39 protein-coding genes (1 of these 39 running past the window's edge) are annotated in these 47,620 nt (G+C 34.6%); 20 read left to right on the top strand and 19 right to left on the bottom strand.

The features are described 5' to 3' along the window. Window positions 1–116 precede the first annotated feature (116 nt). On the top strand, window positions 117–731 hold the full coding sequence (locus QZN45_RS05950; protein ID WP_296811846.1) for an ABC transporter ATP-binding protein: 615 nt from the start codon (window positions 117–119) through the stop codon (window positions 729–731). On the opposite strand, the gene QZN45_RS05945 is transcribed toward QZN45_RS05950, so the two are convergent. Together QZN45_RS05945 and QZN45_RS05940 are read right to left on the bottom strand one after the other, a co-directional pair. Further along, entirely contained in the window at window positions 728–2,098 is a 1,371-nt protein-coding gene (locus tag QZN45_RS05945; protein ID WP_296811844.1) for an MATE family efflux transporter, read from the bottom strand. The two genes, QZN45_RS05950 and QZN45_RS05945, sit on opposite strands and share 4 nt — an antisense overlap. A gap of 140 nt (window positions 2,099–2,238) precedes the next feature. Next, window positions 2,239–2,550, bottom strand: a complete 312-nt coding sequence (locus QZN45_RS05940) for a hypothetical protein (protein WP_292883099.1) — start codon at window positions 2,548–2,550, stop codon at window positions 2,239–2,241. A gap of 274 nt (window positions 2,551–2,824) precedes the next feature. Between QZN45_RS05940 and QZN45_RS05935 the strand changes: the two genes are divergently transcribed. Beyond that, a complete protein-coding gene (locus tag QZN45_RS05935) occupies window positions 2,825–3,313 on the top strand; it encodes a hypothetical protein (RefSeq protein WP_292883102.1) in 489 nt (162 codons plus the stop codon). A gap of 80 nt (window positions 3,314–3,393) precedes the next feature. Here QZN45_RS05935 and QZN45_RS05930 read toward each other — a convergent pair whose 3' ends face one another. From QZN45_RS05930 to QZN45_RS05890, 9 genes are all read right to left on the bottom strand, one after another. Continuing rightward, window positions 3,394–5,808: a cation-translocating P-type ATPase gene (locus QZN45_RS05930; protein ID WP_296811841.1), complete on the bottom strand. Its 2,415-nt coding sequence runs from the start codon at window positions 5,806–5,808 to the stop codon at window positions 3,394–3,396. An 18-nt stretch (window positions 5,809–5,826) separates the two neighbouring features. Beyond that, a complete protein-coding gene (locus tag QZN45_RS05925) occupies window positions 5,827–6,201 on the bottom strand; it encodes a helix-turn-helix transcriptional regulator (RefSeq protein WP_292608399.1) in 375 nt (124 codons plus the stop codon). A 110-nt stretch (window positions 6,202–6,311) separates the two neighbouring features. Next, window positions 6,312–6,731, bottom strand: coding sequence for a C-GCAxxG-C-C family protein (locus tag QZN45_RS05920; protein ID WP_292608402.1), 420 nt, complete (start codon window positions 6,729–6,731; stop codon window positions 6,312–6,314). 35 nt (window positions 6,732–6,766) lie between these two features. Continuing rightward, window positions 6,767–9,025, bottom strand: coding sequence for an ABC transporter permease (locus QZN45_RS05915; protein WP_292608405.1), 2,259 nt, complete (start codon window positions 9,023–9,025; stop codon window positions 6,767–6,769). 258 nt (window positions 9,026–9,283) lie between these two features. After that, a complete protein-coding gene (locus QZN45_RS05910; RefSeq protein ID WP_292608408.1) occupies window positions 9,284–11,554 on the bottom strand; it encodes an ABC transporter permease in 2,271 nt (756 codons plus the stop codon). Window positions 11,555–11,557: 3 nt separating this feature from the next. After that, a complete protein-coding gene (locus tag QZN45_RS05905; RefSeq protein WP_292608411.1) occupies window positions 11,558–12,262 on the bottom strand; it encodes an ABC transporter ATP-binding protein in 705 nt (234 codons plus the stop codon). A 127-nt stretch (window positions 12,263–12,389) separates the two neighbouring features. Then, complete coding sequence (locus QZN45_RS05900) at window positions 12,390–14,135, bottom strand: ABC transporter ATP-binding protein (RefSeq protein ID WP_292608414.1); 1,746 nt, start codon at window positions 14,133–14,135, stop codon at window positions 12,390–12,392. After that, complete coding sequence (locus QZN45_RS05895; protein WP_292608417.1) at window positions 14,136–15,926, bottom strand: ABC transporter ATP-binding protein; 1,791 nt, start codon at window positions 15,924–15,926, stop codon at window positions 14,136–14,138. Window positions 15,927–16,148: 222 nt separating this feature from the next. Continuing rightward, complete coding sequence (locus tag QZN45_RS05890) at window positions 16,149–17,099, bottom strand: AraC family transcriptional regulator (RefSeq protein ID WP_292608420.1); 951 nt, start codon at window positions 17,097–17,099, stop codon at window positions 16,149–16,151. 82 nt (window positions 17,100–17,181) lie between these two features. Here QZN45_RS05890 and hisA point away from each other — a divergent pair, with 82 nt between their 5' ends. Genes hisA through pyrI form a run of 5 tightly spaced genes read left to right on the top strand, consistent with a single transcriptional unit; the run spans window position 17,182 to window position 20,420 of the window. After that, entirely contained in the window at window positions 17,182–17,925 is a 744-nt protein-coding gene (hisA, locus tag QZN45_RS05885) for a 1-(5-phosphoribosyl)-5-[(5-phosphoribosylamino)methylideneamino]imidazole-4-carboxamide isomerase (RefSeq protein WP_296811833.1), read from the top strand. Further along, on the top strand, window positions 17,922–18,386 hold the full coding sequence (locus QZN45_RS05880; RefSeq protein WP_292608465.1) for an FAD synthase: 465 nt from the start codon (window positions 17,922–17,924) through the stop codon (window positions 18,384–18,386). The genes hisA and QZN45_RS05880 overlap by 4 nt, the downstream gene beginning before the upstream one ends. Window positions 18,387–18,397: 11 nt before the next feature. Further along, window positions 18,398–19,420, top strand: coding sequence for an N-acetyl-gamma-glutamyl-phosphate reductase (argC, locus tag QZN45_RS05875; RefSeq protein ID WP_292608426.1), 1,023 nt, complete (start codon window positions 18,398–18,400; stop codon window positions 19,418–19,420). Between the two features lie 19 nt (window positions 19,421–19,439). Then, window positions 19,440–19,934 (top strand): flavodoxin, encoded by a 495-nt coding sequence (locus QZN45_RS05870; RefSeq protein ID WP_292608429.1) that lies wholly within the window; start codon window positions 19,440–19,442, stop codon window positions 19,932–19,934. 6 nt (window positions 19,935–19,940) lie between these two features. Beyond that, on the top strand, window positions 19,941–20,420 hold the full coding sequence (pyrI, locus tag QZN45_RS05865; RefSeq protein WP_292608433.1) for an aspartate carbamoyltransferase regulatory subunit: 480 nt from the start codon (window positions 19,941–19,943) through the stop codon (window positions 20,418–20,420). Window positions 20,421–20,424: 4 nt separating this feature from the next. On the opposite strand, the gene QZN45_RS05860 is transcribed toward pyrI, so the two are convergent. After that, complete coding sequence (locus QZN45_RS05860; protein WP_296811827.1) at window positions 20,425–21,633, bottom strand: GMC family oxidoreductase N-terminal domain-containing protein; 1,209 nt, start codon at window positions 21,631–21,633, stop codon at window positions 20,425–20,427. A gap of 113 nt (window positions 21,634–21,746) precedes the next feature. Between QZN45_RS05860 and QZN45_RS05855 the strand changes: the two genes are divergently transcribed. From QZN45_RS05855 to QZN45_RS05835, 5 genes are read left to right on the top strand one after another with little or no spacing between them, the layout of a single operon-like run. Continuing rightward, window positions 21,747–23,117 (top strand): TldD/PmbA family protein, encoded by a 1,371-nt coding sequence (locus QZN45_RS05855; protein ID WP_296811824.1) that lies wholly within the window; start codon window positions 21,747–21,749, stop codon window positions 23,115–23,117. Next, entirely contained in the window at window positions 23,117–23,674 is a 558-nt protein-coding gene (locus tag QZN45_RS05850; protein ID WP_292882221.1) for a TIGR00296 family protein, read from the top strand. The genes QZN45_RS05855 and QZN45_RS05850 overlap by 1 nt, the downstream gene beginning before the upstream one ends. A gap of 7 nt (window positions 23,675–23,681) precedes the next feature. After that, a complete protein-coding gene (locus QZN45_RS05845; RefSeq protein WP_292882254.1) occupies window positions 23,682–24,701 on the top strand; it encodes an NOG1 family protein in 1,020 nt (339 codons plus the stop codon). Between the two features lie 38 nt (window positions 24,702–24,739). Beyond that, the gene (locus QZN45_RS05840) at window positions 24,740–25,519 is read left to right on the top strand and encodes a polysaccharide deacetylase family protein (RefSeq protein WP_292882218.1); all 780 of its coding nucleotides are present in this window, start codon (window positions 24,740–24,742) and stop codon (window positions 25,517–25,519) included. 40 nt (window positions 25,520–25,559) lie between these two features. Further along, a complete protein-coding gene (locus QZN45_RS05835) occupies window positions 25,560–26,981 on the top strand; it encodes a hypothetical protein (protein WP_292608449.1) in 1,422 nt (473 codons plus the stop codon). A gap of 21 nt (window positions 26,982–27,002) precedes the next feature. On the opposite strand, the gene QZN45_RS05830 is transcribed toward QZN45_RS05835, so the two are convergent. Both QZN45_RS05830 and QZN45_RS05825 read right to left on the bottom strand, forming a co-directional pair. Further along, window positions 27,003–27,392, bottom strand: a complete 390-nt coding sequence (locus QZN45_RS05830) for a GtrA family protein (RefSeq protein ID WP_292608452.1) — start codon at window positions 27,390–27,392, stop codon at window positions 27,003–27,005. Window positions 27,393–27,399: 7 nt separating this feature from the next. After that, entirely contained in the window at window positions 27,400–28,329 is a 930-nt protein-coding gene (locus QZN45_RS05825) for a glycosyltransferase family 2 protein (protein WP_292608455.1), read from the bottom strand. 250 nt (window positions 28,330–28,579) lie between these two features. On the opposite strand from QZN45_RS05825, the gene QZN45_RS05820 reads away from it, so the two are divergent. Continuing rightward, window positions 28,580–29,803: a nucleotide sugar dehydrogenase gene (locus QZN45_RS05820; RefSeq protein ID WP_296811819.1), complete on the top strand. Its 1,224-nt coding sequence runs from the start codon at window positions 28,580–28,582 to the stop codon at window positions 29,801–29,803. Between the two features lie 126 nt (window positions 29,804–29,929). Here QZN45_RS05820 and QZN45_RS05815 read toward each other — a convergent pair whose 3' ends face one another. Then, window positions 29,930–31,288: an MFS transporter gene (locus QZN45_RS05815; protein WP_296801418.1), complete on the bottom strand. Its 1,359-nt coding sequence runs from the start codon at window positions 31,286–31,288 to the stop codon at window positions 29,930–29,932. Window positions 31,289–31,543: 255 nt separating this feature from the next. Here QZN45_RS05815 and QZN45_RS05810 point away from each other — a divergent pair, with 255 nt between their 5' ends. From QZN45_RS05810 to QZN45_RS05785, 6 genes are all read left to right on the top strand, one after another. Next, window positions 31,544–32,311, top strand: a complete 768-nt coding sequence (locus tag QZN45_RS05810) for a nitroreductase family protein (RefSeq protein ID WP_296811816.1) — start codon at window positions 31,544–31,546, stop codon at window positions 32,309–32,311. Between the two features lie 115 nt (window positions 32,312–32,426). After that, complete coding sequence (locus tag QZN45_RS05805; RefSeq protein WP_296811815.1) at window positions 32,427–35,753, top strand: C1 family peptidase; 3,327 nt, start codon at window positions 32,427–32,429, stop codon at window positions 35,751–35,753. Window positions 35,754–35,961: 208 nt separating this feature from the next. Continuing rightward, window positions 35,962–36,618: a class I SAM-dependent methyltransferase gene (locus tag QZN45_RS05800; RefSeq protein WP_296811813.1), complete on the top strand. Its 657-nt coding sequence runs from the start codon at window positions 35,962–35,964 to the stop codon at window positions 36,616–36,618. A gap of 309 nt (window positions 36,619–36,927) precedes the next feature. Then, a complete protein-coding gene (locus tag QZN45_RS05795) occupies window positions 36,928–38,442 on the top strand; it encodes an MFS transporter (RefSeq protein ID WP_296801973.1) in 1,515 nt (504 codons plus the stop codon). 887 nt (window positions 38,443–39,329) lie between these two features. Next, complete coding sequence (locus QZN45_RS05790) at window positions 39,330–40,349, top strand: Fic family protein (RefSeq protein WP_296811811.1); 1,020 nt, start codon at window positions 39,330–39,332, stop codon at window positions 40,347–40,349. A gap of 1,599 nt (window positions 40,350–41,948) precedes the next feature. Continuing rightward, the gene (locus QZN45_RS05785) at window positions 41,949–42,518 is read left to right on the top strand and encodes an Hsp20/alpha crystallin family protein (protein ID WP_296811808.1); all 570 of its coding nucleotides are present in this window, start codon (window positions 41,949–41,951) and stop codon (window positions 42,516–42,518) included. Window positions 42,519–42,592: 74 nt separating this feature from the next. Here QZN45_RS05785 and QZN45_RS05780 read toward each other — a convergent pair whose 3' ends face one another. Then, on the bottom strand, window positions 42,593–43,603 hold the full coding sequence (locus QZN45_RS05780; protein WP_292606764.1) for an SIS domain-containing protein: 1,011 nt from the start codon (window positions 43,601–43,603) through the stop codon (window positions 42,593–42,595). 93 nt (window positions 43,604–43,696) lie between these two features. Here QZN45_RS05780 and QZN45_RS05775 point away from each other — a divergent pair, with 93 nt between their 5' ends. Beyond that, window positions 43,697–44,323, top strand: coding sequence for a DUF447 domain-containing protein (locus tag QZN45_RS05775; RefSeq protein WP_296811805.1), 627 nt, complete (start codon window positions 43,697–43,699; stop codon window positions 44,321–44,323). Here QZN45_RS05775 and ade read toward each other — a convergent pair. The 3 genes from ade to QZN45_RS05760 form a co-directional block, all read right to left on the bottom strand. Beyond that, a complete protein-coding gene (ade, locus tag QZN45_RS05770; protein WP_296811803.1) occupies window positions 44,320–46,035 on the bottom strand; it encodes an adenine deaminase in 1,716 nt (571 codons plus the stop codon). The genes QZN45_RS05775 and ade overlap by 4 nt on opposite strands. A 1-nt stretch (window position 46,036) precedes the next feature. After that, window positions 46,037–47,257: a TIGR00300 family protein gene (locus tag QZN45_RS05765; RefSeq protein ID WP_296811801.1), complete on the bottom strand. Its 1,221-nt coding sequence runs from the start codon at window positions 47,255–47,257 to the stop codon at window positions 46,037–46,039. 104 nt (window positions 47,258–47,361) lie between these two features. Next, on the bottom strand, window positions 47,362–47,620 hold the end of the coding sequence (locus QZN45_RS05760; protein ID WP_296811798.1) for a zinc-ribbon domain-containing protein. It continues 551 nt past the right edge of the window; the window shows 259 of its 810 coding nt (coding positions 552–810); the start codon falls outside the window, past its right edge; its stop codon occupies window positions 47,362–47,364.

Raw genomic sequence — 47,620 nt, 5'->3', positions numbered from 1 at the left:
CCATACTACGACAGATGCGAAATGAAATTCGAAAGATGCAAACATGAAAGACCACAACTCATCGACCTCGGAAACAAAAAAATCCGATGCTTCAAATACCAAGAAGGTGCATAAAAATGGAACTAAAAGCAACAAACATCTCATTTAAATACCCTTCATCAAAAGAATACATCCTAAAGGATATTGACATCAGTCTCGACAACACCAAAATCACAGGTTTGGTTGGAGACAGCGGAAGCGGAAAGTCAACATTGTGCAAAATTCTATCAGGATATGTTAATAAATTCGAAGGCAACGTTACATTGGATGGTCAAAAACTGCCCAAAAAGGAATTCTGTCCAGTTCAATTAATATATCAGCACCCTGAAAAAGTAATGAATCCAAAATGGAAAATGAAGGAAGTATTGGATGAATCATGGATGCCTGATGACTATCTATTATCTGAATTCGGTATTCAGAAATCATGGCTTACAAGGTTTCCGCAGGAACTATCCGGAGGAGAGCTACAGAGATTTTCCGTTTTAAGAGCCCTGAATCCAAAAACAAAATTCATAATCGCAGATGAAATGACCACCATGCTTGATGCAATAACACAAGTGCAAATCCTGACATCAGTTATTGAAATTGTTAAAAACAGAAATATGGGAATGCTACTTGTAAGTCATGATATGCCTTTGGTCGATAGAATCTGTGATGAAGTAATCTATTTGAAAGATATTAATGGTGTCTAACCATTAATATCCATTAATCTTTTTATCTGCCAGTCAGCCCAGACCATCGTAATATTGTTTGAGACTATTTCACCCAAAACGATACCCATCCAAGCCCCCCATACACCATAACCTAAAATGACACCAAATAAAACTGCAAAAAGTATTGTAAAACCTGTTTCCCTCATGATTGTTTGAAACATTGCAGTCAATCCTTTTCCAATTCCCTGGAAAACATAAGTTGAAGCGACACCTACAGCCATTGTCGGATAATATATCACTATCCATGATAGAAAGCTTGTAAGTTCTGAAGCTATTCTGACACTGCTACCGCTTGATGCAAAGACATGAGCAATATCTCCTGCAAATACATTGGTTAAAACAGCTACAATTAATGCAATTACAATTGAAACCTTCATTGCATACCTATGAGCAATCTGAATATTCTTATAATTTTGAGCCCCATAATTGGCAGCAATGACAGAAATCAAAGCCGTTCCAATAGCTAAAAGAGGGGTTGTTCCAATTGTGACAATTCTCCATCCTGTTGAATAAACCGCTACTGAATCGGTTGATCCCACATATGCCAAAAGTGCGGAAAATACGGCTGCAAAAAATGCGTTGTTTAAAAGCTGAATACTTGCAGGAATTCCAACCTTGACAATATCTTTTGAAATATCCGCCTTAAACTTAAAATTAACCAAGTACGGCTTTAAGAATGTGTCCTTTTTAACATAAAACCAATACAATAAAATCAAGATTACAACTATTGATGAGATAATTGTAGCGATAGCCGCACCTTTAACGCCCATATTCAATGTGTAAATAAATATAGGGTCCAAAATCATATTCAAAATGGCTGATGCAACCATTGCATACATTGGACGTGTTGTATCTCCTTCACCCCTGAAAATACCATACAATGCATTTGAAAGGATGATAAAAATTGAGCCGATTAAAATAATGTTTCCATAATCTGCTGCATAGCCAATTGTTGAACCTGCACCCATTGAATTTAATATTGGATTCAATAAAAGCAACAGTATTATTGTTAAGATTATGGAAACTATGATATCCAGAAATATTGAATGCATTGATGCATTATCCGCTTTAATCTTATTTTCTTCGCCCAAATATTTTGAAATTGCAAAAGCGGCACCCGCACCAAGACCATTTCCAAAACCGACCAGAACCATAAATACAGGTGTGAAAAATCCCACACCTGCAAGGGCATCAGCACCCAGACCCGAAACCCATGCAGCATCAATCAGATTATAGAAACTAGAAATAAGCAATGAAACAATAAGGGGCATTGACATTTTAATTAATGCTTTTTTTGGATTTTGAAGCATTATGTCAACATTATCTGATGAATCATTACTTAACATAAGTTAATATTAAAATTTATTCAGATATAAAATTAGTTATTTGAGATTTTTGTATAAAAAAGCCACACAAAAATCAATGAATGCCATGTTTTTAAAAGAGACACAATCCCCCCACCTAACATGGCCACCACATTTAAGAATTATTTTTTAGATTTTTTGGATTTTTTAGAAGATTTTTTAGGTTTTTCCTCTTCCTCATCTTCTACTTCAATTAATTTTTTTTCATCATCTTCTTCTTCAAGTTGTGCTTCAGCATCCTCTTTTATTTCTGAAACCCTATCTTCGGCATCCTGTTTTAATGCCATTACCCCTGCAACACAATCAGTAGCAGTGTCTTTTACAACTTTTGACTCCAATATCTTTTTACCAACGACTGCAGTAGCAAAACCTGCTGCGAAAATAAGTGCGCTTTTATGCTGATTTGCAAAATCAAAAATTTCTCTTTTAACCATTATATCACCTAATTAATATTTAGGCATTCCTAAATATATATAGTTTATTATTTTTGACCTCAAAACGAGATCAATACACAAATTCACAATTGTTCTAATTTTATATTAAATGAATTGAAATTTTATATTAATATTTATAACTATTTTATTAATTGTTTTAAAAGATAATAATCTAAATCAGACCGTACCATTCTTAATTTACAATTATTTTTTATTGAAAATAATCAAAACCACTTGAAAAAAATTTAAATATTTTTTTCAATAAAATAAATTTATGAAATTCGATAGAAAAAACATACTGTTCATTGGAATAATAGCAATAGCCATGCTATTAACTGCAAATGCTGGATTTGCTATTGACAATAATAATTTAAAAGAATATGATTTTGATTCCTATTTCAAAATGGATGTTCCAAAAGATATAAACTTTGAAAAAACAGACGGCAATGCCACTGACAATATAACATTATCAAAATCTTACAAGGACGATGATAAAAAAATTAATGTTGCATATTTCCAAACAAAAAATAACGCAAAAGACGAATTGATTAAGTATTATAAGGATATGGCCAAAAATAGTTCATCCGTAAGCATTAACGATATAAATAATGCCACAGTTATACACTTTGGAGATGAAAACACTTATGGAGATATTGAATATCATGATATGGCGATTGCAGGTAATGCTACACAATACATTTTAGTTCAGTGCGACAACCATAGTCTGATGGATTCCATGGCAAACTCCATTAAATTCAACTGATTTTATTGAAAACTTAAAAAAAAGATTTTTAGATAATTCAATCTAAAAATCATATTTTTTACATCTTTAAAAAAAGAAAATTAGAATAGTGGGTCTTTCACCATTCCAATTCTAAATGAGTTTAGAATAACAAGCAATGTTAAACCTAAATCTCCAACACCAACAGACATCATCAATGTTATAATTCCCACAATCGCAAGAACTGCACACAATAATTTAATTGTAATTGCTAGTGTGATGTTCTGCTTGATAATACCCATTGTTTTACGGCTTAATGAAAATAGATATGGAAGTTTTGAGATATCATCCTGCATTAAAGCAACATCTGCTGTTTCGATAGCCACATCGGATCCTGCTGCACCCATAGCAATACCAATATTTGCACGTGCCAAAGCAGGTGCATCGTTGATACCATCCCCAACCATGGCCACATCTCCAAATTTATTTCTGATTGTATCCAAAAGGTTTAACTTGTCCTGCGGAAGCAAATTAGCATATACATAGTCAATTCCAATTTCTGATGCAACGCTTTTTGCGGCAAGCTTATTGTCACCTGTAAGCATGATGGTTTGTACTCCTTGACCTTTCAAATCAGTTATTACCTCTGAAGCATTGTCTCTGATTTTATCAGACACTGTTATGATAGCCATAAGATTTTGAGCATTACCAACAAATATTACAGTTTTTCCTTCGGCATAACTTTTAACCTCATCCATTGAGATATCAAATGAACTTCCTTCAATCAATGGTTCATTTGCAGCATAATACTGTTCTCCATTAATATTTGCAAGAATTCCCTTACCTGGAACATTCTTAAACTCTTCGACATGGTCCAAAGCAATGTTTTCATCACTTGCATAATTTACAACAGCCTGAGCTATTGGGTGGGAAGACTCTGATTCCAAAGAAGCGGCAATTCTAACGACATCTTCTTCGGAATAGTTCTCATCCAATACTCTAATATCGCTTAACTTAAGTTTTCCTTCAGTCAATGTACCTGTTTTATCAAATATTACTGCTTTAACATTACGCATTTCTTCAACATAGGTACTTCCCTTAATGATTACTCCATTTCTTGTAGCTGAAGTAATAGCTGATACCATTCCTACAGGTGTTGAAATTAAAAATGCACAAGGACATGAAATTACCAGTAGTGAAAGAGCCTTATAAACCCAATCAGTTAAGTTTTGACCTAATACCAATGGTGGAATCAATGCAACACAGATAGCTGCAACCATCATGACTGGAGTGTAATATTTAGCCACCTTTTCAACCAATGTTTCGGTTTCAGACCTGTTGAGCTGGGATCTTTTTACCAAAGTAACTATTTTTGAAATCATAGAATCCTTTGCGGCAGTAGTTACTTTGACTTCCAGATACCCGTCTTCATTAACAGTACCTGAAAAGACTTCATCACCAACATTTTTTAAAACAGGCACACTTTCACCAGTAATTGAAGCCTGGTTGATTGATGAAGAACCAAATACAATTTCCCCATCCAAAGGAACCTTATCACCAGGTTTTACGATAACAATGTCACCTATGTCTATTTCATCAACATTTTTAATCTCTTCTTTATCTCCTACTTTTAATCTGGCAGTATCAGGAGCTATTTCTACCAATGATTTGATTGAGCGTTTAGCTCTGAATTCGGAATAGTCTTCTAAAAATTCTGCGATATAATACAGGAATGTTACTGCAGCACCCTCTTCGGGATGGCCTATAATAAATGATGCAACACAAGCAATACACATTAACATTGCAGGACCTATGGTGTGTTTTTTGACTAATGATTTATAAGCTAAAATAGCTATTTCATAACCTGCAATTATTGCGCCAAGCATATAAGTGGCAGTTATTATTGTAGTGTCAAATGACAACAATTCGAAAACATGGCCTAAAACAAATAATAATCCACTGGCAACTATTATTTGAATTGGCCTATTGGCTATCAAAGGTTTTCCTTCAGCCAGTAATTCTCCTTCATCATCGTCATCGTCGTCATCATCCGCACAATCAGGACAACCACAAAGACTTATATCAACATCCTCATCACCATGGCCATGCTCATGCTCATGATGGTCATGGTCATGATGATTATGCTCGTGGCCATGCTCATGCTCATGATGGTCATGGTCATGATGATTATGCTCGTGGCCATGCTCATGCTCATGATGGTCATGGTCATGATGGTCATGCTCGTGGCCATGCTCATGCTCATGATGGTCATGGTCATGATGATCATCATCTGCACAATCAGGACAACCACAAAGACTTATATCCACATCTTCATCATAATCAATTTTTTCACTGTGATCATGTACGCTCAAATCAGTATTTTCTTGATATTCTTTTAGCAACTGTTGATCATAATGATCAGAATTTTCGCATTTAACTTCATTACATTCTGGGTCAAAGCAGATGTGATTGTAATGTTCGGGATTGCGACAATTTTCATCAGCACAATCCGGGTCATAACATCTATTTTCCGCCATATTATCACCAATTAAAAATTATTCTAATATATGTTCCAATCCCACTTTGTATATCATTTCAATATGAAGGTCAGTGAGAGAATATCTTGCCATTTTACCTTCCTTTTGATATTTAACGATATTGTTTGCACGCAATATTCTTAATTGATTTGAAACAGTTGTCTGATTTAAATCAAGCGCTTCACAAATATCACATACACACAAATCCTCTATACTCAGCAGGGAAATAATTTTTAATCTTGTAGGATTTCCAAATATCTTAAAGAATTCAGAAAGCTCATCAAATTCATTTTTGTCAGGTATTCTTTCTCTAACACGTTCAACAACATCATCGTGAGAGTTGAATACCTCACACATATCTTCATTTTTATTTTCAAGATTATTTTTTTTCATTTCCATCACATATATTATATAATGATAATATAGACCACCATGTATTTAAATGTTGTCATATCATGATATTGTGATATGTTAATCTTAAAAAAACAAAGGACATTTTCACATTAATCGTCCTTAAGTATTTCATCAAGAATTATCGAAGCTGATTTAACCATTTTTGGACAGAATTCTTTGAAAAGATTATGCTTTACTACATATTCCACACCTTCTTCAGTGCGAATGTCACATCCAAGCAAATCACGGCAGATATATGACCCGTTTTCATTTTCAAATTCATCCAAAAATCTTTCACATACCTCATTGCTTTTGGACTTGTCATCACCATATTTCAATCCCAAAGCCATGAGCGCTCCAGTGCATGCTCCACAAACTTCACCTTTGCGCATACCGCTTCCAAAACAAGCCCCAATCTTTAAAGCCATATCCTTTTCAAGGCCAAAATCCTGACAAAATGCAGCAAAAACCGCCTGAGAACACACATATCCCTGTTCAAATAGTTGAACTGACTCTTCAATCGAATTCATGTTTAATTATTTAATCGATATCATTTATTAATGTTTTAATCCACATCCTTAAGTGCTTCAACCATGTCCAAATCATTAATCTTATCTGAAAACAATGTATTAACACCTATGGACAATGAAAATGTTATTAAAGCAGATAATAAAATATTTCCCCATGTCAATGTCGGAATATAATACAATGAATCGCCTGCAGCATTCATCATCAAAGTCATGAAGTAGAATCCAAGAGGAATTCCAAGAATAAATCCTATTGATGTAAAGATAATGTTCTGGGTCAGCAATATTTTTCTTAAGAAGTTTGTCTTGAATCCCAAAACCTTTAATGTTGCAATTTCCCGCTCCATTTCAGTAAATGATACTATTCCCAAGTTATATAAAACCAAAAAGGCCAGTGCCACAGCTACAATTGTTATAACATAAACCATCATCATAACAGCATTGGTCATCTGATCCCAACTTTCTTTCAGCTCATCAAGAGTTGTAACCGATTTGATTGAATCTATATTTTCACCATACTTTTCATCTGTCAGGATGTTGGTCGGCGTGAAGTTCAGACCTTGGTCTTCCAAAGTATCCGGAGACATTATCAGACCCTGTGAAATTGGCTCTGCATGAATTTGACCTATTTTTGAACTGACCCAGTCATCGCTTCCCACAATATGCCACCTGATATTATCCCCAATACCCAGGTTGAACTTTTCTGAAAGTTTTTTGGATAATGAAACATCACCTTCATCAATATCTATCGAATTTCTGCCGCTGTCAGTATATGATATTAAATCCGTGTTGTTTGAAACCAGCAATGCTACCGTGTCTTCCGAATCATTCGTCTTGATTTCGATAGACTGCTGCATTATAAAACTACCATTGCTTTCATTTAAAGCATAATACAATTCCATAGGATTTGCATTGTTGGAAATTTGCAGTTTTGACTCATAATGACTGATATCATCATATTCCCAAGACTTCAACTCCTTCATACTGTCATTCATTCCAAATGCCGCAATCAATAGGGCAACACAACCCATCACCCCAACTATTGCCATAAATGCCCTGAATTTGTTGACCCTTGCATCCCGCCAATTCCATCTGAAATTGAAACTTAATCTATTCCAAAGCTTTGACCGCTCAATTAAACTTTTTGAAGACATATTAGGGGCTTTTGACCTCATGGTATTTGCAGGATTTTCTTTTGAAATTCTTCTGCATGAAAGATAGGTTACAAAAAGAGACAATATAACCATCAGCGCTGCAATATATACAAAACTCATGTCAAATCCAGGATTCCAACTAGGCATGCTGTAATTGGTCTGCATTGATGGATAAAACATCTGAGGAATTATCATAGGCCCGGTTATGAGTCCCAAGATGGAACCTGCCAAAACCGGCCAAAAGGAATATGACAAATAATGCATGATTATAGTCCCATCCTTAAAGCCAACTGCCTTTAAAACTCCGATTTGAGTTCTTTGATGAGTTACTATCCTATTCATTGTTGTCAGAAGTGTCAAAAAGGTTACCAAAATGAACACTACTGGAAAAACGTCACCAATCATTTTGTGTTGAACCATCTCGTCTGAAAATTTGGATACACTAAGCTGATCGTCTTTTTTGGTAAATGACAGATAATTGGAAGAATCATCCAATTTTTCTTTGAAATCATCATCTGATGAATCATATTTGACAAGTAATCTGTCGTATTCCAAATCTTCCGGATATGCTTTGGCAGACAAATATGCAAAACCCATTTGTGAAAAGTCAGGAGTCAGAGATGCTGGAGAAGTTTCATAGACATATTCTGGAGAATATCCGATTCCTCTAATTTCTTTTTCAACAGTCTGATTGTTGAATTCAAAAGAGATTTTATCGCCAACATGCAAATCTCTTGCATCCGCAAAACGCTTATCCAGCCACACACCAGAATCATCAGAAGCATTAAAGCCATCACCTTCAACAGAATAAAATTTGGAAATCGTTCCGTTTTCTACAAAATGCAGCGTTATATCCGGCTTGTCTACCATGTCTGCCTGTGATTGAACGACTGACTGCCTGTCAGTTTGAGTTGTAAATTCACTTACCTTATCAACTGAAGAATCATCAACAGTATCATTATAAACCCAGCCATCAGCCAGATTGGTTTGAGCATAATAATCTGCGGAAGTCTGTTCCAGCCCATAATACTCTGCATATATTCCACAGTAAGCGAAGATACCTATAAATGCCATGAGAAATATTGCAATAAATTGTGTCTTATTGATTTTAAAATCCCTTAGCATTTTTCGAAAAAGTGACATAAAACAATGTTTGTTGAAAATTAGATTTATAATTTTATATATTCTCAGTCAAAAAAATCTTTCATTTAATTAACAAATGCATCAATTAAAATAATACATTGTAACTGAAACAACACAATTATAAACAAAAAAACACATTAACATCAACAAATCAACAACACGAAAAAATGTGAAATAAAGATATATATGAAAAAGTGGAAGATGAGTTGATTAACTCACCAAAGTGATTTTCACCAAAAGCGTGAACAGACATTTAACCTATTCGCCGCTTTTAAGTGATTCCACCATGTCCAATTTTTTAATCTTACGTGAAAACATCAGATTGACAATAATGGACAATGCAAATGTTATGACTGCTGTCAGGAGAAAGTTTGTAAGGGATATTGAAGGCAATATATAGAATGAATCCCCTGATGATTCCCACATTATTGCCAAAATAGCATAACCAACAGGCAAGCCCAATATGAATCCAATGGCAGTAAACCACAGGTTTTGTGTCAAAAGCAGCTTTCTTAAAGCACGTGTTTTAAAACCCAATACTTTTAAAGTAGCTATTTCACGTTCGATTTCTGTAAATGACAATAATCCCAGATTGTACAACACTATAACCGCCAAAAGAGAAGCAAAAAATATCAAAATGTATATCAAAAGCCACATTGACTCTGTAAGTTCGTCCCAACTTCCAGTCATGTCGCTCATGGAATTTGCTGCCTTGACGCCATCATAGCTTTCATTGACATGTTTTTCTGTTACAATGCTTGTTGGAGTGTAATTCAAATCAATGTCTTCCAATTTATCTGCAGACATTATGAATCCCTGTGAAATCGGATCTGCATGAATTTTGTCGATTGTTGTATTGACCCACTTATCCGAACCCATTATATGCCATTTGACCTTATCGCCTACTCCAACGCCAAGCATATCAGCCATTTTCTGTGAAATGGATATTTCATCGTCTTTGATGTCCACCTTATTCCAATCGTAGTCTGTTGGAGTTACCAAATCAGTATCATTCAATACGAGAAGCGAACCTGATTTTTTAGCCGAGTCCGACTCGATTTCAATTGCTGATTCCATCAACTTGTCTCCGTTGACCTCATCTGCAACGTCATCGATTTGGGAATCTGTTGCGTTTTCCTCAATCACCAATTTTGAATCATAATGATTAATCTGATTGTATTCCCATTCCTTCAAGTCATTCATTCCATCATACATTCCGAATGCACATACAAGAAGTGCACTGCATCCAATAACGCCTACAATTGTCATCAATGCCCTGAACTTATTTCTTTTTGCATCACGATAGTTCCAGCGAACATTGAATGACAGTCTTTTCCACAGCCCAAATCTTTCGACAAATCCTGAAGTAGATACTTTAGGAACTTTCGGTCTTATTGTATCTGCAGGTTTTTCAGATGAGATGCTTTTTACAGAATAGAATGAAACTGCAAGAGACATCAGAACCATCGCCGCAGCAACATATACGAAATTCATGCTCCATGCAGGATTCCAACTAGGCAACTTATATGTAGCGCTCATTGAAGGGTAAAACAGCTGAGGCAATATCATCGGTCCCAAAATCAGGCCTAGAATCGAACCTATTAAAACCAGCCAGAACCCATAGGATACATAATGCAATATTATTGAGTAATTATTAAATCCGTTGGCTTTTAGAATACCTATTTGAGTTCTTTGATGTGTAATTATCCTTGTCATTGTTGTTAAAAGAATCAACATAGCTATTAGAATAAATACAACAGGGAAAATATCACCCATCATTTTGTGCTGGTCCATTTCTTCTGAAAATTGGCTTACACTGGTGTGCTCGGACCTTTCAACAAATGAGCTGTAATATCCATCCATATGATATGACAGCAAATCAGAATATGTTTCAGGATCCCCGTCAAACTTGACATTCAGGACATTATATGAAATATTGTCTCCTGGAAATGCCTTATGTGAAAGATAAGCAAAACCTATTTTGTTGAAGTCAGGTATTACCGAAGAAGAGGATGCATGATAAACGTATTCAGGAGAATATCCTATTCCCTTAATTTCCTTTTCAATTGTATTGTTTTCAAACTCAAATGTTATATTGTCTCCAACTTTAAGGCCCTTTGCATCTGCAAAGCTTTTATCGAGCCATACACCATCAGAATCATTTATATCCAACTCTTTACCATCAATCAGATAGAATTTTGATATGGTGTTGTTTTCTACAAAGTGCAGAGTAATATCTGGGTCGTTGTCAAAGTCCGCCACAGAATCTACGACATACTGCCTTTCCATTTGTGTAGTGGCACCCAGGATATCAACCTGATACAGGAACAAGTCATTTATATCCATTGAATAAATCCAACCGTCAGCAAGGTTAGTGTCTTCATAGAAGTCATTGACATTAACTTCAAGGCCTACTGATTCTCCACCGACACCGGCAAATACAAACACTCCTAAAAATGCCATTAAAAAAATAGATATGAATTGAGCTTTGTGCTTGGCGATGTCTCTTAACATCTTTTTTGCAAGCATAACTTACCATTCCAAATCAGAGACCTTCTTTGGATATTCATTAACGACAATACTTTCGATTTGACCGTTTTTAATCCTAACAACCTTGTCTGCAGCTTCAGCCAAGATTGCATTGTGAGTTACAATAACAACAGTAGTATCCCTGTTATTGCTCATATCCTGAAGTAAACTTAAGATTAAAACACCCGTTTTTGAGTCAAGAGCACCAGTCGGTTCGTCACATAAAAGCATGGTAGGCTGTTTGGCAACTGCTCTTGCAATGGAAACCCTTTGTTGCTCTCCACCAGACAATTGTGCTGGAAATTGATTTGCATGATTATTCAATCCGACAGCATCAAGAACGGCCTGACCATCAATTTTCACATCTACGATATCCTTCATAAGCTCAACATTTTCAAGGGCTGTGAGATTAGGAATCAGATTGTAAAACTGGAAAATAAAACCAACATTCTTAGCCCTATAGCTCGTAAGCTGATTATCGTCAAATGATTCTATATGGTTGCCGTTGACGATAATTTGACCGGATGTAACTGAATCCAGACCACCCAACAGGTTTAGAAGTGTTGATTTACCGGCACCTGACGGTCCAAGAATCACTACAAATTCTCCTTCATCAATTGTGAAGTTTACATTATCCATCGCTTTTAAAATGTGATCTCCAGATTTGTACTCCTTGTTCACATTTTTAAATTCAATAATTGTACTCATTAGTATTGCCTTCTTATATTTAAATTATCTAATTTAATATATATTATTTAAGGTATTTAAATTTAGGTATACCTAAATATCTTGGAACATTAATCACCAAAATGAATATACCCAAAAAGCAAATACCTTAAATTTGCCATTCTCCGCTTAAATTTTGCAAATCAACCATTTTCTTGAACAGACCCCCTTTTTCCAACAACTCATCAGGTGCACCCTGTTCAACAATTTTTCCTTCTTCCAATACAACAATCTTATCTGCATTTGCAATTGTACGCATCCTATGTGCAATAATGATTACTGTTTTGTTTTTTATAAGTTCAGATAATGCCTTTTGGATTTTGGATTCATTTTCAACATCCAAAAATGATGTGGCCTCATCCAAAAGAATAACATTTGCATCCTTAAGAAGCGCCCTTGCAATTGAAATTCTTTGTCTTTGACCTCCAGAGAGCAGTTCACCGTTTTCTCCGATGACAGTATTATAGCCGTCAGGAAGTTTCTGGACAAACTCATCGCATTCCGCAAGTTTGGCTGCATTAATGACCTCTTCATCTGTAGCATCCTTTTTTCCAACACGAATGTTTTCCAGAATAGTATTGTTAAATAGAATTACATCCTGAAAGACAATTGAAAAGTTTTCCAGGAGTTTTTCACAATCCAATTGAGACAAATCCTGTCCTCCAAGAGATACTTCACCACCAACAGGATCCCAAAATCTTGCAGCCAGTTTTGATACGGTAGATTTACCTCCACCAGACGGTCCAACAAGTGCTGTAACCTCACCTTGACGAGCAATAAATGAAATATCAGTCAAAACGTCTTTCAAATCATCATAATTGAAATTAACCTTTTTAAATTCAATATCATAACCATCCAATTCATATTCAGTCATGCCACCTTCAACAACAAGACTTTCAATTTCTTTGGCCCTTTCTATTTTATTATCCATCATTAAAATTTCAGCCAAAAATGTCAATCCGTTTTCCAGTGGTGAATAAACTGTAGCAGATGCTATTAAGAATATCAAAAGTGTAAAAATACTTACCTGTGAATTTACAATCAGATATGAACCCAAAAGGATTACTGAAACTATTCCCAAATTCAACACAACTCTTCCAGTGATAACCCCTCCAGCAGCCATCAGCTCAGCCTTAATTCTTGATTTTTCAATTTTTGAAGTTAATCCAGATATTTTTGAGAAATATTCCTTTTCATAATTATATGATTTCAAATCCCTTATTGATTCTATACACTCCTGCATGGAGTCCCCACAGTCAAGCAAATCGTACAATACAATATCTCCAGACTTGTAGACAATACCTTTTGAAACATATAAAATGATGAAGGCTACTGGAACAACCCACAAAAGTGCAATGGCCAGTCTCCAATCAAATATGAACATTCCAATAGATACAAGACATAATGAGACTATTGATCCTAACAATTGTGGAATTGCATGAGAGAAAACATGTTCCAAATCAGTGCAGTCATTCATGATTGTGGAAGTCAAGTCCGCAAGGTCCCTATTTTCAAAGAAGGATAATGGAAGCTTTCTTAAGTTTTCACCAAGATTGATTCTTCTATTTTCGCTTTCTTTATATGTTGTATTGAATACGAAATGATATTGTTTCCATGCAAATGCAAAGATAATGCCCAGTACAATCAATATCAATACAATAAACATTCCAAGGTTTGGTTCAACAACATCCCCTCCCATAAGAGGCTCAATCCATATATAAAGAAGTAATGAGTACAGACCGACAGGAAGCATGAAAGCTATGTTTAAAAGGGCTGTGTAAACGATTCCCTTTACCAGATTATTCGAACCTTCCTTTGTAAGACCGAATCTCCTGGCGAAATATTCAGCCAACATTTATGCCACCTCACTTTTGACTTTCCATTGAATTGACTGGTTAAACTCATCCCACATTCTGGAATAAAGGCCTTTGCTTTCAACCAAATCGTCATGATTTCCCTGCTCAACAATCTTTCCTTTATCAACCACGTAAATCATATCCACATTTTTAACTGTAGACAATCTGTGTGCAATCATGATGACTGTCTTGTTGCGGGTGATTTGTGAAATTGCTTTTTGAATCATATATTCGTTTTCAGGATCTGCAAGGGCTGTCGCTTCATCCAAAATGATTATTGGTGCATCCTTAAGTATTGCTCTTGCAAGTGCAATTCTTTGCTGCTGGCCTCCTGAAAGATATGTTCCTTCAGTTCCAATCACAGTATCAATTCCATCAGGCAATTCATCAATAATATCATCGCATTGGGCTAAACTGAGGGCCTTTTTGACATCTTCTCTTGTAGCACCCTTACGACCGATAGCCACATTATTGTAAATGGAATCCTTAAACAAGGTGGTGTTCTGGAATACAAATGAAATGTTTTCCATCAAATCTACAGTTGAAATATCTTTAACGTCAACATCCCCCACCTTGACACTGCCTACATCAACATCCCAAAATCTAGGAATCAATGATGCTATTGTGGTTTTACCACCTCCGGAGGGTCCAACCAATGCAACGGAATCGTTTTCATTGATTTTCAAGTTCACATCATTCAATATGTGTTCATCTGAATCTGTGCTTTCATAGTCAAAATAAACACCTTCAAATTCTATTGAATGATTTTTAGGCTTTTGAGGGTTGGTTGCCTCGGCCAAAGGCTTTTCATTCAAAATGGATTCAATGCCTTCCAAAGCATGACTTGCAAGCATCCAGTCCTGTGAAACTGTCATGATTCTGTTCATCATTACAGCACAAACTGGAGTGAAGATGACATAAAACATGAAATTTGCCAAAAATTTTGCATCAACCAAAGATCCCCCCAGAAGTATTCCCGCAGGAATCAGCAATGCAAAAAATCCATTGATGGAAACTGTAAATGCAGTCATCGGAAGCTGGGTTGACAAGGAGTAATTTGCTGAGAACTTAGCATAATTCTTTATGGCAGCAATGAAGTTTTTGAATGAAAAAACACTTTGCTGGAATGCCTTTGTAACAGGAATTCCCCTTACGTATTCGACTGCTTCAGCATTCATCTTTTCAAGGTATGTTTGATATTGAACCATGATATTTTGGGATTCGCTTGAAAACATCGGATACATGAACACGAAACACAGTATTATCGGAATCAGACAGACCAGCCCAAGCAGCCAATCAAAGCTGAAGAGCAATATCAGAAATACTATTGGAGTTACAATGGCTCCGATTAAATCAAACAGCTGATGGGCCAAAAATGTTTCGGTTTTTGCAGTACTGTAATCAATTACTTTCCTAAGTCCACCACTTGTATGATTTGAAAAGTATCCTAATGGTAGCTTAAGCAAATGACTTATAGCAGCATCCTTCATGTTCTTTTCATTTTTAAATGCAGATAGATGTGTACCCATCAAACCAAAAAAGTTCAGTGCTATTCCCAGAATAGCAAAAGCAAATGCATTGAATGCATAGACATCCAGATTTTGTGCCTTTGTGAAATCGGGAGCAACTGACAGAAGGGCATTAACTACATCCCATATATAAATAAATGGAATCAATAAACAAATAGCACTTAAAGCAGATAAAAACATGCCTAAGATTGTTAAATATTTATAATTACCAGAATAACTTAATAATCGTATGAATTTATTTTTATTTTGTGTATTTGACATAAACATCTCCTTAGAACTTAATTTAGGCATACCTAAAAATTTTTAATTAATCTGAAAAGACAAAACACTAAAAATATCTTAAAAAACAAATAAAAGACTAATTTAAAGTATTTTTATAAAAAATAATTAGACAAACCAATTTTCATTATAAAATATAATTTAAATTAGTATATAAATATTTTTGAACTAAAAAGACAAAAAATATACCAAAAAGACAAAAAGTTATTTTTTAACTTCTGATGGCAGATAGCCGAAATAATCCTTGAAAGCCTGTGAAAATTTGGAAGGTGAAGAATAACCCACCATTTCAGATACCTGCGAGATATTATAATCTCCGCTTTCAATTAATGATAAAGAATAATCAAGCCTATACTCTTTTCGCCATTTGAAAATAGGTTTTCCATAGACTTCCTTAAAACAGTTCTTTAATGTTGTTTTGCTGATACCATACCTGTCAGCAAGTTGGTCAATGGTGATTTTACTTTCCAAATCCCCAATCAAATCATTCTTAACATTTTCAACTATTTCCGTTTGCCTTTTTGAAAGCTGTATGTTTTCACTGGCCGTGAACTTGACAATTGAAAAAAACAACAAAAGCTCAATGCATTTCAGTTTATAGTAAGGTCGTTTAATTCGCTCATCAACGTTATACAGTTCACCTATAACATGGTCAATCTTTTCATTGGCTCTGATTAGAACGTAACCTTTGGAATCTTCCAGTTTTTCGTAAAACTCGACCAAATCAAAATCTGGAATATAGTCCTTGAGATGCTCATTAGCCTCATCGACATCGATGAAAATCTCCAAACCTTCATAATAGCCCAATGGAAAATCAGAAGTGGTTTTTGTCAAATCATAAATACTGACACACAAATCTCCTTTTCCAAAATACATGATTTTATCATCATCTACGGCATATGAATATCTGCCATTGGAACAGTGATTAATTTCCAAAAGTCGTGGATTGATTTTAGTTTCAACAAAAACATTATCAATGTTATCAACGTTCATGTTAATGAATGAAAGAATTATTCCAGGAAACAGAGAATATGTTTCCAGTTTTCCGTATTCCCCATCATCACCCAACTCAATAATCCTTTTTTCACCATCATCCTTGATTGAAAAGTTAGATATTAAAACATCATCAAATAATCCGTAAAGATTTTCATTCATATAACTAATTATATTAACAATACTTATAAAACATTTCAAAACATATAGTTATATTATAATAAAATGTAATAGGAAAATCCAAATGTCATTTAAAAAAGATGAAATGTTAATCATGCCGGCTGTTGACATAAAAAATGGAAAATGTGTGCAGCTTGTCCAAGGCGAACCTGGAAGCGAAATGGTAGAAATTGAAAATCCCGAACTTGTTGCAAAACATTGGGAAGACTTAGGAGCCAAAAATATCCACGTTATTGATTTGGATGGAACAATAAATGGTGTAGCAAGCTTTGATATTATCAAAAAGATATTGAATGAAGTTTCAGTTCCGATTCAATTGGGCGGCGGAATCAGAAGTGTTGAATATGCCCGTCAATTGTTGGATTTGGACATTAAAAGACTTATTATCGGCACAATGGGAATTCAAAATCCCGAAACCATTACACAACTATCCGATGAATACGGATGCGAAAGAATAATGATTTCGCTTGACAGCAAAGACAACAGAGTAGTCATTAAGGGATGGCAGGAAAAAATTGATAAGAGTCCTGTTGAGCTTTCCCAAGAGTTCAAGGAACACGGCGCTGGAAGCATTCTCTTTACCAATGTCGATGTTGAAGGACTTTTAGGTGGATTTTACACAGAACCAGTAGAAGAACTCAAGAAATCCGTAGACTTGCCTATTGTCTATTCCGGAGGAATTACAACAATAGAAGACATTAAAAAATTAAATGAAAGTGGAGTGGAAGGAGTTGTAATAGGTTCTGCACTTTATAAAGATAAAATTGATTTAACTGAGGCTTTAAAATATCAGAAGAGGCAAATATAATGAAGATAATGGCGACCGGAACATTCGATATACTCCACCCAGGTCACGGAGTTTACCTTGAAGAGTCAAAAAAACTGGGCGGAGAAGATGCTGAGCTTTATGTTGTTGTAGCACGTGATGCAACTGTAGAAAGAAGAAAAAGAGTACCTATTGTTGGAGAAGACCAAAGACTAGAATTAATTAAAATGTTAAAACCTGTAACTGACGCTTTTTTAGGTGATGCAAACGGAGACGTCTTCAAGATTGTACGTGAAATTGACCCGGATATTATCACCGTTGGAGCAGATCAAAATCATGACATAAGCAAATTACAAGATGCTATCGACAAAAGAGGCTTAAAAGCCAAAGCAATCCGTATTGAAAAATACCGTGACTGCGAACTCGACAGCAGTTGTAAAATTATTAGAAAAATACAAAAAACCAATTTCGAAGGTAAAATAATGGACCATTGTGAAGATTAGGAGATGATAAAATGTTTAAAGCAGCCATAATAGGAGCAAGTGGATATACCGGTGGAGAACTTTTGAGAATGTTGTCAAATCATCCTGAGGTTGAAGTGACAGAAATTACATCAAGACAATATGATGGAACTCCAGCACATAAGATTCATCCACACATAAGAGATTCAGGACTTGTATTTACAAACAAAAGTCCAAGCGATTTGGATGCTGATGTTGTATTTACCGCAACCCCTCATGGAGCATCAATGAAAATTGTCCCAGAACTTCTTGAAACCGGAACCAAAGTTGTTGATTTAAGTGGAGATTACAGATACAGAGACACAGCAGTATATGAAAAATGGTATGGAATGGAACATACCGACAGCGAAAACAAAGGAGCATTCGGACTTCCAGAACTTTATAGGGATGAAATCAAAAAATCACAGCTTGTTGCAAATCCCGGATGTTTCCCAACCGGCGCAATCCTGTCATCATATCCTCTTGTCAAAAACGGAATTGTCGAAAGAATAATCATAGACTCAAAATCTGGAGTCAGTGGAGCGGGGGTCAATGCATCTGCAACTACACACTACCCAAACATTGCAGACAACCTAAACCCATATAAAATCACAACACACAGACATTCTTCTGAAATCAAACAGGAATTACATGGATTTGATGAAGTTAAAGTGTCATTTACACCACACCTCATTCCGGTTATCAGAGGAATCCAAACAACAAGCCACAGCTTCATAAATGATGAAAATAAAGATATCACACCAGAAGAATTAAGAGAAATATACAAAAAAGAATACAAAGGAGAATACTTTATCAAGCTTATGGATGAAGGAGAAATACCACACTTAAGTTCAGTGCGCGGATCCAACTTTGTTCATATCGGAGGATTCGAAATAGATGATACCGGAAGAATTGTAATGCTGTCCTGTATCGATAACCTTGTCAAAGGTGCATCCGGTCAGGCCATTCAAAACATGAACATCATATTGGGCATTAAGGAACAGGCAGGACTGACCCACTTAGGACTTCATCCCTAATTAATTTGGAGATTTAAAAATGGCAACTTTAATAGTTTATTATTCTCAAAGAGGAACAACGGATTTGGTTGCAAAAACACTAGCCAAACATCTTAATGCAAGTTTGCTTAGAATCCATGATTTAAAAAATCGTGAAGGATTTAAAAATAGGTTATTTTCCACAATCAGTGCATTCAGAGAAGAAAAAACTGACATCCTCCCTGCAAAGGTGGATTTGACAAATTATGATACAATATACATCGGATCCCCAACATGGTCCGGAAGTCCAACACCTGCAATAATAACACTTATTGACAGATGCAACTTCAAGGGAAAAGATGTGGTTTTATTTGCAACAATGGATGCCAACCGTGGAGAGGCAAACTTGAAAAGGCTTAAAGAAAAGGTAACAATGCGTGGAGCAAGAGTTATTGAATGTTTCACCATTGCAACTAAAAACAAAAGTCCGGAACAATTAGTCCATGATACAGAAGTGATTATTGAAATGAAAGACTTGAAAATGTATAAAAGGTAGGTTAAATTGACAAAAGACAAAAAACAAGAATTGAAAATTGAAGCAATTGAAAACGGTACTGTAATCGATCACATTACTGCCAACAAATCATTGCATATCCTCAAAATCCTGGGGCTTCCAGACAATGAAACACAAAATATTACAATAGCGATGAATGTTTCATCCAGTGAAATCGGCAGAAAGGACATTTTAAAAATCGAAAATAGGGAATTGAATCACGAAGAACTTAACCAAATAGCTTTGATTGCTCCAAAAGCTACTGTAAATATTATAAGAAACTTCGAACCTGTTAAAAAAGATAAGATTATACTTCCGGATAAAATTACATCAATTATTGAATGTACCAATCCGAAATGTATAACAAATTATGAAAATGAACCTATCAAACCGGTTTTCAATGTGATTAACAAGTATCCTCCGGTTGTCAGATGCCATTATTGTGAAAAATTAATAAAAACAGAAGATATTGATAAACAATTTGAATAATCTTCTATTTGTCAATTAGATAATCTGCTAATCTTTTAGAAAGTGCAAGTATTGTTAATATCGGCGGTTTTCCAGGAGATATTGGCAATACGCTTGCATCACTAACAAACAATCCTTTGATTTCTGTTTCCTGATTTGAATCTACTATTTTTCCGATTGGAGCAGTTCCTCCAGAATGGGCACCTCTATATACTGTTGAACCTATAGTGTTTGGGTCCACTCCAGCTTCTTTTAGTATGAAACCTGCTGTTGCAACACCTTCAGCCAGGTATCTTATATCCTGAATAGTATTTATTTTAACTACATCCCCGTCGTCATCTACATATCCTCTGCACTCATCAGGAGTTTTTACCATGATACTCAATATATCTTCATCAGTTACTGAATCGTCAGGAATATTTGCACGGATAAATGATGAAAAATGAGGAGAGAGGACAAAGTTTTCACCAACCACCAAACCTGCCATCTGAACTTCAGTGTTGAAGTTGATGTCCTTAAGGTATCCTCCAACTGAAACGAACGGATCGAAGAATATTTCACGGCCTGCATCTTCAATTCCGGAATTTCTTAAAATCAATGTGGTTCCGATAGCACCAGCCGATAAAATTACTGTGTCTGCAAAAACGGATTTCTCATTATCATCTTTAATATAGGTTACTCCGCAAGCCTTACCGTCTTCGGTGATGACTTTGATAACTTCGGCATCACATATCAGTTCAGCACCCGCTTCAACGGCATCATCGACAAAGTCCTTTCCGGACCATTTTGCATCTGCAGGACATCCGAATGCACATTTTCCACATTGGATGCAATCCTTTTCCCTGATTGCCTTAGGCATTTTCATTGTTTTCAATCCCAACTTGCGACCAGCGTCAAGAAATGCCTGACTGCCCTTGCCTATATGTGAATCATCGAGCTGATGGACTCCAACCAACTCTTCAACATATTCATAAGCTTCACTCAAATCAACATCAAATTCCAATAGCTCTTCATCAAGAGCCCTTACCATATTGGACATGGATACGATTGATGCTCCACCGATACATGTGGTAGTCAACAGATCAACGTCTTCAGAGTATTTATCATAATATTTGAAAGCTTCTCCTGATTTTATATAAGGTCCTTTTTCTATTATTGTAACAGGCACGTCATTTTTTGCAAGTTCATATGCAAGAATTCCTCCGCCTGCACCAGTTCCTACAATGATAACCATTCAATCACCAAAAATTTTTATAACAATTGATATATTTTTTCTCATTATATAAATAACTTTTATTATATATGTTATTCAAAATATATATTAGAATACTAAATTTGAGGGATAAAATGGAAGAATATATAAATTTATTCGAAAAGATTATTGAAAAAACAATCCCCCAAGTAGATTACATAGATGTTAGAGCTGGAATGAGCGATAACACATCCATATTAATGAAAGATGGAAAAGTGGATGAAATTAACACCGGAATGAGTTTAGGAGCAAGAATTAGGGTGTTAAAAAATGGAGCTTGGGGATTTGCATACACTACAGATTTATCAAAATTAAATGAAATTACAGATACCGCTATCCAACTATCCAATTCACTTACCGGAGATGTTGAATTAAGCGAAAGTGAAATAATAAAAGATAAAGTGGAAGTGGACGTTAAAATACCTTTCAAAGACGTTTCAATTGAAGAAAAAAAGGAAATCATAAAAGAGGCCAGCGATGCTGCAAGCATCGACAAGGTCAACAGTACCACTGCAGGATACAGTGATGGTGAAATCAACGAATTGTTCATGAACAGCGAAGGCAGTGAGATTCAAACAAAAACAAGCAAAGTAAGAATGGCTCTGAATGCATCCGCTACCGATGGAGAAATAATTCAATTTGGACACGACAGTTTGGGCGGAGTCAAAGGTTTTGAAGTAATAGCCGACGTAGACATTGAAGAATTCGGAAGAAAAATTGGTGAAAAGGCTGTCAGATTACTTGATGCCGAACCTGCACCTTCAGGACAATTCACCACAATAGCTGACCCATTGCTTACCGGAGTATTGATACATGAAGCATTGGGCCATGCCGTTGAAGGAGATTTAATTCTTCAAAACGATTCCATCCTAAAAGGCAGATTAGGTGAAAAAATCGCATCAGACATTGTCAATATCTTTGATGATGCAAGCAAAAGAGATGGCTTTGGATATTATCCATACGATGTTGAAGGAGTTAAGACCAAACCTAACCAACTGGTAAAGGATGGACAACTGATTTCCCTCCTAAATTCAAGAGAAACAGCTTCAAAATTAGGAATGAAATCATCAGGAAATGCAAGATCAATCATTGCAGATAAGCCAATTGTCAGAATGAGCAACACCTTCTTGCAGCCAGGAGACAATAGCTTTGATGAATTGATTGAAGATGTACCTGACGGAATCTATCTTAAAGGTTCAAGAGGAGGTCAGGTGGACACTGCAAAAGGCATTTTCCAGTTTAATGCTGCTGAAGGATATCTGATTAAGAACGGTGAAATTTCAGCACCTGTAAGAGACGTTTCACTATCCGGAAATATTCTGGAAACATTGAAAAATATTGATGCTATTGGAAATGATTTTAAATTGAGTGTTGGATTCTGTGGTAAAGGTGGCCAGACAGCACCCGTAGGTGATGGAGGACCACACACAAGAATTTTAAATGCATTAGTAGGAGGAATGGGATAATGATAAGTGATGAAGCAGGACAATATTTGGTAGACATTGCTAAAAAAGCTATTGAACATTATATAGAAACAAAAGAGAAAATGGAAATTCCTAAAGACTACCCTGAAGAACTTGATGAAAAATTGGGAGTCTTTGTTACATTGAACAAAAATAATGATTTAAGAGGATGCATAGGATATGCCGAACCTATAGAACCGGCCATAAATGCAACAATTGAAGTGGCCATTGCAGCAGCATTCAACGACCCAAGATTCAGTGCAGTTACCAAGGACGAATTCCAAATCCTCGACTTTGAAGTTACTGTCCTAACAAGACCGGAACTGATTGAAGTTGCTCACCCTAAACAATATCTGGATGAAATCGAAATCGGCCGTGACGGTCTGATTGTTCAAAAAGGATATTCAAGAGGATTGTTGCTTCCGCAAGTTGCTGTAGAAAACCTATTAGGTAAAGAAGACTTTTTAGAACACACCTGTATGAAAGCAGGAATCAGCGCAGACAGCTGGATGGATGAAAGCTGTGACGTGTACAAGTTCCAGGGACAAATCTTTAAATAGTGATAATATGATGATTCCAACAATACCTACTCCTGAAGAATTATTGGACAAGGGCTTCAGCAGAGGTAAAAAACAGGCTGACTTAATCAGAAGTCAGAAAATACCTAAACACTTGAAAGGTAAAAGGATTGAAGAGAGAAGAGTTGTTACTTCATGTCAAGTCATTAAAGATAAACTCAAATCAATCATTGATGCTGTTCCGGAAATTGAAGACTTGCATCCATTCTATCAGGATTATATCGACATTACAGTTGGTGTTGATGATTTAAAACAATCCTTAGGTGCACTTAACTGGGCTTATGGAATCATAACCCAACTTGAAAAGGAGTATGGTGCAAAAATTAGAAAAAACCCTTCCGAAAGGGCAACTTCCATTCAAAAGCAGGCCTACGGAAGAATATCATCAGTTGTCAACAAAATCAAAAAGGATCTGGATTTCCTTGACTTTGCAAAACAGAACCTGAGAAACATGCCGACAATTGACTTTGATGCAACCACCATAGTAATTGCAGGTTTTCCAAATGTCGGAAAATCCACTCTCCTAAGGCAGATTACAGGTGCCGACCCACAGGTTGCAAACTATCCATTCACAACCAAAGGAATTCAAATAGGACACACAGAAATGCACTGGAGAAGCATACAGATTATTGACACTCCAGGACTATTGGACAGACCTGTTTTGGAAATGAATGACATTGAAATGAATGCTATCGTTGCACTAGAACATCTGGCAGATGCAATACTATTCATTTTTGATGCATCCGAAACCTGCGGATTCCACTTGGAAAATCAGTATAACCTGTTAAAACAAATCGAAAAGATTTTTTCTGAAATTCCTGTTTACTATCTGTTCAACAAAATGGATTTAGTGGAGGACAGAGAATATCTTAATGAGTATATTGACGATATTGACAATTCCATTTTCATCTCAGCAATTGAAGGTGAAGGAATAGACGAAATCAACAAGGTCATCCGCACAATCAAAAAAATAGACAGAAGCGTTGAAGAGGATGATGAATACTATTAGGAAATTATCCTAAAAATCACATAATCAAGATGGGAAACATGATATTATTAAGCTTTGACATTGAGGAGTTTGATGGTCCTCGCGAGCATGGAGTGGATTATTCACTTGAAGAAGGTATGAAAGTATCTATAGAAGGTACAAACATTATTTTAGACATACTTAAGGCAAATGATGTGCGTGCAACATTCTTTTGTACAGGAAACTTTGCAGAGAATGCTCCAGATATAATAGAGCGCATCATGAATGAGGGCCATGAGGTAGCCTGCCATGGCGTTGACCATTGGCAACCAAAGGAAAGCGACTTTGCCCTTTCAAAGGAAATCGTTGAAAACATTTCAGGCATTACCGTAACAGGCTACCGCCAACCACGTATGTTTCCCGTTGTGGAATCTGAAATCAAGCGTGTGGGATATCGCTACAATTCATCACTTAACCCCGCATTTATTCCTGGCAGATACATGAACCTGAAAACCCCGCGCACATGGTTTATGAAGGACGGAGTCATGCAGATTCCGGCTTCAGTAACACCACACTTGCGATTTCCACTATTCTGGCTATCCCTGCACAACCTACCGGAATGGATTTATCACAGAATGGTTAGAAGAGTCCTTAATCATGACGGCTATTTTGTAACTTATTTCCACCCATGGGAGTTTTATGAGCTCAAAAAGCATCCTGAGTTTAAAATGCCATTCATCATCAAAAACCACAGCGGGTCAGATATGGCAAAACGACTGGACAATTTGGTAAAGATGCTCAAAAATCAAGGTCATAAATTCATTACATACAATGAATTTGTTGACCTCAAAACAAAATAAAGTGAAATTTTTAAATAATATCCCCATCAAACATATCCACATGTATGAAAAAAGGGATTTAATAGGCAAAGTATTTTTTGGCGCAGCAATCTTGATATTGCTTTACATGTTTATTTCTCCTTTAACACATACCTTCATTAATGTTGACGAATATTGGACTTACAGTTTGGTAAATCTTCCATTTATGCAGGGAATGATTGTAGCAGTTCATGACGTCCATCCACCACTGTACTATATGATATTGTATTTGCTAACACCACTGGGATTGCAAAACCTTTACGTTTTAAAAGTTGCTTCAATAATTCCATATATTCTTATAATGGTAGTTTCAGCAACTAAAATACGAGAAGATTACGGTTGGTTGACTGCAGGATTGTTTGTATTTTGTTTAGGAGTAATGAGTGACTTTTTTATTGAATTTTTAACAATAAGAATGTATCCTTGGGGACTGTTTTTCCTTTTGATGGCATTCATATATTACAATGAGGTCATAACCAACTGGGATAAGAAATCTTGGATGCTTTTAACCTTATTCACACTTCTGTCTGTGTATACGCAATACTTCTTTGCGATTACATGCGGATTGATATATCTACTCATATTGTACGAAATCCTAACCAAACACAAGGACAAGCTAAAGGAATTTGGAAAATCCGTTTTGGCATTGATTATTCTATATGCCCCATGGATGATTGTTCTTGTTCATCAAATGCAAACTCAGGCGGGCGAACCTCGTGAAGGCTTTGAATTGGCCAATGCAATACATTACCTTACTGCTTTTGCAATCAAAGGTCAAAATTTCGAATTTGAAATGGTTATTTTCAAGCTGGTAGCTCTTGCATTTTTAATTCTGGTTTTGGTTTTAATCTATAAAAATCAGGACAGATTCTCTGCTGCAGGCGTATTTTTAATGTATGGAACAATTGCAATTGGAATCCTTTCTCTAATGTCCTCATTTTCAAATACCATGAGAATGAGATATCTTGTTCCTGTGTTTGGAATATTCTGGCTTTCAGCTTCAATCGTTATAGGTAAAATTAAAGATGATAAAGTTTTAATGGTTGCACTGATTTTGATAGTCATTCTGACCGGTGCAAGTATAGCCATTACACACGATGATATCGATTCAAGATTGGAGTTTAATGATAAAAAAGACAGCTTTTTGAATAGCATCAACAATAACAACAGTGTTATTGTCTACAATACCGATTACGGATATAAGATTCTGCACGACGATTTGAATAATACCAGCAAACAGTATACACTGTCAGGGTCATATTTCTACAGCGGCGATGTTGAATTTTCTGATAATTTCACCAAAATTCTTAAGGATCATCCAAACAAAAAGGTTTATCTGGTCAACTGGAAGCTTAAGGAATCCAACAAAGAATTTGAAGAAAAGTATGATTTGAAGAAAGTCTATGATGCCGGTCATTACAGCTTCAATTTAGTTAAACATTAAGTGCATTACGCACTTCTTTTTTTAATCTTTAAAGACAATCAGTTTTGAAAATATGTAATTCAAGACAATTACAATAATCTGAACTACAATTTTGGATATTGTATCTCCAATCATCATAACATCTATAAAAAGATACATGAGTGCAGTATCAACAACACCGGAGAATATTCTTCCTCCAAAAAACAGAGCCATCTCCTTCAGGATATCAGGACTTTTGCTTTCAAATACCCAAATCCTGTTTGTGATATATGCAAAAAGCACTGAAAAAAACCATGCAATAATATTTGAAATAAGGTAATTAACTCCTAAAACATCTTCAAAGAGGAAATATACTGCAATATTAACGAAAAATGTGAATGCTCCAAAAACAACATATAAAACAAGTTCCCTATCAAATTTTATCATCATCATATTACTCTTACTCCTCATCAATGTTTGACTCTTTAACAATAAAAATTGGCCTGTTTTTAGCTTCAAAATAAGTTTTTTCCAAATATTTACCTAAAACTCCAATCGAAAGCAATTGTATACCGCCCAAAAGCAGAAGGGAACATATGAGTGTAGGATAACCTGGAACAGCTTCAGAGTAAATCAAATATCTAATTATAATAAATAGCATATAAATAAATGCAATAACCGAAAATACCATACCCAAAAATGTTGAAACAGATAATGGCAGTGTTGTAAATGCAACAAGGCCTTCAATGGAATATTTGATTAATCCCCAAAATGACCATGTGCTTTCACCGGCAATCCTCTCAATATTTTCATATTCAATCCATTTTGTATCAAATCCAACCCATTGAAACAAACCTTTTGAAAAACGGTTATATTCCGGCAGATTCAATACAGAATCAACAACCTGCCGAGTCATGATACGATAATCGGTAGCTCCTTCCACCATGTCAATGTCGGAAATTCTATTGAATACCTTATAAAACCGATGGGAGAAAAATGATTTGATTTTCGGTTCGCCTTTTCTTGAAACTCTTCTTGCTGCGGCAACATCATAACCCTCGTCCAATACTGCTTCCAACATTTCAGGAATCAGTTTTGGCGGATGCTGCAAGTCAGCATCCATAAGGCATATGTAATCTCCGGAAGCATATTTTAAACCGGCAAAAATTGCAGATTCCTTACCAAAATTTCTGGAAAAAGATATATACTTAACATTTGAATTTTTACTGGCCAGTTCTTTAATATATTTTAGAGTATTGTCACTGGATCCATCATTCACATAAATGACTTCAAAATTATATTCTTTTAATGTTTTTTGAATTTCCTCTAGGAAAATTCCAACACTTTCATCTTCGTTAAAACATGGCACAACAATACTCAATAAATTCATAATATATATTTTATTTGAAATATTATAAATAATTTCCAAATTTGAAAAAAATATGGCTTTTAAAAAAAAGTTATCCAAACAATTCATATACCCTCAAAATTAACGGATTTTGAAAAATCAATCCTTAAAAGAAGTATAAACCCCTTGATTTACACAAAATTATTTAAATAAAAAAATGTAATATATATATGATTATTTTAATGAAATAAGATAACACTATAAAAAAAGATAAGATAGGAGACAAATTAAAATGAAAATTACCGTTGCAGGAGTAGGATATGTAGGTCTTTCTCTTGCTGTTTTATTAGCTCAAAAACATGAAGTTACTGCAATTACAACAACAGAATCAAAAGCAAAGAAATTAAATCAGTTCATTAGCCCCATACAAGATGATGAAATCGAAAGATTTTTTAAAGAAGTCCGTGATGGCGAAAGAGAACTGAACCTTCACACAACTACCGACAAGGAAGCAGCATACAAAAGCGCTGAACTTGTCATTATAGCCACACCAACAAATTACGATGACGTCAACCATTTCTTTGACACCTCCGCAGTTGAGGATGCTATAGAATGGACACTTAAGGTCAATCCTGACGTTCTTATGGTTATCAAATCAACAATACCTGTGGGATATACATCATCCGTGCGTGAAAAGTATGGAATCAAAAACATCATATTCAGCCCGGAATTCCTTCGTGAGTCAAAAGCACTTTATGACAATCTCCATCCAAGCCGCATAGTTGTTGGATGCGACGATGACCAGGAAGAGGAAGGACAGATGTTTGCAGACCTTCTTCTGGAAGGTGCAAGAGAAGAGGAAAAAAGGTCAGATTCCATCGAACAGGACATTCCTGTGCTTTTGGCACATCTAACAGAAGCTGAAGCAATCAAGCTTTTTGCAAACACATATCTTGCTGTAAGGGTAAGCTACTTCAATGAACTTGACACCTATGCTCAAACCAAAGGCCTTGACACACAGATGATCATAGACGGAGTATGTATGGATCCTCGTATTGGAGGACATTACAACAACCCATCATTCGGATATGGTGGATACTGCTTGCCTAAAGACACAAAACAGCTGTTGGCAAATTATAAGGACGTTCCACAGACTATGATAGAAGCGGTGGTTCATTCCAATTCCGTACGTAAGGAATTTATTGCTGACCAAATCATTTCAAGAGACCCAAAAACAGTTGGAGTCTATAGACTTACCATGAAGAGTAACAGTGACAATTTCCGTGCATCAGCCATACAGGGCGTCATGAAACGTATAAAGGCAGAAGGAATTCCAATAATCATCTATGAACCAACATTAGAGAATGGAAGCGATTTCTTCAAATCCGAAGTGGTAAATGATATTGACCGTTTCAAGAGTGAAAGTGATGTCATTCTTGCAAACCGTTTTGATTCAGACATTCTTGGCGATGTTGCAGACAAGGTATATACAAGAGATCTCTTCAGAAGAGACTGATGTACTTTAACAAGTGTTTAAAATCATTAAACACTTTATTTTCTTTATTTTTTAAAAATTATTTCACCAAATCAATTAGACTCAAATAATCTTTTTTAATTTTTTAATGTTTAATTAAACCATAGCCTAATCTTTAAGTCTGTTTAAAATCAATAAAATCAAAGCAGATATTCCAAGCAGCAATGATATTGCCAATGTAATTTTAGAAGGCAGTAGGAATGCAGAAACATTGCCATCGTAAGTGTTGGCAGATCCCATGAAAAAACCACTTATTACAGTAAACATAGCCAAGCTAATGCTTTTTCCAACATCCTTGCTTGTTGAAAGCACCGCAGATGCATTACTCAAATCCTTTTCACTGACCTGAGTCAATACAAAACGATTGTTTGGCGAGGAAAAAAGACCATGCCCAATTCCCTGAAGGATACATGCAACCAAAAGCATATAAAGCGGCACCACATCCATGAAAAACAATAATAGAACATCAATTAAAATGAAGACTAATGCAATGGAAGATATAATCCTCTCATCAACCCTATCCGCTAATTTTCCGGCAAAACTGGAGACAAATACAACTGCAACAGGTGTTGAAAGTAAAAATAATCCTGTCCATCGACTATCATATCCCAAAACATACTGCAAATAGAAATTAAGAATATATGATGCGATAAATGCCATGGCATACATAACAAAAGCGGAATAATTTCCAATCAAATATTTTAGATTTCTAAAAATTCTCAAGTCATAACGAGGATTGGAGATATGCCTTTCGAAATATACAAAGATGCCAAAAATTACCAGACTTGCTATTATCACTTCCAGATTATTGTTGTCCAGTCTGGCAATACCATAGAGGAAAAGAATCATAAAAATGACATAGAGTATCGAACCTACATGGTCACTAATTTCAATACCCTCAATATACCATTCCTTATCCAATTTAATCAATATCAATAGAGTAACAATATAAACTGGAATCAATACAAGGAAAATTACCCTCCAACCGAAATAATAAACGATAAATCCGGAAACTGTATTCGACAAGCATAATCCAACATAACCGCAGGAGCCCATTATTCCCAATGCAGAACCCAACCTGTCGGAAGGCAGCTGCAATGTAACAATGACATACATGGAACTGTTGATGACAGCAGTGGCAATTCCCTGAAGAAATCTTGAAAACATAATCATATTAATGTCTGCTGCAAAAGCCGAAAGCAATAATGCAAAAATCATCAGCAAAAGGCTGATTTTCAGATATCTTCCAATCCCATATTTCGAAACATAGGTTCCTAAAGGAACCATCAGTGAAACTGAAGTAATTAAAAAAACCAGGTTGATAGCGTTTTCCATTTCAAAATCCAAATGCAAATTCGAAGACATTGAAGGCAAAGCTACAATAACCATATTTGCTATGAACTGCACGCTAAACAAAAGCAAGCAACCAATTATCGTTACCCATTTATCCTCAACAATTTTATTCATAATTAATTATATTGAATTCCATCCATATTAAATAATAATCATTAGCCATGTTTGTGGAAAATGCAAAGAAAGTCAATAATGTGCTCAATCTGAGAAATTATCCAAAAATATCAAAAATTACTTTTTCAAATGCTTTTGCAAAATTCAAAACATTTAACATCGAAGTATGTACCATTTATTTAGTAGGTCAAAAATCAATTACATTACTATTTATAAGCTAATAATGTCAATATTTCATCAATAAGGTGAAACAATATGAATCCGATTACTGTTGATTGTGATAAATGTATTGTCTGTTTGAAATGTGTTGATGACTGTCCTAACTCATACCTGTTTTTAGAAAATGATGAAATTCACACAAGCCAGAAAGGATGCATGGAATGCGGTCACTGCTATGCAATATGTCCACAAGGGGCAATAACCATGACCAATTACGACTTCATTGATGAGGAAGTTGTTTTAATGAGTGAAATTGACTCTGAAACATTGCTCAATGCAATGAAAAGCAGACGTACAATCAGAAAATTCAAGCCGGATTTGGTTGAAGATGAAAAAATAGAAAAGATTCTTGAAGCAGGACGTTATTCTCCAACCGGAGCAAACAAGCAGATGATTTCATATACAATACTGGGATCCAAGCAAAAAGAAGCAGAGGAAATATGCTTAAACCTATTCAGAAAGGGTAAAAAATTCGGGTCTGTTTTTGCAAGCTATTTGAAGAGAATGGAAATAGATGATGACTTTTTCTTTAAAGGTGCTCCATTAGTTATAGTTGTTGCAAGTAAAAGTACGGTTGACGGAGGTCTTGCAAGTTCATATATGGAAATTATGGCAGAAAGCCTAGGACTTGGAGTATTGTACAGCGGATTTTTTGTAATGTGCAGTAAAATGAGCCGCAGCCTTAAAAAGCTGCTCGATTTGGAAAAGGGATATGATGTAGTTACATGCATGGTAATTGGATATCCTGATGTGAAATATCAAAGAATTGTTCCCCGCAAGGAACTAAAAGTGAAAAAGCTTTAAAGAAGATATTTTTTACAGAATTATTCAATTTTGAATACTGTAAAGCATTGAAAAAAAATACTTATAAGTATCATCCTAACCAAATATTATAATACAAATATTTTGGAGGTATAATTTGAACAAACTTACAAAAATTTTAACAATTTTAATAATAACAATTTTTGCCATCACTGCAGTAAGTGCAGCAGACAATTCAACTGATGACAACATTGGCATAGAAGATGCAACTAATGAAATTGTTAGTTTGAATACTACCGGCACTTTTACGGATTTATCTAATGAAATAGATGAAGTTGAGGATGGAGGCGTATTGAATATCACAAAAGATTACATATACGAATCCGGCTCAAAGGATGGAATAACAATTAACAAAAGCATTACCATTAATGGAAACAACCACAAAATTGATGGTAATAGCCAATCAAGAATATTCTCCACATATGATGGAAACATCACATTAAAGAATCTTATTCTGATTAATGGAAACCATGAAAATGGTGGAGCAATATATGCACATAAAAATATAACATGCAACAACGTTGTTTTTGAAAACAATCATGCTGCAAAAAACGGTGGTGCAATATATGTTGAAACCGGCCTCAATGTAGACAATTGTATATTTGACGGGAATTTTGCTCCAGAAGGAGGAGTAATATTCATCAAAGTCCGAGCTATAGAGAATTATACATTGGTTGGACCCGGAGATGACAGTGATTACTTAAATGATACTGGCAATTATACATATAATGAAACCGATGATGACAATGAAAATTTCACGGAAGGCAATGAAAGTTCTTCATATGATGATTCTCTAAAAATTAATTTCTATATTGAAAATTCAATTTTTAGAAATACAAACAATATAACTCGAGGAATGGTTTATTGTAGTTCAGACCAACACTTATCAGTGAAAAATTCAATCTTCATGAACTCAACAGCAGCATATTCAACAGCAATATATGCAACAAATTCATATGTAACATGCAACAACACAAAATTCATTAACCTATATGCCACAAAGACTGCAGGAGCTTTGGCATTTACAGATACATGCTACCCCACTATTGACAATTGTAGTTTCGTGAATGTATCCTCATTGAATAATGCAGGATGTATCTTAAATGACGTAAACGGATGGAGCAGAGGAAATGCTGCAACTTTATTAATAAATAATACGGAATTCATCAATTCACACAGCAGATACGGCGGCGCTTTAATTCAACTTGGAGGAAAATTGGAAATTCGAAATTCCAAGTTCATCAATAATTCTGCTGTCTATTCAGGCGGTGCAATCTATACTTCAAATTTAATCGTGCAAAGAGTTAACCTTACTGATATTACCAGCACAAAAACAATAGAATATCCCGCATTTGAAATCGTGAATTCTACATTTACTAATAACAAATTGGATTTCACAGATGATTTGTCAAATGGTGGAGCAATATGTGCTGATACAAGCATTTTAAATATAACTGGTTCCAGATTCATCAACAATACAAAAAATGCAATATATGTATATTCAGGAGGATATATTATAAAGAATTCAGTTTTTGAAAATAATACAGAAGCTGTCCATAGTTTATACATAAAAGATTCTATTTTAAATGACAATGACTATGCAGATGACATTTTAGTTGAAAATCTTACCGATACCAATTATGTTCTTATAATGAATGGAACCGGCTTGAAAATAAAATTAATAAACAATACAGTAACTGTTGAAAATCTCCCAGCACGTTATGACTCCCGTGATTGGGGATGGGTGAGTTCAATAAAAGATCAAGGATTTTCCGGAGGCTGTTGGGTTTTCTCAACATGTTCAGCATTAGAAACCGCCTTGCTTAAATCAACCGGAATTGAGTATGATTTATCCATACAAAACATACAGAAAAACTTATTAAAATACTCAAAATACGGTAACAGTGATATTACCGAATCAGGATTTACATACATGGCCTTAAGTTACCTTCTTGGCTGGTATGGACCAATATCTACAGAATATGATTCATTTGACATATATGGAAAAATCGACCATGTAATTTTTACAAATGAAACAATCCACATCCAGGATGCCGAAATAATCGATAGACGCGCAAATACATCAGACAATGCCAAAATAAAAGAAGCCATATTGAAATATGGTGCAGTAACAGGAGATCTGTTTATAACATACCTATCCCCCTATTTCAATACAAACACTTCTGCATGGTATTACAATGAAACTAAAGAAACACATGCAAGTCATGCAATTTGTGTTGTTGGATGGGATGACAATTACCCTGCAAGCAACTTTTTAATAACCCCACCAGGAAACGGAGCATGGATCATTAAAAACAGCTACGGCAAGGACAAATATGATAACGGATTCATATATGTGTCATATTATGACACCGTATTCGGAAATGACAGTCAATTTATCGGATTCATACTTGAAAACACTGAAAACTACAATAAAAACTATCAGACTGACATTAGCGGAATGTTTAACTTCGAAACCAAAGCAGAAAATTATACCTATAAAAATTCATACCAATCAATTGGAGATGACTTCATAAGTGCTGTTGGAACCTACTTCAACGAAAAAAATGAAGATTATGTTGTCGAGATTTATGTTAACAACAAACTGAAATTAACACAAAATGGCTCATCCCCATTTAGAGGATTCCACACCATCAAGTTAAGCAAAAGCATTCCTATAAAACAAGGAGACATCTTTACAGTTGTTATGAAAACACATTCCGTTCCTTTATTAAATGAGACAAGAGTTCTTTCCAAAGCAAACGTTTCATTTGTTGACGATGGAACAGGATTTAGAGATGTAACCCTTAAAAATCAAGCCCTTCCTCTAAAAGTTTATACAAAACCTTTAGAAAATTTAACAACAACAATAAAGGCTTCTGATGTGACTACCGTATACAATGGTGGAAAATACTTGACTGCAACCGTTAAAGATGTTTACGGTGATGTGCTAACTGGAGTTAAGGTAACCATTAAACTTTCAAATGGAGCTGTCAAAACACTAAAAACAAATAAAAACGGACAAGTCAAATTGCCGTTAAACGGTTTGGTTCCAAAAACATATACTGCAACAGTTACTGTAAATGGCTTTGGAAAGTATGTTAAAACCACTGCCACTGCAAAAATAACAGTTAAAAAAGATACACCGAAAATATCTGCTAAAGCAAAAACTTTCAAAAAATCTTTAAAAACTAAAAAATATACAGTGACAATGAAAAACAGCAAAGGCAAAACAGTCAAAAACCTTAAAGTTACATTAAAAGTGAATGGTAAAACTTACGTTGCTAAAACCAACTCAAAAGGAAAAGCAACCTTTAAAATTACCAAATTAAGTAAAAAAGGTACTTTTAAAGGCAAATTGACCTTTAATGGAAATACATTATATAAAAAAGCAACCAAAACTGTGAAAATTAAAATTAAATAGGAATCATCCGATTCTTATTTATTATTCTTTTTTTGATAGACTCCATGAATATTAAACGCAGATATATCCTTTTAAGACCAGCTTCACTTTGTTAAAATATAATACTTTTCAGCATTTCAATCAACTACCTTTAAATTTCAATAATCTTTTTGTGCATTTCATCAGCGACATATCGCATCTTAAAGACTCTGTAAAATAGCTATTTATATTGATTTCAATAGAGTATCATTTACAATTATCTAGATTCAAAGAGAGTAATATTATGAATGCAAAAGAAAGAACAAAACAACATTTTAACGAAACTGCCGAGCATTATAACAATTCAAAAGATGGAAAATTTGTCGAACCTATGTATGAAAATCTGGTTAAAGAGATTTCAAAATCAAAAAGCGGAAAGATTTTAGATGTTGGATGTGGAAATGGAAATCTGTTTGAAATGCTTCCGGATGAAAAATATGAATTGACTGGAGTTGACTTTTCTGAAAACATGATAATAGAAGCAAAAGACAAATGCAAAGATAAAGCATCATTTTTAGTAGCTGACGCTGAGAAATTGCCTTTCGACAATAATACATTCGATATTATAGTTTGCAATGCATCATTTCACCACTACATTCATCCAGATATTGTCCTAGCGGAAATGCAACGTGTCCTAAAAGAAGGAGGAAAGTTATTAATCGGAGATCCTTATGTTCCAACTCTTGTAAGACCAATGATGAATTTGCTGACAAAATTTTCACCTAATGGAGATTATCATTTTTATGGAGAAGTGGAAATGAAAAAACTATTCATACAAAATGGATTTAATCCAGTTTCTTTTCAAAAAACAGAAGAGCACACAGCATTACATATTGCTGAAAAATAGTATTTGCTCAATCAATCAATGCCCGACATTTAAATTGAAGTCTGCTTTTGAACTTGACTTAATTTTAGAATTAACATAATATTTGAAATATTTCAACCATTGGTCAAGACAATCCAATTTTAATCAAATTAATCATCACCCCCTCATTAATTCATTATCAGAGCTGAATCTTTTTAGAGAACTATGAAAAAAATATAAGCAATAAAAAAGAAATACAATAGCAGGATATAATTAATGTTTGACATATCCATTCAAAAGACATGAAAAAAATTTTTATAAACGTAACACTATTTTGGAGGATTAATAAAAATGAATGAAACTATTAAGGAACACTCCTGGGTTCCATTGATAATAGTGGCTTTAGCTTCATTTATTATAGCTTTGGATGCGACATTCATGAATGTTAGTATTTCTCAGGTTGTTGCTGATTTGAATACTGATGTGAGCACCATTCAAATGATCATGTCATTTTATACTCTCATCACCGCTGCATTCATGCTACTAAGCGCCAAGCTTCAGGACATAGTCGGTAAAAAGAAACTGTTTTTAATCGGTACTGCACTTTATGGTGTCGGTACATTTACTGCAGCAATAAGTTCAAGTGCTACAATGTTATTTATAGGATGGTCAGTAATTGAAGGTATTGCTGGAGCATTGATGATGCCTGCTACCGTTTCCATCATAAGTGGAACATATTCAGGTGAAAAACGTACAGTTGCTCTAGCAATTGTAGGTGTAATGGGTGCAATTGCAGCTGCTATCGGCCCGCTCTTCGGTGGAGTCATGACAACATTTTTAAGTTGGAGATACGGATTTGCATGTGAATTAATAATCGTTTTCATTATTTTACTAATGCAAAGCAAAATACCTAACTTCGTACCTACCGAATCCAAAAGCGATTTGGACATTACAGGTGCCCTAATTTCATTTGTAGGACTTGTTTTATTAGTTTTAGGTATTTTATCCCTATCTAAAGATATCACTACCAGCGTAGCGACAATAATTTTAGGATTAATTGCATTAGTCGGTTTTGCATTGTTTGAAATCAGAAGAAAAAGAAACGGCAAAGTACCATTGCTTGATATGGCATTATTTAAAGATAGAAATTTACGTGTGGGCAGCATTATTTTGTTATTATCTTACCTTGCAATGGGCGGAGCATTGTTTGCAGTTTCCCTATTCTTGCAAAGCGTATTAGAGTTAAATGCATTCAATACAGGTCTGACCACACTTCCATTGACTATGGGCTTGCTTATTTTTGCAGTGCTGGCTCCAAGCTTAACTGGAAAAATGAAACACAAGACAATCATGGCAATAGGATGTATAATGTCAATCGCAGGATGTATGCTTTTAAGCTATCAGTTCAGACTGGATACATCAACACTGGATTTAATCCCAGGACTATTCGTAATGGGAGCAGGACTTGGATTTTTAATGGCATTATGTACTGATATTTCATTAGTCAACATTTCTAAGGAAAGTCAAAATAACGCATCAGGAGTTAATACAACCAGTCAGACATTAGGTGAATCATTAGGTACAGCAGTTATCGGAATAATTCTAATTCTTGGAGTTTTCGGAGGCATTTCCCATGCAGTCGACATATATGCTCCAGAATATTCAGGAAATGAAACATTCCATCAAGAGGCTTATGATTACTTTCAAAAAGTGGGCAGTATAAACGAAATTAAAGAGAATGCTACCATTGAGGATATTGTAAATATCATTATTCAGGATACAATGGCATTCGTAATGGAGGTAACGGCCATTATTATGGGAATTGTGTTTATCCTGACATTGCGACTGCAGGATAAGAAAAACTAAAACATAATGAGAGATTATCTCTCATTTACTTTTTTAAAATGACTTTTTCAATAATCAATTGGTGATATTCCATTACAAACGTGCTGATTTTTGAATGAAATTCAATCAGGAGTTATTATTTTTTTCTACCTATAACTACCATATTGACAATAGACAATACAAAAATAATTGTTAAGCATAGTATAGGTTCAATGAAAGCCACAATCATTGCTATTATAAAAGATATAATTTTTGATAATTATTACCACATTTAATTGTATAAAAATCTTGTGCAATTTAATATTGACACAGCCATTTAAAAAAATAGTTATTTCAAAATTATAATCAATATAATTTAACTAATTGAAAATAAATATAATCCAAATTTAACAATTTAAAAACCATTATTTATATCCTTGATTGAAAAACTCATGATTATTATAAAATAAAGCATCACCAATATGAAAAATCAAAGATTAAAGGAATTAAGTTTTAATTACTTTTAGTTACAATAATAGAAAACTTTATATACTAACAAAAAGTAATGCAGAGAAAAATCGCATACTTACTATTTTGTCAGAATCTATCTAATCAAAAATTTCAATTTTGAGTAAGTATATTTTTAAAATTTTATTTACAAATGGTAACTACAAAAGTAATTGTATACTTACTCCATTCTTAACAAATAACAACAAATTTTTTCACAAAACATTAATCATCAACCTTAATCATCAACCTTAATCATCAACCTTAATCATCAACTAACATGATTTTTTTATTATTAATTAAAATTGTTTAAATCATAAAATAAGCAATATAAAGAACTTTAAAAAATTAATCATCAACCAAAAAATATGTTAATCATCAACCACATAAATTATAATAATTAAGAAAAATAAGTTGATATTATGTTTGAACCTAAATTTACATACACCGATAAAATTGTAAATTATATTGCTGAAATCGCTTCAGCTAAAGAAGTCATCAGTAATGCAAAAATAATCCCATTATATGACACCAAATTAAAACAGGATGCACTTATTAGATCTTCACATTACTCAACATCAATTGAAGGAAATCCTTTAAACTTAGATGAAGTAAAAACATTAATCAACAACAATCAAAAACCAACTACAAAAGCAGAACAAGAAGTATTAAATTATTTCAATGTATTAAATCATTTAGATCAATATTCTGATAAGGTTATTGCCCCTGACACAATCCTATCTGTGCATAAAGATTTGACTAAAGATTTATTAAAAAATCCTGAATATGAGGGTAAATTTAGAGACACTCGTGTATTTATTGGCAATTTGCATACTCAAAAAATAAATTATGTGCCGCCAGATGCTTATAAAGTACCAGGTTTAGTAGATGAGTTATTAGATTGGTTGAACAATTCAACCGATGAAATTTATCCAGTTATTATCGCAGGAATTCTTCATTATGAATTAGTACGTATACATCCCTTTGTTGATGGAAATGGACGTACCAGCAGACTTATGGCAACATTAATTCTATCAGTTCACAAATTTAATATCAATGACTATTTCACTTTAGACGAATATTACAATCATGATAGGCAGGCTTATGTTGATGCACTACACAGTGCCGATAAAAACCATGATTTGACAAATTGGCTAGAATATTTCTGCTGTGGAGTATTATACTCAATCAATAAAGTTAAATCAGAAGTATTAAAATTATCCGAAATAACATCAAAATATGATAGTACTATTCAATTAACTCCAAATGAAATTTCCGTATTAACTCTACTTGAAGAAAAAGAACATATTCAAAATAAGGATATTCAAGAGATGTTAAATATTACTTCCCAAGCCAGCTATAAAATTATTAGAAAACTAAAAGATAAAAAATTAATAGAAAGTAGGGGAAAAGGTAGAAATACAGAATATATTTTGAAATAAAATAGGAATCATCAACCTTAATCATCAACCATCATAAATTTTTTATTTTTAATTAAAATTATTTAAATCACAAAATAAGTAATTTAATAAATTTTAAAAAATTAATCATCAACCAAAAAATATGTTAATCATCAACTAGCGAATATGTTAAATCAAATGAAATTCTGGAAATATTCAAAACTTGTATTTTTGTATATCTAAGTTTAACCGATTTGATTTCAATATGGCAGTCGTTAATGTCATGTTGCCTATTCCTATTAAAGAAAAAATTACTTCTCAATTAAATAAGCATATTTGTTCTTTTTTAATTATGGATTTTAATTCATTTAATTTTTCATTATTATCATCCAATGTTAAACTTTTATAATATATCTTACAAAAAATTTTGAAAGGTATACTGACCATAATCAAATCATAATGGGTTAATTATGTTTTTTACAAACTAAATATAATTTTTACTTGAGAATGGAGTAAAATAAACATATTTATACTATTAAATCAAATGTTATAAGTAATCAAACTCTTGATCCAAAAGGTGGTGATATTTATTTTGAACAGGATAATATTGCCAATGATGGGATTTAAAACAGACGTTTTAATGAACTCTCCTCTTGGCAAACACATCAAATTAAAGGGAGGAATCCTTTATGAGTATTCGAAAAAAATTTTGTATAGGAATGCTCATATACACCATCATATCGTGGTGTTTGGCATTCTTCATCATATGGATTACATATAATTAATCCGATGCCATCGATTTCTCCTTTAAACTGTAGGAACTATCAAATATTAGAATCATTGTTTAGCGATAGCTTTTAATAAGCTATGTTTGGGTTTGTTGGGTCTAATCGACACTTCCTATGGTTTATAAATTAAAAAATAATAAAGTTTATATACAATCTGTTTCATAATATTCAATAGAATTTAAATCCACATTAGGATATATAAATTCTAAACTTTAATTTGATGTGTTTCAATGTCTACCTGTTCAAACATGCATGCCATGTTGTAGGCATTGAATTCTATCTTTTACTAATTTTAAAAATCTTTCAAAGAATTTCTTTTCACTGAATTAATTTTATAAACCGTCTATGCCATAATATTCATTAGAGTTTAAGTCCCCTTCTAGACATGATTAAATTCTAAAACATTTGATTTAATGGATTTTTAATCCAATGCCCATCTGTTTCAACATGTTTTATCATGTTGTAGGCATTGATTTAAATTAATACTCTTTTTGGTTATTTTATACATCTCTTAATTTAAATCGAATATTATGAAAAGTAATATTCAAAACAAATATATCTTACCCAAAGCATATTCTGAAAAAATTGTATAGTTACCCCCCAATTAAAAGCATTATAAACCAAAAAGAAATATGATTTTACATAATTTAAACCATTGAATAATCCCCATTATTAATATTAAGAAAATAATTAAATAAATTTATAAAATGGCCCATTATTTATATTAAAAATCAAAGATTAAAGGAATTAAGTTTTAATTACTTTTAGTTACAAAAATAGAAAACTTTATATACTAACATAAAGTAAATAAAATATAATCAAATGTTTTTAAATAAATACGGAGTGTGAAAAAATGGTAGATGGAGAAACTATCGAAACCAAAATTTCCGATAAAAAAGACGAATTTGAAGAAAAAACTGATGAAAAGAAAGATGACATGAAAGACAAATACGAAGAAACAAAAGAAAAAGGCAAAACCATTGCAGACAATGTCATTAGCGACTTATCAAGAAGCATTGATGAATTTAAAGAAAACCTCAAAAGCATGCAAAAAGCAGCAGACAAAAAATATGCTGACTACAAAAAAACTACTGTACAAAGCTTAGATGTTGACTTGGTTGAAACCGATGATGTCTACTATATCAAAGCAGCAGTCCCTGGAATTGACAAAGAAGACATTTTAATTGAAGCTGGAGACAACGACATCAGTATTGAAGCTACATTCGTCCCATATATCGAAGAGTTTGAAGAAGATGAAGCCGAACTTATTGTCAACTCCTTAAAATCAGGAAGATGTGTTAAAACCATCAGATTTGAAAACAGCATCGACTTAGAAAACATTTCAGCAAAATTCAACAACGGAATGGTAATCATAAGCATTCCAAAACTAATCATACCAAAACATAAAGTAAATGTGGAATAATCATTCTACATTCCTTTCCTTTTTTTTATGAAAATCTTTTAAAAAAAATAGTTTAATGTAGATTGAATCTACATCTAATATCTTACTTTTCCGATGTGTCTTGTTGCACCAGGATCTTCGCCGTTGAAGTGTGCCAAGTAATATACAAACCATTCAAGAGGAATAACCAAAACGAATGGAGACAATAATTTATCCACTTCAGCATAGTCTGCGAGCTTATATATTATTGATTTGGCTTCAAGATTTTCGCAAAAGTCAATTGCCTTTTGAGTTATTTCATCGGATTCAAGATCTGATGTTAAAAATATTACAGGAACATCCTTTTCAGCCCTTTCAATCAATCCGTGACGGAATTCTGCTGAATATTCAGGGCATGCATGTTTGATTGCTCCTTCCATAAGCATGGTCATTGCCAGTTTGTATGCAAGACCGAAGTTCGGACCGCTTCCAAGACAGTAGAAAATGTCTTCTCCAGCATATTTTTCAGCCAATGCTTTGTTGTCCTCTTCAGTTGTAAGCAATAGTTTTTCCAGCATTTCAGGCATTTCACCCAATTCTGACAGGAGTTCATCCTTGTTTTCATAGTCTGAAGCGCTGAATAATATTTGATATAGACAGGCAAGTTGGGTGATATAAGTTTTTGTACCTAAAATAGCTGTTTCTGTCTCGCATCTGGTTATAATTGGAGTTTTAGCTTCTTTTATCATTGAGCTTTCAGGTTCGTTTGAAATTGAAACTGTGTGAATGCCGTATTCATTAGCTCTTCTCAGTGATGATAAAGTATCAGCGGTTTCGCCGGATTGGGAAGTGAAAATAGCCAATGTGTTTTCGTCTTGCTGTAATTTCTTATTGTAGTAAAATTCATAGCCTGTGTAAACTTCAATGTTAATGTTGGTGGTTGACATCCTTATTGCATCTCTGACGCTGTAGCAGGTTGAAATTGAACTGCCGCAACCGATTAAATATACCTTGTCAACATCGCCAATCAAATTTGAAACCTCTTCCATTTTGGAAAATTCACTTTCAAAAGTGCTTTTAAGTGAATCAGGTTGTTCCATCATTTCATCATACATTTTATATTTCATAAGCTAAACTCCTTAAAATCAATTAATAATATTAAATATGTTGTTAAAACATATATAAAAGTATTTTTAAAATAACAAAAAACAAGGATAATTATGGAAATCGATTTAAATTTAATTGGGATGAATAGGGGAAAGCAGTATGAAACAATAATCACCACTGCCAACTGTGAAAATGTCCAAAATGCAGCGCCCATTGGAGTGCTTTGTTCTGGAAAGGATACCATTTTATGCAGAATTTTTAAGGGAGGTAAAACCCTGAACAACATCATATCACAAAGGGAATTTACCGTAAACATCACACACGACCCCGAACTGTTTACATTATCCACTATCGGCAATCTTTCCCAGGAATATTTCAGCAATGACAATTCCCTCAGGGGCGTTGATGCCTATTTCAAATGTGAGGTAATCAGCATAAAGGAAGCCGTAAAGCAAAGTGATCCCATCAGAAAAAATGGAGAGGCGAATGTCATAAAGTCCAAAGTTACTGATATGGTTATCAATAAAGAAGTCCAGGCATTTAACCGGGCTTTCAGCTGCCTCATAGAAACCTTGGCCAATTTCACCCGTTTCGATTTGGTTGATGAAGAAAAAAAGCAATACTATTTAACAAGATTCAGGGAATGCAGCCGTGTCGTCAACAAGGTTGGTGGAAAAGAAGAAAAGCAGTCAATGGGTGAGATAAAAAAAGAATTAATAAAAAGGGGATATGAAATTTAGTCCACAATCACGTCCATGAATTCAAAGTTATCCCCGTCGAACAATCCCTTATCTGATATTTTTATTGAAGGAATCACCAGAAGCGCCATGAATTCCATTGTCATGAACGGTGCGTCGAAAGTGCATCCGAGTGCTTTCACCATCTGCTGAAGCTTTGCCAATTTTTCTGCAACGACATATCCGTCTTCATTGCTCATAAGCCCTGCAATCGGGAGTTCTAGAAAATCGCTGGCTTCATCACTTACAACTGCAATTCCACCATGATTGTCTATCACCATGTTTACGGCTTTTGCCATCATTTCAGAATCATATCCGATAGTGATGATATTGTGTGAGTCATGGGAAATGGATGCTGCAACGGCACCCATCTTAAGGCCGAAACCATGAATGAATGCATTGGAAACATTATCATGACCGTACCTTTCTACAACTGATATCTTCAGCACATCCTGGAAAATGTCTGACTGGACTATTCCATCATGGACATTTAATTTTGCAGTCATCTTTTTGGTCAGCAGTTCACCGTTGTAACATTTTATCACATTGACTGTGCACTCATCACCGTCATAATGTATGTCGAAATCGCTTGCGGTTTTTCTTGAGGCGAAAATTGAATTTTCCGAATTAAATTCCGGAACGTCAAAGAGAACATTTTCACCGTCGAAAACACATTCCCCTCCAATGTATGTTTTGAGTACATTGAAGTTTACCAAATCATCTACAATGACAAAATCCGCATCATATCCTTCCCTGATACAACCGCAGTTTAAATTATAATGTGCAGCCGGATTGATTGTAACCATTTCAACAGATTTGAAAGTATCTATTCCCAATTCAGTCGCTTTTTTAATGGATTTATTCAAATGCCCGCTGATTAGGTCCTTTGGATTCTTATCGTCACTGACTATGAAATCAAATATTGGTGTGTTGATTCTTTTTTCCAACACTTCAGTCGGAACCAGAGAAAATTCATCCTGATTTCTGATGAACTCAATACGTTTTGAAATATCGAAAAGAGCCTCCATATTTTTAGCAGATGAACCATCACGTACCATAATTTTCATACCTTTCAACTTTTTTTCAATAGCTTCCCCAAAAGTACTGCATTCATGATCAGTAAGTATATATTGTGAAAGGTATTTATCCAAATCTTTACCAGTAAGCAATGGGGCATGACCGTCAATCGGTTTTTTGGACTGCCTTGCATATTCCAGTTTCTTGAGGACTTCCTCATCCCCATTTATGACACCTGGAAAATTCATCATCTCGGCAAGCCCGACAACATCATCCATTTCAAGCAAAAATTTGATATCCTCAGAATCAATTACTGCACCTGAAGTTTCAAATGAAGTGGCAGGTACGCAAGAAGATGCTGTAAAATAAAACTTAAATGGAACTTCAGAAGCGCTTTTCATCATTATTTCAATGCCCTTAAATCCCATGACGTTTGCAATTTCATGAGGATCGCAGACAACAGAAGTGGTACCGTGGCGCACCGCAATCTTTGCGAATTGTGCAGGAGTAAGCATGCTGCTTTCTATATGAATATGAGCATCAATCAATCCAGGAACCACAAGACCATCGACATCCAGCTCGGTGTCTTCGGTTATCAAAATTGGAGCGACCTCCTTGAAGATGCCATCCTCTATCCTGATTCTTGCGGGATAAAATGAGTCAAAAAGCACATCCAAAATATAAGCTGTAAATTCCATGTTATTCCTCATTCAACGCATTGTATAACAAAGGCATGAATGTTCCTATATCGGTTACAATACCTACAACCTGTGCGCTTCCCCTGTCGGATAATTTGGTAACTGTGGATGGGTTGATATCCACGCAGATACTTTTAACCCTTGAAGGCAATAGGTTACCCATTGCGATTGAATGAAGCATTGTTGAAATCATCAATACCATGTCAACTTCCTGAGCATATTTTCTCATGAGCTTTTGGGCTTCAATGACATCGGTTATTACGTCTGGAAGAGGGCCGTCATCACGGATTGAACCTGCAAGGACAAATGGAACCTCATTTTTAATGCACTCATACATTATTCCACCAGTTAGGGTTCCGTCTTCAACAGCTTTTCTAATGGAGCCTGAATTGTTGATTCTGTTGATTGCCCTCATGTGGTGGGTGTGGCCATGAGCTACGATTTTACCGGTTTCCACTTCGATTCCAAGAGATGTGCCGAAGAGATTTGATTCAATGTCGTGGGTAGCAAGAGCATTACCTGCCATGATGACATCTATGTAACCATCCCTAATCAATGATGCAAGGTATTTTCCGGAACCTGTGTGTACTATAGCAGGACCCCCTACAATACCTATTTTTCCTCCTTTGGCTTTGATTTCCTTCATTTCCTGAGCGATACCATTTATTAGATTCATCAAAGGCTTTTCTGAAGATACATCACTGTTCATGAATTCGAATACCTGGTGTTCATCCCTTGATCTTTGAGGAGGGGTTACCCTGACCCCGTCAAGGCCAACGACAATCTTGTCTCCCGCCTCGATATTGGAAATAGGCTTTACGAATGCCCTGTTTTCATCTTCGTCAACTACAACCAGACAGTCCATTTCTATATCTTCAACAGGAATCCAGTTTCCCTTATAGTAAATGTGTGTGGCATGATTGGAAGATGAATAAAAACCTTCAGGAGCAACTTTATCTTTGGTTGATGCAACAAGATTGACCTCCTTGATTTCATGGATTGATGCTCCAAGAACAGACAGTTCGTCAAGTATTGCATTCAACAGTTCGGGAGAATATGCGGAAACTTCAATTTTTGCATGACTTACATCTGATTTTTTACGTCCAACATCGATTTCCAAAATGTCAAATTCCCCTCCTTTTTCCATAATTATTGCCATGGTCTTAGTTAAGGCCATTGAATCAATAATATGACCGGAAAGTTCAATAATTCTTTTATTCATAATATTTTTGCTCCATTTTTAGTTAATATTATAAATTTAGTTTTGGTGATATTTAATGGTATGGTTAAGCTTTGAAAAAAAAAGAAAAAAGATAATTTCAATTTCTATAACTTTCCCTTGAAATTATCAGTTATTTGTAAAATACTTTCCTTGAAATATGCATTTGAAATAAATGCGCTAACTACTCCAAAAATAATTATGATAAGCAAATGCCCTCCAAGAAATCCCTGATATAATCCGGCGACAAACGAACCGAAAAGAAATTCAATCAATGGAGTTTCCAAAAGGCCTAAAATTAAGCCAACTATAAATCCAAAAACTATTGCATTGATTTGATTGCCAACAGCCGCCGCAAAGAATCCG

Source organism: uncultured Methanobrevibacter sp., from assembly GCF_900314695.1.
Taxonomy (GTDB): domain Archaea; phylum Methanobacteriota; class Methanobacteria; order Methanobacteriales; family Methanobacteriaceae; genus Methanocatella.
Note: the sequence above shows the minus strand (reverse complement) of the source record. Positions and strands in the feature narration are given on the sequence as shown.

Coding starts and splice junctions, on each gene's coding strand:
- QZN45_RS05950 (WP_296811846.1), top strand. CDS start 117: ATGGAACTAAAAGCAACAAACATCTCATTTAAATACCCTTCATCAAAA.
- QZN45_RS05945 (WP_296811844.1), bottom strand. CDS start 2,098: ATGTTAAGTAATGATTCATCAGATAATGTTGACATAATGCTTCAAAAT.
- QZN45_RS05940 (WP_292883099.1), bottom strand. CDS start 2,550: ATGGTTAAAAGAGAAATTTTTGATTTTGCAAATCAGCATAAAAGCGCA.
- QZN45_RS05935 (WP_292883102.1), top strand. CDS start 2,825: ATGAAATTCGATAGAAAAAACATACTGTTCATTGGAATAATAGCAATA.
- QZN45_RS05930 (WP_296811841.1), bottom strand. CDS start 5,808: ATGGCGGAAAATAGATGTTATGACCCGGATTGTGCTGATGAAAATTGT.
- QZN45_RS05925 (WP_292608399.1), bottom strand. CDS start 6,201: ATGAAAAAAAATAATCTTGAAAATAAAAATGAAGATATGTGTGAGGTA.
- QZN45_RS05920 (WP_292608402.1), bottom strand. CDS start 6,731: ATGAATTCGATTGAAGAGTCAGTTCAACTATTTGAACAGGGATATGTG.
- QZN45_RS05915 (WP_292608405.1), bottom strand. CDS start 9,025: ATGTCACTTTTTCGAAAAATGCTAAGGGATTTTAAAATCAATAAGACA.
- QZN45_RS05910 (WP_292608408.1), bottom strand. CDS start 11,554: ATGCTTGCAAAAAAGATGTTAAGAGACATCGCCAAGCACAAAGCTCAA.
- QZN45_RS05905 (WP_292608411.1), bottom strand. CDS start 12,262: ATGAGTACAATTATTGAATTTAAAAATGTGAACAAGGAGTACAAATCT.
- QZN45_RS05900 (WP_292608414.1), bottom strand. CDS start 14,135: ATGTTGGCTGAATATTTCGCCAGGAGATTCGGTCTTACAAAGGAAGGT.
- QZN45_RS05895 (WP_292608417.1), bottom strand. CDS start 15,926: ATGTCAAATACACAAAATAAAAATAAATTCATACGATTATTAAGTTAT.
- QZN45_RS05890 (WP_292608420.1), bottom strand. CDS start 17,099: ATGAATGAAAATCTTTACGGATTATTTGATGATGTTTTAATATCTAAC.
- hisA (WP_296811833.1), top strand. CDS start 17,182: ATGTCATTTAAAAAAGATGAAATGTTAATCATGCCGGCTGTTGACATA.
- argC (WP_292608426.1), top strand. CDS start 18,398: ATGTTTAAAGCAGCCATAATAGGAGCAAGTGGATATACCGGTGGAGAA.
- QZN45_RS05870 (WP_292608429.1), top strand. CDS start 19,440: ATGGCAACTTTAATAGTTTATTATTCTCAAAGAGGAACAACGGATTTG.
- QZN45_RS05860 (WP_296811827.1), bottom strand. CDS start 21,633: ATGGTTATCATTGTAGGAACTGGTGCAGGCGGAGGAATTCTTGCATAT.
- QZN45_RS05855 (WP_296811824.1), top strand. CDS start 21,747: ATGGAAGAATATATAAATTTATTCGAAAAGATTATTGAAAAAACAATC.
- QZN45_RS05850 (WP_292882221.1), top strand. CDS start 23,117: ATGATAAGTGATGAAGCAGGACAATATTTGGTAGACATTGCTAAAAAA.
- QZN45_RS05845 (WP_292882254.1), top strand. CDS start 23,682: ATGATGATTCCAACAATACCTACTCCTGAAGAATTATTGGACAAGGGC.
- QZN45_RS05840 (WP_292882218.1), top strand. CDS start 24,740: ATGATATTATTAAGCTTTGACATTGAGGAGTTTGATGGTCCTCGCGAG.
- QZN45_RS05835 (WP_292608449.1), top strand. CDS start 25,560: ATGTATGAAAAAAGGGATTTAATAGGCAAAGTATTTTTTGGCGCAGCA.
- QZN45_RS05830 (WP_292608452.1), bottom strand. CDS start 27,392: ATGATGATGATAAAATTTGATAGGGAACTTGTTTTATATGTTGTTTTT.
- QZN45_RS05825 (WP_292608455.1), bottom strand. CDS start 28,329: ATGAATTTATTGAGTATTGTTGTGCCATGTTTTAACGAAGATGAAAGT.
- QZN45_RS05820 (WP_296811819.1), top strand. CDS start 28,580: ATGAAAATTACCGTTGCAGGAGTAGGATATGTAGGTCTTTCTCTTGCT.
- QZN45_RS05815 (WP_296801418.1), bottom strand. CDS start 31,288: ATGAATAAAATTGTTGAGGATAAATGGGTAACGATAATTGGTTGCTTG.
- QZN45_RS05810 (WP_296811816.1), top strand. CDS start 31,544: ATGAATCCGATTACTGTTGATTGTGATAAATGTATTGTCTGTTTGAAA.
- QZN45_RS05795 (WP_296801973.1), top strand. CDS start 36,928: ATGAATGAAACTATTAAGGAACACTCCTGGGTTCCATTGATAATAGTG.
- QZN45_RS05790 (WP_296811811.1), top strand. CDS start 39,330: ATGTTTGAACCTAAATTTACATACACCGATAAAATTGTAAATTATATT.
- QZN45_RS05785 (WP_296811808.1), top strand. CDS start 41,949: ATGGTAGATGGAGAAACTATCGAAACCAAAATTTCCGATAAAAAAGAC.
- QZN45_RS05780 (WP_292606764.1), bottom strand. CDS start 43,603: ATGAAATATAAAATGTATGATGAAATGATGGAACAACCTGATTCACTT.
- QZN45_RS05775 (WP_296811805.1), top strand. CDS start 43,697: ATGGAAATCGATTTAAATTTAATTGGGATGAATAGGGGAAAGCAGTAT.
- ade (WP_296811803.1), bottom strand. CDS start 46,035: ATGGAATTTACAGCTTATATTTTGGATGTGCTTTTTGACTCATTTTAT.
- QZN45_RS05765 (WP_296811801.1), bottom strand. CDS start 47,257: ATGAATAAAAGAATTATTGAACTTTCCGGTCATATTATTGATTCAATG.